Origin of the sequence: Bartonella vaga (assembly GCF_037070895.1) — a bacterium.
Lineage (GTDB): Bacteria > Pseudomonadota > Alphaproteobacteria > Rhizobiales > Rhizobiaceae > Bartonella.
In genome coordinates, this window is sequence record NZ_JAYMZK010000005.1 from 1 (window position 1) to 57,671 (window position 57,671).

Annotated in this window: 49 protein-coding genes and 1 tRNA gene (1 of these 50 running past the window's edge); 29 read left to right on the plus strand and 21 right to left on the minus strand. The window is 37.3% G+C overall.

Translation table 11 applies throughout. The features are described from left to right. Window positions 1-423: 423 nt before the first annotated feature. The gene (locus WCP76_RS04165; RefSeq protein ID WP_336294428.1) at window positions 424-2,517 is read left to right on the plus strand and encodes a S9 family peptidase; all 2,094 of its coding nucleotides are present in this window, start codon (window positions 424-426) and stop codon (window positions 2,515-2,517) included. Between the two features lie 83 nt (window positions 2,518-2,600). On the opposite strand, the gene WCP76_RS04170 is transcribed toward WCP76_RS04165, so the two are convergent. Next, window positions 2,601-3,203: a superoxide dismutase gene (locus WCP76_RS04170; RefSeq protein ID WP_336294429.1), complete on the minus strand. Its 603-nt coding sequence runs from the start codon at window positions 3,201-3,203 to the stop codon at window positions 2,601-2,603. Window positions 3,204-4,056: 853 nt separating this feature from the next. Between WCP76_RS04170 and WCP76_RS04175 the strand changes: the two genes are divergently transcribed. Further along, window positions 4,057-4,131: transfer RNA gene (locus WCP76_RS04175), tRNA-Gln, on the plus strand. A 147-nt stretch (window positions 4,132-4,278) separates the two neighbouring features. Here WCP76_RS04175 and WCP76_RS04180 read toward each other — a convergent pair. Together WCP76_RS04180 and WCP76_RS04185 are read right to left on the minus strand one after the other, a co-directional pair. After that, entirely contained in the window at window positions 4,279-4,419 is a 141-nt protein-coding gene (locus WCP76_RS04180; protein ID WP_336294430.1) for a hypothetical protein, read from the minus strand. After that, entirely contained in the window at window positions 4,416-4,604 is a 189-nt protein-coding gene (locus tag WCP76_RS04185) for a hypothetical protein (protein WP_336294431.1), read from the minus strand. The genes WCP76_RS04180 and WCP76_RS04185 overlap by 4 nt, the downstream gene beginning before the upstream one ends. Before the next feature lie 787 nt (window positions 4,605-5,391). Between WCP76_RS04185 and WCP76_RS04190 the strand changes: the two genes are divergently transcribed. From WCP76_RS04190 to WCP76_RS04255, 14 genes are all read left to right on the plus strand, one after another. Beyond that, window positions 5,392-5,526 carry a hypothetical protein gene (locus tag WCP76_RS04190; protein WP_336294432.1) on the plus strand — a complete coding sequence of 45 codons (135 nt, stop codon included), beginning with the start codon at window positions 5,392-5,394 and terminating at the stop codon, window positions 5,524-5,526. 1,508 nt (window positions 5,527-7,034) lie between these two features. After that, window positions 7,035-7,757, plus strand: coding sequence for an RlmE family RNA methyltransferase (locus WCP76_RS04195; RefSeq protein WP_336294433.1), 723 nt, complete (start codon window positions 7,035-7,037; stop codon window positions 7,755-7,757). Between the two features lie 181 nt (window positions 7,758-7,938). Then, on the plus strand, window positions 7,939-8,952 hold the full coding sequence (gene obgE, locus WCP76_RS04200; protein ID WP_336294434.1) for a GTPase ObgE: 1,014 nt from the start codon (window positions 7,939-7,941) through the stop codon (window positions 8,950-8,952). Between the two features lie 14 nt (window positions 8,953-8,966). Further along, on the plus strand, window positions 8,967-10,106 hold the full coding sequence (gene proB, locus WCP76_RS04205) for a glutamate 5-kinase (protein WP_336294435.1): 1,140 nt from the start codon (window positions 8,967-8,969) through the stop codon (window positions 10,104-10,106). Between the two features lie 48 nt (window positions 10,107-10,154). Next, window positions 10,155-11,411, plus strand: coding sequence for a glutamate-5-semialdehyde dehydrogenase (locus WCP76_RS04210; protein ID WP_336294436.1), 1,257 nt, complete (start codon window positions 10,155-10,157; stop codon window positions 11,409-11,411). Between the two features lie 29 nt (window positions 11,412-11,440). Then, window positions 11,441-12,043, plus strand: a complete 603-nt coding sequence (locus WCP76_RS04215) for a nicotinate-nucleotide adenylyltransferase (RefSeq protein ID WP_336294523.1) — start codon at window positions 11,441-11,443, stop codon at window positions 12,041-12,043. A 30-nt stretch (window positions 12,044-12,073) separates the two neighbouring features. Beyond that, window positions 12,074-12,517 carry a ribosome silencing factor gene (gene rsfS, locus WCP76_RS04220; RefSeq protein ID WP_336294437.1) on the plus strand — a complete coding sequence of 148 codons (444 nt, stop codon included), beginning with the start codon at window positions 12,074-12,076 and terminating at the stop codon, window positions 12,515-12,517. A 1-nt stretch (window position 12,518) separates the two neighbouring features. Beyond that, window positions 12,519-13,001, plus strand: a complete 483-nt coding sequence (rlmH, locus tag WCP76_RS04225) for a 23S rRNA (pseudouridine(1915)-N(3))-methyltransferase RlmH (RefSeq protein WP_336294438.1) — start codon at window positions 12,519-12,521, stop codon at window positions 12,999-13,001. Window positions 13,002-13,148: 147 nt separating this feature from the next. Continuing rightward, a complete protein-coding gene (locus WCP76_RS04230; protein ID WP_336294439.1) occupies window positions 13,149-14,366 on the plus strand; it encodes a murein hydrolase activator EnvC family protein in 1,218 nt (405 codons plus the stop codon). Then, a complete protein-coding gene (locus WCP76_RS04235) occupies window positions 14,363-15,673 on the plus strand; it encodes a S41 family peptidase (protein ID WP_336294440.1) in 1,311 nt (436 codons plus the stop codon). The genes WCP76_RS04230 and WCP76_RS04235 overlap by 4 nt, the downstream gene beginning before the upstream one ends. A gap of 45 nt (window positions 15,674-15,718) precedes the next feature. Then, the gene (locus WCP76_RS04240) at window positions 15,719-16,240 is read left to right on the plus strand and encodes an RNA pyrophosphohydrolase (RefSeq protein WP_336294441.1); all 522 of its coding nucleotides are present in this window, start codon (window positions 15,719-15,721) and stop codon (window positions 16,238-16,240) included. A gap of 110 nt (window positions 16,241-16,350) precedes the next feature. Further along, window positions 16,351-16,911: an invasion associated locus B family protein gene (locus WCP76_RS04245; protein WP_336294442.1), complete on the plus strand. Its 561-nt coding sequence runs from the start codon at window positions 16,351-16,353 to the stop codon at window positions 16,909-16,911. Window positions 16,912-17,222: 311 nt separating this feature from the next. Continuing rightward, a complete protein-coding gene (locus WCP76_RS04250) occupies window positions 17,223-17,516 on the plus strand; it encodes a YggT family protein (RefSeq protein ID WP_336294443.1) in 294 nt (97 codons plus the stop codon). Between the two features lie 24 nt (window positions 17,517-17,540). After that, window positions 17,541-17,861, plus strand: coding sequence for a DUF167 domain-containing protein (locus WCP76_RS04255; protein ID WP_336294524.1), 321 nt, complete (start codon window positions 17,541-17,543; stop codon window positions 17,859-17,861). Between the two features lie 50 nt (window positions 17,862-17,911). On the opposite strand, the gene ppa is transcribed toward WCP76_RS04255, so the two are convergent. From ppa to mgtE, 3 genes are all read right to left on the minus strand, one after another. Beyond that, complete coding sequence (ppa, locus tag WCP76_RS04260) at window positions 17,912-18,439, minus strand: inorganic diphosphatase (RefSeq protein ID WP_336294444.1); 528 nt, start codon at window positions 18,437-18,439, stop codon at window positions 17,912-17,914. A gap of 81 nt (window positions 18,440-18,520) precedes the next feature. After that, a complete protein-coding gene (typA, locus tag WCP76_RS04265) occupies window positions 18,521-20,335 on the minus strand; it encodes a translational GTPase TypA (protein ID WP_336294445.1) in 1,815 nt (604 codons plus the stop codon). Window positions 20,336-20,534: 199 nt separating this feature from the next. Next, the gene (mgtE, locus tag WCP76_RS04270) at window positions 20,535-21,911 is read right to left on the minus strand and encodes a magnesium transporter (RefSeq protein ID WP_336294446.1); all 1,377 of its coding nucleotides are present in this window, start codon (window positions 21,909-21,911) and stop codon (window positions 20,535-20,537) included. Between the two features lie 355 nt (window positions 21,912-22,266). On the opposite strand from mgtE, the gene WCP76_RS04275 reads away from it, so the two are divergent. Beyond that, window positions 22,267-24,291 (plus strand): M3 family metallopeptidase, encoded by a 2,025-nt coding sequence (locus WCP76_RS04275; RefSeq protein ID WP_336294447.1) that lies wholly within the window; start codon window positions 22,267-22,269, stop codon window positions 24,289-24,291. Between the two features lie 154 nt (window positions 24,292-24,445). Here the strand turns inward: WCP76_RS04275 and WCP76_RS04280 are convergent, their stop codons facing one another. Next, window positions 24,446-25,501, minus strand: coding sequence for an SGNH/GDSL hydrolase family protein (locus tag WCP76_RS04280; RefSeq protein ID WP_336294448.1), 1,056 nt, complete (start codon window positions 25,499-25,501; stop codon window positions 24,446-24,448). Between the two features lie 15 nt (window positions 25,502-25,516). After that, window positions 25,517-26,773, minus strand: a complete 1,257-nt coding sequence (locus tag WCP76_RS04285) for a lytic murein transglycosylase (protein ID WP_336294449.1) — start codon at window positions 26,771-26,773, stop codon at window positions 25,517-25,519. Window positions 26,774-27,875: 1,102 nt separating this feature from the next. Here WCP76_RS04285 and WCP76_RS04290 point away from each other — a divergent pair. After that, window positions 27,876-28,868 carry a KpsF/GutQ family sugar-phosphate isomerase gene (locus WCP76_RS04290; RefSeq protein ID WP_336294450.1) on the plus strand — a complete coding sequence of 331 codons (993 nt, stop codon included), beginning with the start codon at window positions 27,876-27,878 and terminating at the stop codon, window positions 28,866-28,868. Window positions 28,869-29,141: 273 nt separating this feature from the next. On the opposite strand, the gene omp10 is transcribed toward WCP76_RS04290, so the two are convergent. Then, the gene (omp10, locus tag WCP76_RS04295) at window positions 29,142-29,501 is read right to left on the minus strand and encodes an outer membrane lipoprotein Omp10 (RefSeq protein WP_336294451.1); all 360 of its coding nucleotides are present in this window, start codon (window positions 29,499-29,501) and stop codon (window positions 29,142-29,144) included. A gap of 244 nt (window positions 29,502-29,745) precedes the next feature. On the opposite strand from omp10, the gene WCP76_RS04300 reads away from it, so the two are divergent. The 3 genes from WCP76_RS04300 to guaB all read left to right on the plus strand — a co-directional run bounded on the left by WCP76_RS04300 (window position 29,746) and on the right by guaB (window position 34,784). Then, the gene (locus tag WCP76_RS04300; RefSeq protein ID WP_336294525.1) at window positions 29,746-31,131 is read left to right on the plus strand and encodes a sigma-54-dependent transcriptional regulator; all 1,386 of its coding nucleotides are present in this window, start codon (window positions 29,746-29,748) and stop codon (window positions 31,129-31,131) included. A 425-nt stretch (window positions 31,132-31,556) separates the two neighbouring features. Then, on the plus strand, window positions 31,557-33,128 hold the full coding sequence (locus WCP76_RS04305) for a phospholipase D family protein (RefSeq protein ID WP_336294526.1): 1,572 nt from the start codon (window positions 31,557-31,559) through the stop codon (window positions 33,126-33,128). Window positions 33,129-33,284: 156 nt separating this feature from the next. After that, a complete protein-coding gene (guaB, locus tag WCP76_RS04310) occupies window positions 33,285-34,784 on the plus strand; it encodes an IMP dehydrogenase (RefSeq protein ID WP_336294452.1) in 1,500 nt (499 codons plus the stop codon). A 157-nt stretch (window positions 34,785-34,941) separates the two neighbouring features. On the opposite strand, the gene WCP76_RS04315 is transcribed toward guaB, so the two are convergent. After that, window positions 34,942-35,091 carry a hypothetical protein gene (locus WCP76_RS04315; protein WP_336294453.1) on the minus strand — a complete coding sequence of 50 codons (150 nt, stop codon included), beginning with the start codon at window positions 35,089-35,091 and terminating at the stop codon, window positions 34,942-34,944. 521 nt (window positions 35,092-35,612) lie between these two features. Here WCP76_RS04315 and WCP76_RS04320 point away from each other — a divergent pair. From WCP76_RS04320 to WCP76_RS04330, 3 genes are all read left to right on the plus strand, one after another. Next, the gene (locus WCP76_RS04320; RefSeq protein ID WP_336294454.1) at window positions 35,613-36,899 is read left to right on the plus strand and encodes an RsmB/NOP family class I SAM-dependent RNA methyltransferase; all 1,287 of its coding nucleotides are present in this window, start codon (window positions 35,613-35,615) and stop codon (window positions 36,897-36,899) included. Window positions 36,900-37,033: 134 nt separating this feature from the next. Then, the gene (guaA, locus tag WCP76_RS04325) at window positions 37,034-38,590 is read left to right on the plus strand and encodes a glutamine-hydrolyzing GMP synthase (protein WP_336294527.1); all 1,557 of its coding nucleotides are present in this window, start codon (window positions 37,034-37,036) and stop codon (window positions 38,588-38,590) included. Window positions 38,591-38,767: 177 nt separating this feature from the next. Further along, entirely contained in the window at window positions 38,768-39,490 is a 723-nt protein-coding gene (locus WCP76_RS04330) for a glycerophosphodiester phosphodiesterase (RefSeq protein ID WP_336294455.1), read from the plus strand. Between the two features lie 111 nt (window positions 39,491-39,601). Here WCP76_RS04330 and WCP76_RS04335 read toward each other — a convergent pair whose 3' ends face one another. The 7 genes from WCP76_RS04335 to WCP76_RS04365 form a co-directional block, all read right to left on the minus strand. Continuing rightward, a complete protein-coding gene (locus WCP76_RS04335) occupies window positions 39,602-40,648 on the minus strand; it encodes a sn-glycerol-3-phosphate import ATP-binding protein UgpC (RefSeq protein ID WP_336294456.1) in 1,047 nt (348 codons plus the stop codon). Between the two features lie 2 nt (window positions 40,649-40,650). Next, on the minus strand, window positions 40,651-41,502 hold the full coding sequence (ugpE, locus tag WCP76_RS04340; RefSeq protein WP_336294457.1) for a sn-glycerol-3-phosphate ABC transporter permease UgpE: 852 nt from the start codon (window positions 41,500-41,502) through the stop codon (window positions 40,651-40,653). 11 nt (window positions 41,503-41,513) lie between these two features. After that, the gene (gene ugpA / locus WCP76_RS04345) at window positions 41,514-42,398 is read right to left on the minus strand and encodes a sn-glycerol-3-phosphate ABC transporter permease UgpA (RefSeq protein WP_336294458.1); all 885 of its coding nucleotides are present in this window, start codon (window positions 42,396-42,398) and stop codon (window positions 41,514-41,516) included. A gap of 96 nt (window positions 42,399-42,494) precedes the next feature. Further along, window positions 42,495-43,820, minus strand: a complete 1,326-nt coding sequence (ugpB, locus tag WCP76_RS04350) for a sn-glycerol-3-phosphate ABC transporter substrate-binding protein UgpB (RefSeq protein WP_336294459.1) — start codon at window positions 43,818-43,820, stop codon at window positions 42,495-42,497. Window positions 43,821-44,734: 914 nt separating this feature from the next. Further along, window positions 44,735-45,670, minus strand: coding sequence for a metal ABC transporter solute-binding protein, Zn/Mn family (locus WCP76_RS04355; protein WP_336294460.1), 936 nt, complete (start codon window positions 45,668-45,670; stop codon window positions 44,735-44,737). A 1-nt stretch (window position 45,671) separates the two neighbouring features. After that, window positions 45,672-46,553, minus strand: a complete 882-nt coding sequence (locus tag WCP76_RS04360) for a metal ABC transporter permease (RefSeq protein ID WP_336294461.1) — start codon at window positions 46,551-46,553, stop codon at window positions 45,672-45,674. 3 nt (window positions 46,554-46,556) lie between these two features. Continuing rightward, window positions 46,557-47,309 (minus strand): ABC transporter ATP-binding protein, encoded by a 753-nt coding sequence (locus tag WCP76_RS04365; protein WP_336294462.1) that lies wholly within the window; start codon window positions 47,307-47,309, stop codon window positions 46,557-46,559. A gap of 695 nt (window positions 47,310-48,004) precedes the next feature. Here WCP76_RS04365 and nrdH point away from each other — a divergent pair. The 4 genes from nrdH to nrdF are packed head-to-tail and all read left to right on the plus strand — an operon-like array spanning window position 48,005 to window position 51,745. After that, the gene (gene nrdH / locus WCP76_RS04370) at window positions 48,005-48,229 is read left to right on the plus strand and encodes a glutaredoxin-like protein NrdH (protein WP_336294463.1); all 225 of its coding nucleotides are present in this window, start codon (window positions 48,005-48,007) and stop codon (window positions 48,227-48,229) included. Continuing rightward, window positions 48,229-48,627, plus strand: a complete 399-nt coding sequence (gene nrdI, locus WCP76_RS04375; protein WP_336294464.1) for a class Ib ribonucleoside-diphosphate reductase assembly flavoprotein NrdI — start codon at window positions 48,229-48,231, stop codon at window positions 48,625-48,627. Before nrdH ends, nrdI begins: the two co-directional genes overlap by 1 nt. Further along, a complete protein-coding gene (gene nrdE, locus WCP76_RS04380; protein WP_336294465.1) occupies window positions 48,609-50,759 on the plus strand; it encodes a class 1b ribonucleoside-diphosphate reductase subunit alpha in 2,151 nt (716 codons plus the stop codon). Before nrdI ends, nrdE begins: the two co-directional genes overlap by 19 nt. Before the next feature lie 11 nt (window positions 50,760-50,770). Continuing rightward, window positions 50,771-51,745: a class 1b ribonucleoside-diphosphate reductase subunit beta gene (gene nrdF, locus WCP76_RS04385; RefSeq protein WP_336294466.1), complete on the plus strand. Its 975-nt coding sequence runs from the start codon at window positions 50,771-50,773 to the stop codon at window positions 51,743-51,745. Here the strand turns inward: nrdF and prmC are convergent. From prmC to secA, 4 genes are all read right to left on the minus strand, one after another. Further along, window positions 51,742-52,608, minus strand: coding sequence for a peptide chain release factor N(5)-glutamine methyltransferase (gene prmC / locus WCP76_RS04390; RefSeq protein WP_336294467.1), 867 nt, complete (start codon window positions 52,606-52,608; stop codon window positions 51,742-51,744). The genes nrdF and prmC overlap by 4 nt on opposite strands. Beyond that, window positions 52,605-53,684 (minus strand): peptide chain release factor 1, encoded by a 1,080-nt coding sequence (prfA, locus tag WCP76_RS04395; RefSeq protein ID WP_336294468.1) that lies wholly within the window; start codon window positions 53,682-53,684, stop codon window positions 52,605-52,607. The genes prmC and prfA overlap by 4 nt, the downstream gene beginning before the upstream one ends. 180 nt (window positions 53,685-53,864) lie before the next feature. After that, window positions 53,865-54,362, minus strand: coding sequence for a Fur family transcriptional regulator (locus tag WCP76_RS04400; protein ID WP_336294469.1), 498 nt, complete (start codon window positions 54,360-54,362; stop codon window positions 53,865-53,867). Beyond that, window positions 54,301-57,018 (minus strand): preprotein translocase subunit SecA, encoded by a 2,718-nt coding sequence (gene secA, locus WCP76_RS04405; RefSeq protein ID WP_336294470.1) that lies wholly within the window; start codon window positions 57,016-57,018, stop codon window positions 54,301-54,303. Before secA ends, WCP76_RS04400 begins: the two co-directional genes overlap by 62 nt. Window positions 57,019-57,427: 409 nt before the next feature. Here secA and WCP76_RS04410 point away from each other — a divergent pair, with 409 nt between their 5' ends. Next, window positions 57,428-57,671: the start of a peptidylprolyl isomerase gene (locus tag WCP76_RS04410; RefSeq protein WP_336294471.1), read on the plus strand. 710 nt of this gene lie beyond the right edge of the window; only the first 244 of its 954 coding nucleotides appear in the window; it begins with the start codon at window positions 57,428-57,430; its stop codon lies off the right edge, out of view.

Below are 57,671 nucleotides of genomic sequence, written 5' to 3' on the forward strand. Positions count from 1 at the left end.
ATATTACATGGTGTTAAAATTCAAAAAATACGATAAATAAAATAAAAACTTATAAAGTATATAAAAAAGTAGAATATCATGTGATAGTATACAATCGCATATAAGTATAGCACGAAAATGCCTTTTCGTTTTCAGTTCATAATACCGACATTTTAATTGTATTTCTACTGTTTAAATAAAATTCCAATTTCTCTACCAAATAGTTTATTTTTCTTCATCTGTTTAGTTTATAAAGATATTCTTGTACTCATAGAAGGTAGTATTTGTGGTCTATGATAACTAGAAGCACATAATGTAATTATGAAAACTGCTGTGATTGTATTTTTGTAAGTAAGCGGAAATTTTAGATTTGCGCACTTGCATAAATTATACGATCCTAACATATAAACGAAATTATCAATATATTTTAACATAGGATTATGCATGACCGGTTCTTCAGCAACTCCGCCAAAAGCATCTAAAATTATCCATAAAGAAATGTATCACGGTATTTGTCGTGAGGATCCCTATTATTGGTTGCGTGCATCTAATTGGCAAGATGTTTTAAAAAAACCTCTCTGTCTTGATACAAGTATTCTACATCATCTTGAAAATGAAAATGCTTATCAGGCTGCTCAAATGGCTGATACAAAATCATTGCAAGATTTTCTTTTTACAGAGATGAAAAGCCGTATCCAAGAGAATGACAGTTCTGTTCCTGTAAAGCATGGCCATTTTGCTTATGGATTTTCTTATGTTACCGGAGGCCAACAACCACATTACTTTCGGACACCAAGAAACGGTGGAGAAAAAAAAATTTACCTTAATGGTGATGCTTTAGCTGAAGGTAAAGAATATTTCAATTTCGGTGCAGTTCAAGAATCTCCCAATCATAAATATGTGGTATGGACCTATGATGACAAAGGATCAGAATTTTACAGAGCTAAAATTCGTAATTTGGAAACATTGTCTGACTATAATGACATAATTTCTGATACATCTGGACAAATTGTGTGGGATGCTAAATCAGAAGGTTTTTTCTATACTAAAATGGATGAAAACCATCGGTCTTCAGAGCTCTATTATCATCGATTAAATACTGATCAATCGCAAGATAGGCTTATTTTTCGTGAAGATAATCCAGGCTTTTTCTTATACGTAAGTGGTTCTAAGCTTAATGACGTTATTTATATTAATATTCATGACCATGAAACATCAGAGATTTGGTTAATTCCTGCTAACGCGCCACTCACTATTCCTCAATGCGTCCGGAAGCGACAAAAAGGTATTGAGTATTCACTGACAGAAGGTGGTGATGTCTTTTATATTCTGACCAATCTAGATAACGCAAAAGATTTCAAAATTATGGTAGCACCCTACACATCTCCACAATCAGAAAATTGGTCTGAACTTGTGAAATATCAGCCTGGACGTTTGATATTATCCCATGATGCTTATCAAGATTTTCTTATCTGGCTTGAATGTTTTGAGGGTCTTCCTCGTATAAAAGTAATGGAGCGTACCACTAAAAAAATTCATTCCATTTCTTTTACTGAAGAAGTTTATTCTTTAGGTCTACAAGGTGCTGCAGAATATGACAGTCACACTATACGCTTTTCTTATTCATCTATGACAACACCTGATCAAGTGTTCGAGTATGAGATGAAAAGTCGTAAACGGGTGCTTTTAAAAACGAGAATCATTCCCTCTGGGCATAATGAAAATGAGTATGTGACACGGCGTATTACAGCAATAGCAGATGATGGTGAAAAAATTCCCATTTCACTTCTTTATCACAACTCTACTGCTCTTAATGGTAGTGCACCTTGTTTGCTTTACGGTTATGGCGCTTATGGAATTTCCATTCCAGCTAGTTTCAATAGTAATGTACTTTCTTTGGTTAATAGAGGTTTTATTTATGCTATTGCCCATATTCGTGGAGGAAAAGAAAAAGGAGTCGAATGGTATGAGAAGGGAAAACACCTCTTTAAGTACAATACATTTACAGATTTTATTGCTTGCGGACGCTATCTTGTAAACAATAAGTTTACTTCTCATGATCGACTTTTTGCCTACGGTGGCTCAGCGGGAGGGATGTTGATGGGTGCTATCGTTAATATAGCTCCACAGGACTTTGCTGGAATTGTGGCAAATGTGCCTTTTGTTGATGTTTTAACAACGATGTTAGATGCCTCACTACCATTGACTCCTCCAGAATGGCCTGAATGGGGGAATCCTCTTGAATCAGAAGAGGATTATAATCTTATCGCTTCCTATTCACCTTACGATAATGTTAAAGCTCAAAAATATCCCCCTATACTTGTTATTGCGGGATTAACAGATCCTCGTGTAACTTATTGGGAGCCTACAAAATGGGTAGCAAAATTACGAGATTTAAAAACAGACGATAACGCAATTTTATTGCGTATTAATATGGATTCGGGTCATGCAGGTGCATCTGGACGTTTTTCAAAACTAGAAGAAGTGGCATACATCTACGCATATATCTTAAAAATAGCGGAAAACAATTGCGGTTAAACACATTTTTTCTTTATTAAAAGGCTCCATAATTTGATGGATTATGGAGCCTTTAATACAGAATGTAAACCTATCCCAATAGTTTAACATCCACAATCTTCATAAAGCTTCAAAACATAGTCCCAATTAATTAAATTATCTACGAAAGCTTCAAGATATTTTTGGCGGGCATTGCGGTAATCAATGTAATAAGAATGCTCCCACACATCAACGCCTAGAATAGGTTGAGCATCATGAATTAAAGGATTTTCACCATTAGGTGTTTTCGTGATTTCAAGTTTTCCATCTTTAACAGCAACCCATGCCCATCCAGAACCAAATTGGGTACTAGCAGCAGCAATAAAGTCAGCGCGGAATTTATCATAGCCACCTAGATCAGTTTCAATAGCTTTTGCTAATTTTTCAGGTAGCTTTTGACCACCACCACCTTTTTTCATCCAATACCAAAAATGGCTATGATTATAACATTGCGCTGCATTATTAAATAAAGCAGTATTGTTGCCAAAACTTTTTTTAATAATACCTTCAAGGCTTTCATTTTCTAGGCCTAAATCTTTCACCAAATTGTTGGTATTGTTAAGGTAAGTAAGGTGATGCTTATTATGATGATATTCAAGTGTTTCGCGTGACATATAAGGCGAAAGGGCATCATAATCGTAAGGCAAGGCAGCCAATTCAAAAGCCATTTAAAACTCCTCGATTTTAATTGTTAAGCTTATTTAATCAAACCAGTTTGCCACTTATGGCATCTAAAAGCAAACGTTGAATATTGATTTGTATTAAATTAATTTCAATAATTATTTTTTCGTAGAGGTAATTTTAAGGGGATTACACGCTTAATCAGTAAAAATATCATTAGCTTATGTAATATTGCTTCTGAAAAAATTTATAGCTCCGGGGTAATAAAAATATAATTTTCTTTTTTAGAGTAAAAATAGACTTAGATATCTATCAGCTCTTAATTCTTGTCGCTTAGAAGATTACACTGAAGTGTTTTCAATCTTTACAAAGTTTCCTGCTTATTGATGTAGTGTATCGTTGATTTTATTGCAATATTTGCAATTAGAGTACTAGCGGTTGTCATTTTCAGATACTATTTCTAAGCTTGATTATAGCTAGTAGTTTACTCAAATATTGGTCAAAAACAGGATTTTTATGATAAGTTAATTATATTTATTACGGCATTTTTTTCTGTTCCATTTAAATAGTCAAGATTTTAATATACAAAGAAAAGTGTGCTTAATGATAAATATTAAATACATTTGTTAAAGTATAAAATTCATATTTTATATTTCTAAAAAAACACAGAACACAGCAAAATACAAGTAATGCAAATAACTGATAGATAAGTAGCTTTTACTTGCGTTAAGATTAGAACATAGTAACAGAGGTATGAATTTCTATTACAAGTTTTACGTTAATGTAAGACGAACAAAATGTAAAAACTTTATTATAAAAAAGCACTAGCTTTGATTTTCAGATATTGCGTACCATCACAGGAATCGCTATAAGGTGCAGAAGTGACTATGAACATGTTTTTGGGGTATAGCCAAGCGGTAAGGCACCGGTTTTTGGTACCGGCATTCCCTGGTTCGAATCCAGGTACCCCAGCCAAGATTAAATCAATGGACTAAAAATTCGGGATTTCTAATTTCTTTGGTTCCATTAAGTTATTTTTTTCTATCCCGAACCTTCTTGATTGATTTCATCGCAAATCATTTTATGTCTTCCGTTTTAGTATAGAGGGATGCCATGTTGTGTCTATTCAGCCAAAACTGCTTTGAGTTGTGATACTGTGGCCTCTGAATTGGCAGCACGTGTTGCTGCTAACTTAATCCATGTGCTGATTTTATTTTCGCGACATTGCAAGCATCTTAGAGAGAAAAGCTTCATAATATTCATTCTTTGACAAATCCTAAGAGTTTATCTGGGTGATCAGCTGAGTTTGGTATTTGTGTATCGGATTTAGTATAGATAAGTGGCTCTCCTGTAGGCTTGTTTCCTATTAATTGGCAGCTTTGTTTTTTTGCTTCTCTCAAGGTGCGCGTAATGGCTAGCTGTTTTATGGTGGGTGTGCGATGTGCCATATCTATTTTTCTAATTTTGGATGCAGTTCCTTTGTGCGTGAATCACGCATTAAATGAAAAGTTGTTATGAGAAAGGGTGGGAGTGCTGAGGAAGAGAAAGCACTCCCATACTGTTAAGCAGCTTTTTGCAAGATTTGTTCCATGCTTTATTCTATCTCTGCTAAAAACGTTTCAACAGCTTTGTTGATGTATTCTAGAAGAATGACAAATCTTTTTGTGGGGATGCTTGCTTCTTATCTCTCTATATTGGCTGTTCATCAAGGTTTTTTAATAAAACATTGAATGCCTTGCTTTGCATAAAAAAATTATCAGATTAAAAGATGGGCGTTTATGGAGTCTAGAGATCGAAAACGAACTCAACAACTCTCATGAAAGTTTAGATAAGGCTTTCACGAAAGCATTAAAAGCAGTACTAGTGAGACAAAAATAAAGCAAAGAACGAGTAAAAAAATGCATGTGCATCAAATTTTATGTTTGGCGATGCACATAACATGAATAATAAAATACATAATAAAAAAACTAAAACTATCATTCTAGCAAAAAAGAAATTGGTTTTGAAAATTTAAAAACTGGTGATCAGCTTCAGGGGTAAAACGAGTATAATGTCCTGGAGGACTGTTTAGGTCGAATCAAAGTCAAAACTATTTTCCTATTCATGAGTCATAACTCATTGATTTACAATAAAAACAATCTCGATCATCGAAGGGTAAATGTGGCTGTAGACCGCTAGAAAATTTCAAACCTGACTTATAATTTTGCAATTCAGGAAAATTTACATTCAGAGTGCGTGAAAGTTGAGGTAGAAAAATTTCGAGATCACTTGCGTTTGAAATCTGGAGCTAATGTTACGGAGATAGATTGGTTAGTAACGTGGCACAATTGGGTGCGTAAGACTGTCGGTGATTTAGGAAAAGGAAACTAACTGTGGAAAAGGAACTGGTGACCAAACAATTCAACGGCCTGGATAGAGGCACTGCATTGCTGAACACATGCGCAATATCGAACATTCTGATATTGAGTACAGATTTTTCGACAACGTTTATGGCATCAGCAACAGATCTGTTTCTTTATTGTGAGCAGCTTGAGAACTATGTTCGTAGGGAAGTTAAAAACATATTTCAGTGTTTGGAAAGATCAGAGTTGAGGCCAAAACCAAAGGGAGAGCTGATTTCCGCTAAAAAACTTGATGAACTAGGATGAATGTTTTGTGATCTAGATTTCGCAGAGACGAAAGCGTATTTTTCTAAAGCAGAATACTCTAAAGTAGCTTTATAAATTTGAAAATATCTGTTCTTAAAAATTTAGACAGCTAGAGCAAAACAGTTTGTTGTGACAGTTGTTATCTGTGTTCCATAAGGAGATGATGAGGTTTAGTACTTTTACAATTGATAGTAGCCGTGGTATGCGATTTGACTTACCGAGCTATTGGGAGGCAATGAAACCTAGTGGTAATGATAAGTTAATATTCCCACTGAGACTTTTTAAGAGCTCCTTTGAAAAAATACTGCAAAAAATAAAAACACATAGATATATTAAAAAACTTTAACAAAAATAGATAATATCTCTCTTGCATCAGAAATTAAAGAATTCGTCTGTCTCGCTTTTTTTCCTTTTAGATCATCCAAAAAACCTTTTCCTTTAGGGATTTCTTAATACATAGGTGTTGGGCTGTGTGATTGAAACATTAAATATTTATCATTTAAAGCTAAAAGAAAAATGTATTAAGCATTATCGTTTTTTTGCAACAGAAATTTGCCGTTTAACGAAAAATGGCAGATACTTTAATTTAATGCATTTTGCTGTTTCAGAGTGTAATATGCTTTAGGGGATCAAATCCTTATGTAATTGTTTTTCTTGATATTTGCAAAAAACGTTTTTTATAGTTAACTGGGTAGATTATTGTATAGATTTTACTCTGATATTATCGTGTTTCTTGAGCGCTTTTGGGAAATAGTATTAGTTTAAATGACTTTAAAGAAGAGTTATGTGCGAAGTTTTTTTTAATAATTTTTCAAGTTATTTACCTTGGGGGCTCTAGCTCAAAATTATATTTTTAAAAATCTTTGGAACTGTTACGACTTTGATGGGAATGCACCTTAATTTAGAAGGTTATGACAGAAGTAAGTTAATACTGTTTTGAATGCGTAATGCAGACATTTCTACTTGCATAAAGTATTTTCTTTATAGAACATGAAAAAAATGAGTTATTCTCTGTCTAGGACGAGAGAGAAGATTTACTTTCAAATGGTTATGCAATTTTAGCTATTATTAGAGCAGTTTAGCTCATCAATAATTTAAGACTTTTAAATCGTGTTTTTGGAGAAGGAGTTTTTATAGAATTGATGCTACGCTATGGTGTATAGTATGTTCATAGAACGGGAAAAAGCTTGAAATGCTAGTAGTTAGTAGATACGGAGACAGCAGATAACGATGAAAAAGATGATAAAAACACCGACTGGCGGATATGGTGGTTCAGGATCACATGAATTGTACCAGCATGTAAAGAAGAAAGCGGGAACCATTAAAGCGTCGTCTCGGCGTTGGCTAGAGAGACATTTGAATGATCCTTATGTGCATCAGTCAAAAGTAGATGGTTATCGTTCGCGTGCGGCCTATAAGTTAATCGAGATTAATGAACGCTATAAGTTTCTCAAAAAGGGTCAAAAAATTATTGATTTGGGAGCGGCGCCGGGAGGGTGGTGTCAAGTTGTCGTTAAGGCGATAGGGACAAGTGATCAAAAACCTAGTATAGTTGGTATTGATTATTTGCATGTTGATCCGTTGCCTGGGGTTGCGATGTTGAAAATGGATTTTTTACATGAAGATGCACCGCAGAAGTTAATTGATACTTTAGGTGCGAAGCCGGATGTGGTTCTTTCTGATATGGCAGCCCCAACAACAGGTCATCGCCAAACAGATCATTTAAGGACGGTGCATTTATGTGAAGTTGCTGCTGATTTTGCTCTTTCAGTTCTCAAACCTGGAGGGCACTTTTTAGCAAAGGCGTTTCAAGGTGGAGCGGAAAACACTCTTCTCACGACCTTGAAACAGAACTTCAAAACAGTCCATCATGTTAAACCGCCTGCAAGCCGACCAGAATCAGTAGAGCTTTATATTTTAGCGCTTAAGTTTAAGGGAAAAACAGAAGTGTAACAACACTGCCCCTTTTCAAAAGGTTTCGGTTTACTTACATATTTATAATGTAATAAAGTGTTTTCGAACAGTTGTTGGTGATATTGTCGATGGTTTTTCTTTTGCAAATAATGAAAAACTGGTAAAATTGGTGTCGCCTCTATAGAGGTAGAGATATTGATTCCTCAGTGAGGCATTTCTAATGAAATTTCTTGATCAAGCTAAAATTTATATTCGTTCTGGTAATGGAGGGGCAGGGGCAGTATCATTTCGTCGTGAAAAATTCATTGAATTTGGGGGCCCAGATGGGGGTAACGGAGGACGTGGTGGTGATGTTTTGGCTCTTGTCGTTGACGGTCTTAACACGCTGATAGATTATCGCTATCAGCAGCATTTTAGAGCAAAAACAGGGGGGCATGGTAAGGGGCGTAACATGTCGGGCGAAAAGGGTGATGATATCATTCTTAAAGTGCCGGTTGGGACGCAGATTTTTGAAGAAGATAATAAGACGTTAATCTGCGATTTAACAGAGGTTGGACAACGTTACCGCCTTGCGAAAGGAGGTAATGGTGGTTTTGGAAATCTTCATTTTACGACACCTACAAATCGGGCACCTCGTCGTGCAAACCCTGGTCTAGCTGGAGAAGAGCGTACGCTGTGGCTGCGTCTGAAGTTAATTGCTGATGGCGGACTCATTGGTTTACCCAATGCTGGAAAATCAACCTTTTTAGCATCCGTAACGGCGGCAAAACCAAAAGTTGCAAATTATCCGTTTACGACTCTTCATCCTCATCTTGGTGTTGCCCGTATTAATGCTCGTGAATTTGTTTTAGCGGATATTCCTGGTTTGATTGCAGGGGCGCATAAAGGTGTGGGGATTGGGGATCGTTTTTTAGGGCATGTAGAACGCTGTCGAGTTTTACTTCATTTGATTTCTGCTCAAGAAGAAGATGTAGCAAGAGCGTACCAGATTGTGCGTAATGAACTAGAGGCATATGGAAACGGTCTTGATGATAAGACTGAAATTATAGCTTTAAGTCAGATAGATACTCTCACTATTGAGGAGCGCAGAGTTAAACAAGAAACTTTGCAAAAAGTCACGGGTAAAACTGTGATGATGTTTTCTGCGGTCAGCCGTGAAGGTTTAGAAAATGTGCTACGCACTGTTGCACATCTTATTGAAATGGCACGCAAAGGGGATGGTTGTGGGCAATAACAGGATTGATTAAGATGACAGTTGGATTACAAAAACTTGAGCACTATAAGCGCATTGTGATCAAAATTGGATCTGCACTTTTGGTTGATCCTGAGCTAGGTTTACGGACTGAGTGGCTCAACAGTTTGATAAGTGATGTTGCTGCGTTGCGTAAAAAAGGCGTTGAGATTTTATTGGTATCTTCAGGTGCCATTGCTTTAGGCAGAACATTGTTACAACTTCCTAAGGGAGCTTTAAAATTAGAAGAAAGTCAGGCATGTGCTGCTTTGGGACAAATTGAATTAGCTAAAAGATATGGTGATGCGCTTGCTCAATATGGGTTAAAAACAGGTCAAATCTTACTCACTTTGTTCGATACTGAAGAACGACGACGTTATCTCAATGCGCGTGCTACTATTAATGTACTTTTGCGTTTTGGAGCGGTACCTGTTATTAACGAGAATGATACTGTTGCCACAAGTGAAATTCGCTATGGTGATAATGACCGTTTAGCGGCGCGCGTGGCAACAATGATGGGCTCGGATCTTTTAATATTGTTATCAGATGTTGATGGCTTTTATACAAAGTCTCCTAATCGTGATCCAACGGCTGAGTTTATTCCTTTCATTGCATCAATTACGAGTGATATTGAAAAAATGGCAGATGTTGCTGCTTCAGAGTTTTCTCGTGGAGGAATGAAGACCAAACTTGATGCCGGAAAAATAGCAAACTCCGCTGGGACGGCGATGGTAATTACTTCAGGAAAGCGTATGAATCCTCTTGCCGCGATTGATAAGGGAGAACGTAGAAGTTTTTTTGCTGCTAGTGAAAAACCTGTTAATGCTTGGAAAACATGGATTTCTGGTCATTTAGATCCATCTGGTATTTTGACGGTTGATAAAGGAGCGGTGAAGGCTCTTGAAACTGGAAAATCATTATTAGCTGCAGGAGTTATTGCGGTTAAGGGAAGGTTCAATCGTGGGGATACGGTTGCGATTGTTGATGCAGATGGAGTTGAGATTGCTCGTGGACTTGTGAGTTATGGCAGAGATGAAGTGGTCCGCATTATGGGCTGCAAAAGCGAAGAAATTGAATCTATCCTTGGATATGGGGCACGCTCAGCTATGGTGCACCGTAATGATATGGTTTTACGCTGCTTGACCGCTTCTGCTTAAAAAGTTATCTTTTCTCTTGTATATTATTTCAGCAAAGTGAATGAATATATGGCTTTAAAAGAACAGATGAAGGAGATGGGGCTAAAAGCACGTAATGCTGCCGCTGCACTGGCTGTTATGTCCTCTGAACAAAAGAACAAAGCATTAGAAATGATAGCTTTGAGTTTAGAGGCTAAATCAGCAGAAATCTTACAGGCTAACCGTCAGGATTTAGCGAATGCAGCTCGTAATAATTTGCAAGCGGCTATGGTTGATCGGCTCGAATTAGATGAATTACGTTTGCGTGGCATTATAGACAGTGTTCGACAAATTGCTTATTTGCCTGATCCTGTTGGGCAAGTGATGAGTGAATGGACACGTCCAAATGGGCTTCATATTAGCCGTGTTCGTACACCTATTGGTGTGATTGGTATAATTTATGAAAGTCGACCGAATGTTACCATTGATGCAAGTGCTTTGTGTTTGAAGTCTGGAAATGCTGCAATTTTACGTGGTGGTTCGGATAGTTTTTATTCTTCCCAAGCACTTCATTCGGCGTTTGTGAGAGGATTAGAGGAGGCTGGTTTTCCTAAAGATGCTGTTCAAATGGTTGGAACAACAGAGCGTGCTGCTGTTGGAGAAATGCTTAGAGGATTAGGCGGTACGATTGATGTTATTATACCCCGTGGAGGGAAAAACCTTATTGCATGCATTCAGTCTGAGGCACGTGTTCCAACTTTTGCACATTTAGAGGGGCTCTGTCATATTTATATTGATCAATCGGCAGATTTAGATATGGCGTGCCATATTGTTTTAAATGCAAAGTTACGGAGAACAGGTGTATGTGGTGCTGTTGAGACAGTTCTAATTGATCGTCAGGCGTTAAAAAAGTTTCTTCCTGTTCTGACTGCTTTACAGGAAAGGGGGTGTGAAATTCGTGCAACCGAAGATATTGTTTGTCTTATGCGAGGCGTAAAATTAGCTTCTGAAGAAGATTGGTCGCACGAATATCTTGATACAATTGTTTCTGTTAAAACAGTTGAAGGTATTGAGGGAGCCGTTGCGCACATTCAACGTTATTCATCAGGGCACACGGAATCTATTATTGCTGAGGATATGGGGGTAGTAAAAATATTTTTTGATCGTTTGGATTCGGCGATTTTGCTTCATAATGCATCTACCCAATTCGCTGATGGAGGTGAATTTGGTTTCGGAGCAGAGATTGGTATAGCAACAGGAAAAATGCATGCGCGGGGTCCCATAGGTATTGAGCAGCTAACATCATTTCAGTACCATATTAAAGGAAATGGACAGATTAGGCCTTGAAAGATACATTTTTTCCTTGGAAAGATCGCATGCCGCATGTTGAAAGATCTAATATCGTAGGTCTCTTCGGTGGGTCTTTTAATCCACCGCATATGGGGCATCTCCTTGTTGCAAAAGTTGCGATTCGGCGATTGCGTCTTGATCAATTGTGGTGGATGGTAACTCCAAGAAACCCTTTTAAAAATGGTACATACTTACCATCTTTAGATGAGAGAATGCGGCTAAGTATGGAGCTTATTGATCATCCAAAGATTCGCGTAACGGGTTTTGAGCAGGCTATAGGCAGTAAAGTATCAGTAGATACGGTTTCTCATATTCTTGCGCATTGTCATGGAGTACGTTTTGTGTGGGTTATGGGAGCAGATAGTTTTGCAATGTTTCATCGTTGGTATCGATGGCATGATATCGTATCTATGCTTCCTATTGCAATTATTGATCGTCCTTTTATACATATGTCAGCGCTGTCTTCTTCTATGGCACACATTTATCGTTCTTTTCGTTTAGATGAGAGAGAAAGTGTACGATTACCTTTTATAAAACCACCCGTTTGGACTTATTTGCATGGACCTTTATCTTTTCAATCTTCAACAGATCTTCGTTTAAAGGAGGATAATTTTCTTGAACATTTTTAAAGTTCTGCTTCTCTTTAATTTATACTCCAAATGATAAGAAAGGATATCAATCTGAAAAACATTTCAAAAAAACACCTTTACGGTATTGCTTCACCTACAGAAAGAAAAACCTTTCCTGTAGGTGATGGTCTTAAAATTATTCTTGATAGTTTGGAAAGCAAAAAAGCAGAGGATATAGTTTCTATTGATCTTTATGGTAAGTCATCTTTAGCTGATTATATGGTCATAGCCTCAGCACATTCACAACGTCATGTATCTGCTGTTGCTGATTCTTTGTTATGTGCTTGGAAAGACAGTGGATATGGTTGCGCAAGCGTGGAGGGACTTTCGGGAGGTGATTGGGTATTGATTGATACAGGAGATATTATCGTTCATCTTTTTCGTCCGGAAATTCGTCTCTTTTATAATTTAGAAAAATTGTGGCTTACTCCAGATTTAGATAATACGAAGTCAACTTGTTTTGGAGATTATTAACGTGCAAATTTCTATTTTTGCTGTTGGTCGCATGAAGCAGGGGGTAGAGCACAAATTAGTTCATCATTATTTAGAACGTTTTTCTAAAAGTTCTGGAGCAGTGGGGTTTCATTTTAAAAAGCTGCAGGAGATATCAGAAAGTCGTGCTCAATCAGTGAGGCAGCGCGTGGAAGAAGAGGGAAGGAAACTTATTGAGTTTTTGCCTGAAAAGTGTAGATTAATTGTGTTGGATGAGCGTGGAAAGTCAATTTCATCATGTGCTTTTGCTGAAAAACTTGAGCTTTATCGCGATGAAGGGGTTCACGATGTCATAATGGCTTTGGGGGGGCCTGATGGGCATAATGAACAGATAAGGCATCGCGCTGATTTTCTTTTATCCTTTGGTTCTATGACGTGGCCACATCAAATTGCGCGTATATTGCTGATAGAACAGCTTTACCGGGCTGTAACAATTGTTAGGAATCATCCTTATCATCGTATTTAATATTTTTTTATGTAATTTTGGGCATTTCTTAACATTGTTTTAGGCGACATCATTTAAAGCATCTCTAATTTATGAGATGATGTTTAATGATTAGACAAATGAAGAAGCTTCTTCATGGGAAAAATACGATATTTATATGAGGAATGCGTGATATTTGTCGTGCTGTTTTTAAGTATGATGTTTTGCTTGTCTATATCACATGCTGAAGATACAGTGAGTAGTATAGAAACGGCACATAAAGCGTTGGTAGAAATCCGTAAAAATATTTCTATTTCACGTGAACGTGTTACTTTTCTTACACGTCAAGTTGAGGATTTAAAGAAAGATCAACGTGCTTTGAGTAATGCATTAATAGCAGCTGCTAAAGGAGAACGTATAGTAGCAAATGATATTGCTGAAAGAGAAGAAAAGCTAAAAAAAATGATGGAAAAACGGGCACAAGTTCATCAAAGTTTAAAAAGCCGTCGCGCTGAACTTTCGGAAGTTCTTGCCATCTTAGAACGCATGGGTCTGAATCCGGTTCCTGCTCTTATGATGCAGCCTAAAGATGTGTTAACTTCTGTACGTAGTTCTGTTTTATTAGGAGCTGTTATTCTTAAGATGCAAGAGAAAACACGCGCTTTAACAGAGAGTCTCAAGGAGTTGACTAATTTGAGCAATTCAATTGCCACAGAATATGCGGCTTTAAAGACTAAAATACAAAATCAAGCAGAGCAGCGAAAGCATTTAGAGCTTTTATTGGAAAAAAAATCCAAACTACAAAAAAAATCAGAAGAAGAACTTACAGAGCAGCAACAAAAAAACATTGTTCTTGCTAAAAAAGCGCAGTCTTTGGAAGAATTGATTTTAGAGCTTGATCATCAATCAAAACTTAGCTCTGATGTATCAATACAGGTAAGGAAAAATTTGCAATTGTTGGAGAAGTCCAATTTTGAAAGACGAAAAGGTTCTTTACTTTTTCCTGTTTTAGGAAAAAAAGTTCAAAATATTCACGAGAGTTCGCAGATTACACGCTTTGGTGAAATGATTGAAACAGAATCAGCAGCTGTTGTTATATCGCCTGCTGATGCTCTTGTTGCTTTTGCTGGACCATTTCGTTCTTACGGACAGTTAATCATTCTCAATGTTGGGAGTGGTTACCATATTATTCTTATAGGGATGTCGAGAATCAATGTAACTCAGGGGCAGTTTGTTCTTGCAGGTGAACCTCTTGGAACAATGGGAATGAAATTTATTGCGAACAGCGTTGCATTGGATATAGGAAAAACTGCTCCAATGCTTTACATTGAGTTTAGGAAGCGAGGGAAGATTGTGAATCCAACTCCTTGGTGGCGGACTGACAAAAACAAGAAGGAACCAAAATGATTCGTAGAGTTATTCTTTTGGTCGCTGGGATATTTCTCGGCGCTAGTTCAATGATTATGGTGCAGTCTGTTGCTGCCAACAGCGAAAGTGATGTATATAAGCAGCTGGCTATATTTGGAGATGTCTTTGAGCGAGTACGTATGCAATACGTGACGGTTCCAGATGATAAAAAGCTTATTGAAAATGCTATCAATGGTATGCTCACATCGCTTGATCCTCATTCTTCTTATATGAATGCTGAAGAAGCCAAGGAAATGAGGGATTCTACAAAGGGAGAATTCGGAGGGCTTGGTATTGAAGTAACCATGGAAAAAAATTTAATTAAAGTTGTTTCTCCGATGGATGATACACCTGCTTCAAAAGCGGGTATTTTGGCGGGGGATCTCATTTCAAAAATTGATGGTGTTCAGACGAATGGTCAAACATTAAATGAAGCTGTTAATAAGATGCGGGGTGCTCCTAAGACACCAATTACGTTGACAATTATTCGTGCTGGTGTTGATAAGCCACTCGAAATTAAGGTTGTTCGTGATATCATTAAAGTGAAAGCAGTGAAATATCGCATTGAGAATGATATTGGGTACTTAAGAATCATTCAATTTTCTGAACAAACCTTTGGCAATCTTCGGGCGGCAATTAAAGATATTCAATCGAAAGTTCCTCAAGATAAATTGAAAGGGTATGTTCTTGATTTAAGGCTTAATCCTGGTGGTCTTTTAGACCAAGCTATTAGTGTTTCTGATGCCTTTCTTAATAAAGGCGAGATTGTATCGACACGCGGGCGTAAAAAGAGTGATGTGACAAGATTTGATGCTAAGCCAGGAGATATCATCAATGGAAAACCTCTTATTGTGCTTATTAATGGTGGTTCGGCAAGTGCCTCTGAAATTGTTGCAGGTGCATTACAAGATCATCGTCGTGCGACAATTTTAGGCACTCAATCCTTTGGGAAGGGGTCTGTTCAGACGATTATCCCGTTGGGTGAAAATGGTGCTTTACGCTTAACAACGGCACTTTATTACACGCCGTCTGGCACTTCAATTCAGGGAACTGGAATTACACCTGATATTATTGTAGAACAACCACTGCCTGAAAAATATAAAGGTTATGATGTAAAGGTTGGTGAATCTGCATTAAAAGGACATATCAAAGGGAAAAGAGAAAATAATAAAGGGTCTGGTTCAGCTGCTTTTGTTCCACAAGAGCCTAAGGATGATGTTCAGTTGCATGAGGCTTATAAGTTGCTACGAGGTGAAATGGCAAATGTAGCGTTTCCATCAGATCCCAATAAGGATATTTTAAAGTGAAAAAGGATGTGTCCAGTTTATACTTGGTAGTGGTGGGATAATTGAATGAAGCCAGTGGTTAATTTTAAGCTCCTTCCTTATAGGAAATGTGTTGGAATTGTTGTATTTAATCATGTAGGGAAAGTTTGGGTTGGGCGCCGTTTAATAACACGTTCTCATGCTAGCACAGAAATGCTCAATCGTTGGCAGCTCCCTCAAGGGGGAATCGATGAGAATGAAGAGCCATTAGGTGCAGCATGCCGTGAACTTTACGAAGAAACGGGGATTCGGTCTGTAAAGTTTATTAAGGAAGCACAGAGTTGGTTTCATTATGATTTTCCACAAGAACTTATTGGGTGCACATTAAGTAATAAATATCGTGGACAAATACAAAAATGGTTTGCTTTTCAATTTACGGGGAACCTTTCTGAAATCGTAATCAATCCCCCACCAGACGGTCATAAAGCAGAGTTTGATAAATGGAAATGGGTCGATCTAGAAACTCTTCCTTCGATTGTTATCTCTTTCAAAAGGCATGTCTATATGAAAGTTGTCAATGAATTTCGAGGTAGCTTTAGACAATTATAAAAGCTATATGATTATAAAAGCTCTTTTTTTATTAAGATGCTTAATATTATGTAAAATTATTAAAAGATAATAAGAATGTTTCTCTTTTATCTAAAGAACTGGAATATAAGATGAAAAAGTTATTTAATTTACTTGTAATTTTTACTCTCTTGAGTATTTCTTCTGTAGCATTTGTATCGGGTTTAAAAGCTGCTTCAGCTAAAGATGTAGCAGCTACATTGCCAAATGGTGCTTCTTCCTTGACAGAAATCTACGGTTTGTGGACCGTTAGGTGTGATTTAGAGAAGGGGAAGAAAGTTTGTTTTATGCATCGTCAGGAGGTGAATGATCAGGGTCGTGTCGTTGTAGCTATGACCCTTATTCTTAGTGCCGATAATGTTGTATCTGGTAATTTAACGGTTCCTTTTGGTATTGCGGTTTCTAAGCCTGTTCATTTAAAAGTCGATGAAGGAAAGTCCGCTCTCGATACCAGTATCCGGACCTGTGTACCAGCAGGTTGCGTTGTTCCAGTAGTTTTTGACAAAAATCACGTAGCAGCTTTACGTGCTGGCAAAAATTTGAAGTTGTCTATGGCAATTGCTACTCCTGGTGAACCAGCTTTGAATGATTTGTTTGTTCAGCTAAATGGGTTTGGAAAGGCTCTTGATCGTTTAACTGCTTTGCAGAAATAGTCTTAAAAATACAACAAAACGGCCTCTAAGGCCGTTTTTAGTTCAAGAACTTTTATAATAAGCGTACAGTTAAAACAGTAAATTTATAGTATAAGAGATGTTCAGAGCTTTTTGAAAGTTTGTAGTTTATTTACTATTGATTCTATTTTTGTAAGCTAGTTTTATTCTGATATTTGTTTTCTTGGGTTTATCATCATTATAATATAAAGATGAAGAATTGGGATATAGAACTATTGTTTAATAAATAGCCTAGTTATAATGAGAATTCTATATATGACCTTCTGTTTCTTTAGTTGAAAGAGGAATAAGGTATGGTGTATACATTGCTTCAAGCTGTGGATTTTATTTTAAATATTTATATTGATATTTTAATTGCGAGTGTCATTTTTTCTTGGCTTCATATATTTAACATCATAAATGCACGCAATCATTTTATTGTTTTTATAGGAAGTTTTCTGTATCGCCTTACGGATCCAGTTTTAAGCCGTATCCGGCTAATTTTGCCAAATCTTGGAACAATTGATATTTCGCCTATGGTAGTATTTATAATTATTTATTTTATTCGTATCTTTATGTGGCGCGCTTATATAAACTTTTATCTATAGAAATACTAGGTGAGATGAATGAATGTGTTTCATCAAGTTGATAATGGCGTAGTGCTGTTTGTATACTTAATCCCTAAGGTTTCAGCTGATAGAATAATGGGAGTCGAGTATAGAAATGATGGAAAAAAATATTTAATTATACGCCTTCGCACTGTTCCTGAAAATGGAAAAGCAAATAAAGCATTAATTAAATTTTTGGCCAAGCAATGGAAAATTCCATTTTCTTGCATTTCTCTTAAGAGTGGCGCGACATCACGCTACAAACAGCTTTATTTTTCAGGACATTTAGAAAAGCTAAGGAAAATCTTGCAGGCTTTAGAAGATTGTATTCCTACGCCAAAATAAATGAAAGATAAAAACCTGTTTGAAAAACAGGCTTTACTTCTTTGAAATAGCTATCTTTCATTGCGTTCAATAGCTTGTTTAATTAGTTTGTGTGCAAAGTTTTTATCACGCCAACCTTCAATTTTTGCCCATTTCCCGGGCTCAAGATCTTTGTAATGTTCGAAGAAATGCTCGATTTGCTTTAGCGTAATTTCAGGAAGATCTGTATAGTCATGAATATTGATATAGCGTTTTGTTAATTTCGGGGCAGGAATGGCAATAATTTTTTCATCTTTGCCACCGTCATCTTCCATAAGCAAAGCACCTATGGGGACAACATTAATAACACAACCAGGCATGAGTGGGCGGGTGTTACAGATAAGAACATCGATGGGGTCACCATCATCTGAGAGAGTATGTGGGACAAAACCGTAATTTCCAGGATAAACCATTGATGTATGCAGAAAACGATCAACGAATAATGCTTCCGATTTTTTATCCATCTCATATTTTATTGGTTGACCACCAAGAGAGACTTCTACAATGACATTGATATCTTCTGGCGGATTTTTACCAACAGGTATTTCCTTAATATTCATAATAAATATCCTTTCCGGAGTATGACGAAACTAAATCAATAAAATATTTTGACCAAGAAAATTATGAAATTAGGTTAAATTTTATGAGCGTGTTTTTTCAAAACGCTTACGTTCATTAGGATCTAGATAGAGTTTGCGTAGACGAATATTTTTAGGGGTTACTTCCACAAGTTCATCGTCTTGTATCCACGAGAGAGCACGTTCGAGTGTCATTTTGATAGGAGGGGTTAATTTTACGGCTTCATCTTTTCCAGAAGCACGCATGTTGGTTAGCTTTTTTCCTTTTAAAACATTTACTTCTAAGTCGTTATCACGTGAGTGAATGCCAATAATCATACCCTGATAGACTTTAACACCGGCACCGATTACCATAGGTCCACGATCTTCAAGATTATAAAGAGCATAAGCGACAGATTCACCGCTATCATTTGAAATCATAACACCATTGACACGGCCACTAATGTCTCCTTTGTAAGATTCATATGCATGGAAAAGACGATTCATAATAGCTGTACCACGCGTGTCAGTTAAAAGCTCGGATTGGTAACCTATAAGTCCTCGAGTCGGTGCGTAAAAGACAAGACGGACACGATTTCCTCCGGAAGGTCGCAACTCAACCATTTCACCTTTACGTTCGGACATTTTTTGAACGACAGCTCCGGAATATTCCTCATCAACATCGATAACAACTTCTTCGATTGGTTCAAGAGTGGCTCCGTTTTCATCTTTTTGCATCACGACGCGTGGACGTGAAACACTAAGCTCAAATCCTTCCCGGCGCATATTTTCTATGAGAACTGCAAGTTGTAGCTCTCCCCGTCCTGAAACATAGAAAGAATCTTTATCGGATGATTCTTCAACTTTAAGGGCTACATTACCTTCTGCTTCTTTCAACAAACGATCACGGATGACACGACTTGTTACTTTATCTCCTTCAGTCCCAGCAAGAGGGCTGTCATTAACTAGAAAGCTCATAGTAACAGTGGGAGGATCGATTGGTTGAGCGGTGAGGGGTTCATTGACCGCAGGGTCACAGAAAGTATCAGCAACAGTACCTTTTTGAAGACCTGCAATTGCGACAATATCACCGGCAACACTTTCTTCGATAGGTTGTCGTTCTAGTCCACGAAATGCTAAAATTTTTGCAATACGTCCTGTTTCTAAAAGCTTTCCATCTTGACCAAGAACTTTGACACTTTGATTGGGCTTTATAGAGCCTGAATGAATGCGTCCTGTAATAATGCGTCCTAGAAACGGATCTGCTTCCAGGATAGTTCCGATCATACGGAATGGTCCTTCAGAGACCCTGGGGGAAGGGACATGACGGGTTACAAGATCAAATAAAGGATTCAGCCCTTGATCTTTCGGTCCTTCAGGAGATTCAGCCATCCATCCATCGCGGCCTGAACCATAAAGAACAGGAAAATCAAGCTGTTCATCGGTTGCGTCGAGAGCGGCAAAAAGATCAAAAACTTCATTGATAACTTCATCAGCACGTGCATCAGTTCTATCAATTTTGTTGATAGCAACAATTGGGCGTAAACCTACTTTCAATGCTTTTCCAACAACAAATTTTGTTTGCGGCATCGGACCTTCAGCGGCATCAACAAGAACGATTGCTCCATCTACCATATTCAAAATACGTTCGACTTCTCCACCAAAATCAGCGTGGCCTGGTGTATCAACAATGTTAATTCTGGTATCTTTCCAAACAACAGATGTCACTTTTGCAAGAATTGTAATTCCGCGTTCTTTTTCAATGTCATTTGAATCCATCATACGTTCACTGGTACGCTGATTATCGCGAAAATTTCCTGATTGTTTGAGAAGCTCGTCCACGAGTGTTGTTTTGCCATGATCAACGTGGGCAATGATAGCGATGTTCCGCAATTGCATAAATTTTCTTCTTTTCGTTTAATGAGATTTCATTTGAGGCAATTTTCTGCGCCCCTTATCTTACTATTACAAAACCTTTTACATGTTTTTTTTAAATTTTGGAAGAGGAGGAAATATTTTTATAGAAAAGTGTTTGTAAAAGCTTTTGATGTTCTATTGGCTTGAAATGGTTTGCCAAAAAACTTTTTTGCTTCTCACGTTAGAGTAGAGTTCCAGATAAAATAAAGGAGGCAACTGAAAAATAGATTACAATCCCCATAACATCCACTAGAGTTGCGACAAAGGGTGCTGAAGCACTTGCTGGATCAAATCCTAACCGTTTAAGAATAAAGGGAAGCATGGAGCCAGATAAGGAACCGAACGTAACGATGCCAACCAAAGCTGTACCTACAGTTATAGCTATCAAAATCCAGTGTTCACCGTAGTTGTAGATACCTATTTGTTGCCAAATAACAATACGCATAATTCCAATAATTCCAAGGAACAATCCCAGGGATATCCCCGTTGGGATCTCGCGGATAATGATTTTCCACCAGTCTTTGAGGGTTAGTTCACGTAAAGCTAATGCGCGAATAATAAGTGATGTCGCTTGCGAACCAGAGTTTCCTCCAGAACTCATGATAAGAGGAATAAACAGTGTAAGAGTGATAACTTTTTCAAGTTCTGTTTCAAAATATTGCATAGCGCTGGCCGTCAACATTTCGCCAACAAATAGCAATGCAAGCCAACCGCCACGTTTTTTCATCATCCCAAAAAAGTTTATTTGCATATAAGGTTTATCGAGAGCTTCCAAACCTCCAAATTTATAAGCATCTTCATTCATTTCGTCGACCATAGCATCAAGTACATCATCGACTGTCACGATACCAATGACGTGATTAGAGTCATCAATAACAGGTACAGAGAGAAGATCATGCCGCTGAAAAAGACGCGCAATGTCTTCATGATGCGTGAAAGGGGATATCGTAACGGGTGTGTCATGTGTCGAGACGTTTAGAATTTGATCATCAGGTGAAGCAAGAATAAGATTGCGTAGTGAAACAGCTTTGAGAAGGACGCCTGTTTTGGGATCAATAACATAGCTCGTATAAACTGTTTCTCGTGTTCGTTCGACATCGCGAATGTGATTTAGAGTTTTTTTTACAGTCCAGTTTGCGGGAACCGCTATAAACTCTGTTGTCATCAGTGCGCCAGCTGTATGATCAGGATAACTGGTAAGTTTTTTTAGTTCAGCTCGTGTTAAGGGTCTGAGTAAGGCATAAAGTCGAGTGCGAGTTTCTTTATTCATTTCTTGAAAGACATCTGCAGCGGCATCTGCAGACATGCCATCAAGAATTTCGACAGAGCGATTCACGGGGAGAAGTTCAAGAATAGCGGCTGGTTGTTCAAGTTCTGGTTTGTCAAAGAGCTCAATGACATAATCAAGAGGTAATAGGCTAAGAATAGCTACGCGCTCCATGACATCGAGGTTATTGATGATATCAATTGAGTCAGCAAAGTGGTAATTTTTTAATTCTTCTGCGAGAGTTTCAGGAGAAGAATCTTTTAAGTCGAAGGTCATTTTGATTTCAGTCATGATAAAGTACCTTCCGAAGGATTAGAGAATTGTAAATTCAGATCTATGGATAGGATAAAACAAAAGCTATAGAAGATTTAAGAAAAAAACTCTCCCACCTATATTTTCAATTGTTAATATTTAAAATAAAGTCAAGGATATATTACATGTTATAAACAATTTCATGAGACGGATATGTAGGGATTTTTATTTCTGTTGATCTATCATTTAAAATATCCTTTATTCTTCTACAAATATAGAAGGTTTGAAAAGCTATCTTGAAGCACATTAATAAATTTTACGATATTATCGGTTTGTATCTTAAAGACAGTTGTTACATATTAAATTAAATGTATTAAGGGAGATAGAGAGTATCATGACGAAAACAGCGGTGTTGGACTGGGCTGGATTTTCTGGGCTTCCTGATTTTTCTTTAATAAGGGATAAAGATTTTAGAGCCGCTTTTGAATGTGCCCTTAAAGAAGCAGAAGAAGAAGTAGAGACGATTGCAACAGTGCAAGATGCGCCAACGATTGAGAATTTTTTGAAGGCTTTTGAGCTTTCTGGTAAGGCGCTTGATCGCGTATGTTCGATATTTTTTTTACGTTCCGGTGCTCATAGTAATGCGTTGATTCAGCAATTAGAACAAGAATTTGTTGTAAAGCTTTCTCGTTATTTTTCAAAGATTATGATGGATGCGCGAATATTTGCAAAAATAGAAGTGCTCTATAAACAGTCGCAACGAGGTATGTATGATAGTCAAACAACGCGTGTCATTGAATTATGGTGGAAAAAGTTCGTTTGTAATGGTGCAAAACTTGATGAAAACGGTAAGAAACGGCTTGTTGAAATTAATGAAAAGCTTGCTTTTTTAAGTGCTATTTTTGGTCAGAATGTTTTAAAAGATGAAGCTGAGTGGGCTCTATTTTTAGAACAGAAAGATTTATCTGGCTTGCCTGATGATCTTATTGCTTCGATGAAGGAAATTGCTCGAGAAAAGGGGAATGAAAAAATCTATGCATTAACATTGGCACGCTCAGTTGTTGAACCATTTTTAAAATTTTCTCATCGCCGTGATTTGCGTGAAATAGCATTCCAAGCGTGGTCTAAACGTGGAGAAAATAACAACGATAATGATAATCGAGAAATTATTGTAGAGATTGTTGCACTTCGAGATGAGAAGGCTAAATTGCTGGGTTATAAATCCTTTGCAGATTTAAAACTTGATAACACTATGGCAAAAAGTGTTGATGCGGTTATGAGTTTGCTTATGCCTGTATGGGAACAGGCAAGAGCTAAGGCCGCTAGCGAACAAGTCGAATTGCAAAATTTTGCAAACTGTCATGGAAGCAATGAATTTTTAGCAGCTTGGGATTGGCGTTATTATGCTGAAAAATTGCGTGCTGAAAAACTTTCTTTCAACGGATCCGAAATTAAGTATTATTTTCAGCTTGATCGTATTATTGAAGCAGCTTTTGGCGTGGCAAAAAGGCTCTTTGGAATTTCATTTGAAGAAAAAAAGGGTGTTGCGCTTTGGCATCCTGATGCACGTTTGTGGGAAGTAAAGAAGCCTGATGGAAGCCTTCTGGGGCATTTTATAGGTGATTATTTTGCGCGTTCTTCAAAACGTTCTGGTGCGTGGATGAGCAACTTACAATCGCAGCATAAATTGGATGGTGGACAAACACCCATTATCTATAATATTTGTAATTTTGCTAAACCGCCAAAAGGGGAGGTCTCTCTTTTATCAATTGAAGATGCGCGGACGCTTTTTCATGAATTTGGGCATGCATTGCATGGTTTACTTTCTGATGTAACATGGCCATCTGTAGCAGGAACGTCGGTTTCACGCGACTTTGTTGAACTTCCTTCTCAACTTTATGAACATTGGTTAACCGTACCTGAAATATTAAAGTCTTACGCTACGCACATCAAAACAGGGCTTCCGATGCCACAAGAGTTGATAGATAAAGTTTTATCAGCACAGAAATTTAATGCTGGTTTTTCTGCGGTTGAGTTTATTTCATCAGCTCTAGTGGATATGGCTTTTCATAAAGGCAAAACGGTAGTTGATCCAACAGTGTTTGAATCCCAGGAATTAGAAAAGTTGCAAATGCCTGACGCAATTATTATGCGTCATCGTCCTCCACATTTTATGCATGTGTTTTCAGGAGATGATTATGCTGCTGGTTACTACTCTTATATGTGGTCAGAAGTGCTTGATGCTGATGCTTTTCAGGCTTTTGAAGAAACAAATGATGTTTTTAATGCAGAGGTTGCTGATCGCTTAAAGCGTTTTATCTATTCTGCTGGAGGAAGTTGTGATCCAGAAGAGCTTTATAAAGCCTTTCGAGGGCGGTTTCCTTCACCAGAAGCGATGATTCAAAAACGTGGTTTATAGGAGTGAAACGGTATAAGTATGATCCATACCGTTATATTGTTTCACGGGTGAGCTCTCTGGGAAAGCTCGCTCCATTAGGTTATTTTAACAGAACTCTTTTATTTTATTAGCTTCTTGTTCGTGGAAAAATTAAATTCTATGTTTTAAAAAGATCTTATGGGAAAGAAAAATTATCAGCGCGGTCTTTTTGATGCCCATTTGGTGAAGACCATGATCTTTGTATGAGGTTTGGATCTATTTTGTTGAGTAAAGCAGTATTTTGTTTTGCCATGTCATCGAGGCTCATTGGGGAGTGACGTTTAGTATCCTGTGTTTGTTGCATAAGATTTAGAGTGTTTCCATTGGTTAAAAGATTTTCATGAGTTAATGCGTGAAAGTTTAAAATATTTTCCAGTTTTTTTTCTAAATAAGAAGAAAGTTTCTTCTTTCCTTCAGAAGTAAAGTTAATTCCATCATGAGTACGTAATCTAACAAATTTTCCATTTGTACCATAACCTGAAAAAGAAAACTGACCTTGTTCATCAATGAAGCCATCCCAAGTATCGATAAAATATCCTCCTTCTGCTTCTGTTATATCCTTATAAAGCTGGTTAAAGATTTTCATTTTTTGTGTTAACTTAATATCTTTAAATATAGGCTGGCCTATCCATATCCATGGTTTTCTAGAAGCATGAAGGTTTTTAGCAATGCTGGTAATTCTTTGTTTGTAGATATGTATCCATTCTGGATGATTTGCGTCTACTATATTATTAGGATTTGTGATTGGCTGATTATCGTTTGCCCCTACCATTATGGCGATGACGTCAGGTTTATTTTTATCGATGAGTTCAGAAATATTATTTTCCCAAGAATAATAATCAGTCCGGACCAAGCCAGAATCTGGCATTGTATTATTTATGATGACAATCCCACTGTTATCTATAAAAAAAAATTTGAGAGCATCAGCGATGGTAGAGGCTACAAAGTCTCCTAAAATAAGAATGCGTTTTGCACTTTCCTCTTTTTGTTTTTTTACGGGTTTCTGTGTTATGATTTTTGGGGGAGATTGGTATATTTTTTGCTCTATAATTTGCGGTTGTTGTTCGTGTTTTATATGTTGGAATAACCATTTGAAAAAATTTGCTTCTTTGCTTTGAGATGGTTGTATGACACTTACAGCAAGGATAGGGGAAAGTATAAAGATCAAGTACATAAGGCGGAGATAGGGCAAGTGCTGTACTCCAGATTATTGTTTTCGCAAAATAGAAAGAACTGCATGGGTTGGATATCCATTTGCTTTTAAGCTATGGTTCAGTTGAAAAGCTTTAATAGCCTTTCGAGAGGCTGTGCCGATTTTACCATCAACTTTTCCTTTATAATAGCCAAGTGCAGTTAAGCGAGATTGCAGTTCTTTAGATTCTTGCAAAGTAAGGGGTTGAGATGGCCGTTGCCAATCTTGGACCAATCCAGGATATCCAGCAATGCGGTTGGCGAGAAGGCCAACAGCAAAAGCGTAGCGATCTGCATTATTATAACGTTTAAGAACAAAGAAGTTTTTTGTTACTAAGAATACGGGCCCTTTTGATCCATCTGGATATTTCAATATTGCTTGTTCAGATGATGCAGGAAGAGGATGTCCATTTGCGTATTTTACACCTAATTTTTTCCATTGTTCGAAGGAATACCAGCCTTCTGGAAGATTTTCCTTTTGTGGTAATTTAACTTCTATTCCCCAAGGGAGATTAGATTGCCAACCATTCATGTGGAGAAGATTAGCAGCAGTTGCGAGGGCATCTGGAATAGAATTCCAGATATCACGTTTCCCATCTCCATCCATGTCAACAGCATAGGCAAGGTAACTGCTTGGAATAAATTGTGTATGTCCTAATGCACCAGCCCACGATCCAGTAAGTTGAGAGCGCTTAATTTCACCACTTTGAAGAATTTTCATGGCAGCAATCAGTTGTGCGCGCGCATATTTTGCGCGTTTTGTATCGGCATAGGCTAGGGTTGCAAGTGATCGAATAGTATCACGCATTACACTTTTATTTGCTAAAATTTTTCCATAATTACTTTCCATTGACCAAATAGCGAGCAAAATATTGCGGTTAACGCTAAAATATTTTTCAATTTGAGGAAGCCATTTTTCCCATTTTTTGGCTTGCTGTTGTCCCTCCACAACGGCTATGTCATGGACACGATTATCAAAATAATTCCACGAAGGAGTGACAAACTCTGGTTGGTGTGTGGCTCTTTTTAAGACCTCTGGATCAATTGTGTTAACAGTTTTGAAAGCCATATCAAAGGTAGAGGGGGAAATATTGTTGGCTAGAGCTGTTTTTTTAAATTCTTCAATCCAGAGCATAAAACCATTATCGGCATGTGAAAATGATGCAAAAAACATAAAAAAAGCATAAAGGAAAGTTGTTAAACCTATGATAAAAGTTTTCTGATTTATTGCCTTTTTTGGAGAAGAGAAAGTTTTAGATTCTGTTCTTTGCATTTTTAATTCCCATTAATATTCAAGTACTTTTTACGCTATAGCTTCATTTTATATTTGGTGTTGTTGAGTAAATGATAAAGGTTCAAATAGATGATTTATTTTGAAGGGATATTCTCAATAAACTATCATAGTCTTGGAACTCTTTCATGTCCATTAATAATGGTCATAAAAACAATAAGGTATCTTTTTTACCATTTAGCGAAAACATAAGTTAAATGCTGTTAGAAACTTAGGAAATTAATTAGGAAAATGAGAGTGCATAAAATTCAGAAACTGTTATTTCCCGTTGCTGGTTTTTGTATACGTTTTCTTTCAGAAAAAAACAACTTTAAAAGCAATTCTGACTGTTGTTGATAAGTATATTAACTATTGTTTTGTAGCTGAGGTACGTGAAACTGGTATTGACCATTTTGTTTTTATTACTGAATGCAATAAAGCACTAATTAAGGATTATTTATGATGCATAAGTTGAATTACATAAAACTCTTACTGACTTCTATAAAAAAGAAAAACTTTAAGCATTTGGACGATTTACTGCTTTCTCCGGGCACAATTTTTTCATGTAGCAAGTACCTTTAGGGCTAGGATATGCTCTTTGGTGTGCGCATGCATGAGTTGTAGAGGACGCTTGCGCTTTTTTATTTTCCGATATGTTGATGAACGTAAAAAGAGCCCCTTTCTAAGATGATCAATCTTTATGAAAAAAATTGTGGAGGCAATATTATGGTAGTTCAGGATTTTCAGGAGTACGATCCTAAAAAAGTGTATTTACGGTATTGTTGGAAAAGGAAAGCAAATTGAAAACGATTTTAAAATTTTCAAAGTGGTAGAGTGACAAATCAAAAGAATAACGCTTTTGAATCTTTCCATCAATGGGCGCTGTATTCTACAATAAAGAATAAGGAGTAGGAAATGAACTTCAGTTAACAGATGTTGTGGTGCTGCCTTCAAATAAGAAGGATTCTTTTGTTTCCATTTAGAGGAGTTTACTTTTGGTTGTGGTTTTAAAGCTAATTTTGCTTCATTAAAAAATTTACTAAAAACTATTAAAATTAAAAAATAGTATAGACCTCTTTTTAAATTTAATTTATCAAATTTGATTATGACAATACGGTCTCCCCATATGGTTTTGCAGGGCGCTGTTGCATCGGCGCTTAAAACATTTGCAAGTGAAAAGCAAGGGCTTGAGGCCCTTGAAACAGCCCTTCTTGGAAGTCTTTCTTCTTCTTTTGAAGCTGCTATTCAAACCATTAAAAATGCTCGTGGTCATGTAGTGATTACTGGTCTTGGGAAGAGCGGTCATATAGGTACTAAAATTGCTGCAACCTTAGCTTCAACGGGGACACCGGCATTTTTTGTTCACGCTGCAGAAGCCAATCATGGGGATCTTGGTATGATTGGATCTGATAATGTTATTCTTGCATTGTCATGGTCAGGTGAAACCTTGGAATTTAGTGGTATTATCAATCATGCTGCGCGTTTTCACACCCCGCTTATTGCTATGACATCGGGTGCAAACTCTGCATTAGGGCGACAAGCTGATATTGTACTATTATTGCCAAAGATAGAAGAGGCTTGTCCCCACGGGCTTGCGCCGACCACTTCAACAATTATGCAATTGGCGATGGGAGATGCATTAGCTGTTTCTCTTTTAGAAATGCGTGGCTTTACTGCAACGGATTTTAAAACTTATCATCCTGGTGGTTCTCTTGGTGCAAGCCTTAAATATGTACGTGATATTATGCATCGGGGTGATCGTATTCCCTTGGTTGTGCAGGGTACACCCATGGCTGAAGCTATGCATGTTTTGGTTGAAAAACACTTTGGTTGTGTTGGAGTTGTGAGTCAGAAAGGTGAATTAATCGGGATTGTGACTGATGGTGACCTTGCGCGCAAAATTCACTTTAATTTATCCAAATTTAATGTTGATGAGGTGATGACAAAAAAACCTAAGGTTGTTGCGCCAAATACATTAGTTGGTGCGGCAACAGCTTTTATTCATGATCACCATATTGGTGCTTTTTTCGTTGTGGAGGATAAGAAACCAGTGGGCATTGTTCATTTTCATGATCTTTTGCGTATTGGTATTTTATAGATTGAAGTATCCATATCACATAAAGTTTTATTTTAAAATAAAAACAGATTCAAACATAAGCAGACAGAATTTTTTTGTGTAACAATTGTATTGATATGGTGGGGAAGATAATGGCTTTACACACGCTGTTGTGTTTACAAATTCCTCTAGCAGAGGAGTATATTCAGTGTCTTTATTTATTTTATAGGAAATCTTTATCAGGAGGAGAAATTATCACCTCCTGTTATGTGTGTGCTCATAATATGTCTAACGGAAATTTAGCGTTTATTTTATTTAAGATTTTCTCTTAAGAGAGAATTGTGATCCTGTGTGTGATATGCAGAGGAGTTTTTTTGCATCATCTGATATCATACAACTTACTCGGGATACTGTTCCACGGAGAAAGGAGCGCATTTCAATTTCTACGTGTTGAGCACTGACATAATTATAGGTGCCTTCTGATAGTTTTTCATTTGTATCTGCTGCATGCGTTTCAAAAACACCATTGTGGAAAGAAGAAATAATACCACTCTCATCAACCCATTTACCATTAATTCCTGCCGGCATATTCTGTCCGTAATGTTGTGAAAAGCCACAGGCTTCTAATAGAAAAGCGATGATTGTAATACATAAAATACGGCAGATGTGTTTCATTTATTTCACTCTAATTATCTTTCTAGCTAGTATAAATTTGTTAAATTACTAGATGAGTCAATATGAAAATTTTGATGAAAATCAATGAAAAAGCAAAAAAATGGAAAAAAATGCCTTAATGTTGTATTTAATTAACAGCTTAATGAAGTTTGTAGATAAAACACAAGAGGTAAAATATTTCTTATGGTTGACAACAATTTTTACATTAAGCCGTTTAGTAGTCTCAAAGGAGATTATTAAAATTATGGTTGGCCCCATTCTTGTTGCGAGTGAAGATTATGGAAGGCGTATAGAGCTTTCTGCTACGCTCCGAGGTTTTGGTTACCGTGTCATTGAAGCAGAAAATGGACTCCGTACGATTGATCTTTTACACAGACGTAAAAACATAATGCTAGCACTCCTTGATGTTGTTATGAGTGATTTGAGTGTGGGTGACTTGATTAAAATGATTAGAGTTGCTGGGGTTGCTGTCCCTATTGTTGTGATAGCACAACAAGAAAATCAAGATTTATTGCAAAAGGCTTTAACAGCTGGAGCTATTGATTATTGGATTCATCCAGTTACTTCACTACGGTTGAGAGTCACTTTGGATACTGTTTCCCTTATTTCCGCATTGGAGCGTGAGGTTCGTTATATTCGACGAAAAAATGAGAATCATTTGCGATTTTCTGATCTTTGTATCAAAAGTAAGGCAATGCAGATAGTTCTGGAACAATCAAGGAGAGCAACGGCATCTTTGCAGAATCTTTTGATAGAAGGTGAAGTTGGAACTGGTCGCGAAACATTAGCCCGCATTATTCATCATGAGGGTTTGTTATCTCAAGGAGCTTTTGTTCGCTTCCAATGTTCAGCTATTTCTGATCCAGAAGAAGAAAATCGACAATGGTTTCAAGAATTTCTACCACTTGTTTCTTCTTTTGAAAAGGGGACACTTTGCCTTTGTGATGTTGATCGACTCGAGCCTATACAGCAAAAACGCTTCGCTCATTACCTCAGAGAAAGAGAAAAAAATGCAAAGGGAAAAGTTTTTCCTTTTCGGATCATTGCTATTTCAACGTCACGATTAAAAGATCTGGTCAAAGAGGACTTTTTTTTGCACAGTTTGTTCGAACAGTTTTCACAATTGTCTATTAGCGTTCCTACTTTGCGAGAATTGAGGGATGATTTTCCAGAACTTACGCAACGTTTGATTGACCGCATTATTACGGAAACAGGGCGATCCCATGTACATGGCTTAGCAGGGTCAGCTCTTTCATTGCTTATGCAGTACGATTGGCCTGGTAATAGAAATGAACTTGAAAATTTTTTATTTCGTGCAATCTTACTCAGTGAGGGACCATTGCTTACTGTTCGGGACTTTCCCCAATTAATGGGAAATTCCTTAATGAGAGTTCCTAATATCATTGAAAGTAATATGCAAGAAAGTTATGAACGAGAATCAGTACAGTTTTTGGGTACTGATGGACATGTACGTACTTTTGCAGAGATGGAACGTGATATTATTGAGAAAGCGATTAAACATTACAAGGGACATATGAGTGAGATCGCTCGTCGTCTTCGTATTGGTCGCTCTACGCTTTATCGAAAAATAGAGGAATTGAAAACGATAAAAAACCAAGAAGGCAAGTGAGATCTACGATAAGTTTCCATCCGCGAGAGATATGATTTCCAGAAACAAATTAACGTTTTTGGTAAAGACAGTGAAGTTATTTTAGCTTTTAAAAAAAGTGTTTTTTATTGTTGAGCTTGAGTATTGAGGGTGATTTTGTAAACCCAATGAGTCTTGATTTTATTTGATGGGATCATTTTCAGTTCTCTTTCTCTTGTTTCAGTTTTCATGACTTTAGCTAAGCTTAGCGTCATTTAAAATGAGAGATAGCGTTTACGCTTTTTAGAAATAAAGCTGGCATTTTAGATCATTGATTTTGAGTTTATATTCTCTTAAGCAAGAGGTGGCATTTTACATGTTGCACGATTAAGATAATATTATTGTTTTATATGTTGTGCTTCGTATTTATGGTGTACGGTGGCTTAAAAATAGAAAGTTTATCTTCTTTGACTCTATTACAGATTGTTATCGGTTTTATTATATTTTTTTTTGTTGCATCTACGTTAACGATTTACGCATATGGACGTTTTGTGAAAAGTTCTAGGGGAGAGTGCTCCTATGCCTTGGCTATTAAGAAAGATGAAACCAAGTTTGATCGTATAGTAAATCAATTGGCAGAAAAAACAGATGGGTTGGGGGTTGATAAAGATGCTCTTTCACTCATTATAAGTAATTTAGATGCGTTTTGTGTTCGCGCGATAGCAGCAGCACAGGCTGGGCGTAGTCTTGATCTCATGTATTATATTTGGGATGATGATTTAACGGGGCGTTTATTATTAAGTGAAATAGTAGAAGCAGCTGATCGTGGCGTTCGGGTGCGTCTACTTTTAGATGATATTAATGCTCAAGCACGTGACCCAGCTTATATTGCACTAGATAAACATCCCAATATTGAAGTAAGAATGTTTAATCCGGGGTTATCACGTAAGGGTGGTTTACGTCGTGGTTTAGAAATTATATTGCGTGCAATTACTGTAACGCGCAGAATGCATAATAAAGCTTTTATTGTAGATGGCCGGATAGCGTGTGTAGGAGGGCGTAATCTTGCTGATTCTTATTTTGACGCTGGTGAAGAATCACATTTTCAAGATTTAGATTTGATGTTAATCGGTCCCTCAGTTAAGAAGGTGGAAAGTATCTTTGATGACTTTTGGAATAGCGCTGTAGTGTTACCAATTCATACCTTGGTTGTTCCTAAAAGCGCAGGTGATCTTGGTTATTGGAAGGATAAATTGCGAAAATTTCGTGATTCCAAGGTTGCGAAAGTTTATTTAGATTATGTAAAGGAGCATATTAATTTTGATTATTTTATCCAGACAGGAAAGCGATTGTTTCTAGCCGATAAAGTTGTTGTTCTTTCTGATCCTCCAGAAAAAGCGTTGCGCAAAAAATCTAGTAATTGGCTCATGAAGGCACTCTCACGGGTTATTGGAGATGCTCAAAAAACGGTTCAGATTACATCGCCTTATTTTGTTCCTGGTAAGGTAGGTATGCAGAATTTTAGTCACTTGGTTTCCAAAGGTGTTGAGGTTAAAATTCTTACAAATTCCTTGGCGGCTACAGATGTGGCGCTTGTCCATGGTGGTTATGTACCGTATCGTAAGCCTTTATTGAAAAGTGGAGTTAAACTTTATGAGTTAAAACCAGACGGGAACGCCCACGGATTGCGATTGTTTCGATCAAGTAAAGCAAGTTTACATGCTAAAGCTTTTTTAGTTGATCGTAAAACTGCTTTTATTGGATCTTTAAACTTTGATCCTAGGTCGGCTGCATTGAATACGGAAATGGGTATTCTTTTTGAATGTGCACCAATTGCAGCAAGGTTGGATTTGCTTTTTTCTGAAGCAACGACAGGTGAAATGAGTTATAATCTTCGTCTTGGTGAAAATAACCGCATTTATTGGGATTTTATTGAAAACAAAAAGCTTTATAGTGTTAATTCTGAGCCAGAAAGCAATTTTTGGCGTCGTACGTTTACTAAAATAATAAGTTGGTTACCTATTGAATCGCAGTTGTAGATATAATTGATTATGTATCAAGAAATTTTTTATTTTTCTTTTCATTTTGTTTGTAGCGTGGCATAATTTTTTGTCCATCCACAACGTATGAGAGCCGCAGTGTATTTAAAGCTACTCGCGGTGTTTTGTTATATTTGTTATAAAGGGAATTTGGTTATGGCAAAAATTGTTGAAACGCAGACAGGTGCATTGGCACTGACTTTTGATGATGTGCTTTTACAGCCTGGTCATTCTCTTGTTATGCCTAGCCAAGTAGATCTTAGAACGCGTATTGCAGCTGATATTAAGCTAAATTTACCATTACTTTCTGCTGCAATGGATACTGTGACAGAATCGCGTTTGGCTATTGCTATGGCTCAAGCAGGTGGCCTTGGTGTGATTCACCGCAATATGTCTCCTGTAGAGCAAGCTGAAGAAGTTCGTCAGGTGAAAAAATTTGAATCTGGTATGGTTGTTAATCCAGTAACAATTGGACCAGGTGCAACACTTGAAGAAGCAAAAACTTTGATGCGCTCATATGGTATCTCTGGTATTCCTGTTGTGGAAAGTGGTGCTAAAGGTGAGACTGCTGGACGGCTCGTTGGCATTTTAACCAATAGAGATGTGCGTTTTGCGTCGGATCCAAAACAAAAAATTTATGAATTAATGACACATGAAAATTTGATTACAGTGCGGGAAAATGTCCAACTCAATGAAGCAAAATATCTTTTACATAATCATCGTATTGAAAAATTATTAGTTGTAGATGCACAAAATCGTTGTGTTGGTTTGATAACGGTTAAGGATATTGAAAAAGCACAATTAAATCCAAATTCCGCTAAAGATTCTCAAGGCCGTTTGCGTGTTGCAGCTGCTAGTAGTGTGGGAAATGATGGGATCGAACGGGCTGAACGATTAATTGACGCAGGAGTTGATGTACTTGTGATTGATACAGCTCATGGACATTCTCAACGTGTTTTAGAAACTGTTGAGCGCATTAAAAAAATGGCGTTTTCTCCAGCTATTATTGCTGGTAACGTAGCAACATCTCAAGCAACGCAGGCGTTAATTGATAGTGGTGCAGATGCGGTAAAGGTCGGTATTGGTCCTGGCTCTATTTGTACAACACGAATTGTTGCTGGTGTCGGTGTTCCTCAGCTTGCAGCCATTATGAATGCTGTAGAAGTTGCTGAAAAAGCGCGTATTCCTGTTATTGCTGATGGTGGAATTAAAGCTTCAGGTGATTTCGCTAAAGCTTTAGCCGGTGGAGCTTGTGCTGCTATGATTGGTTCTCTTTTAGCAGGTACAGATGAAAGTCCTGGTGAGGTTTATCTTTATCAAGGGAGGTCTTTTAAAGCCTATCGCGGTATGGGATCCGTTGGTGCTATGGCGCGAGGATCAGCAGATCGCTACTTTCAGGATGAAGTGCGTGATGAGCTCAAGTTGGTACCTGAAGGTGTGGAGGGTCAAGTAGCTTACAAAGGCCCCATAGCATCGGTTCTACACCAACTTGCTGGTGGATTACGTGCTTCAATGGGATATGTTGGAGCAAAAGATTTAGCAGAATTTCGTGAAAAAGCAACATTTGTTCGTATAACAAATGCCGGACTCCATGAAAGCCATACACATGATGTTGCTATCACACGAGAGAGTCCAAATTATCGTGGTCCTGTTTGATGGATAAGAGTCTAGAATTGTATTACACTACATAAAAATCTTTTGAGAAAATATAAGGAGATTATTCTCTTTGTGATTTTGTGTAATAGCCCTAAAAAAGAAAGAATTGGAGGTTGATATTCCAATTCTTTCGGTGGGTTATATAAAGTTAAGGGAATTAACTTTTTGTAGTTTTCCGCTCTGTTTTGGATGTATGTTGGCGAGTGTTAGCCTGATCATTTTGGATGGATTTCTTTCCATTGTTTGAGGGCATCGTATTGTGACGGCTTTTAGATGAAGTTGTTTTCCCATTATTGTAAGTATTCATTATTTTCTCCTTTTAAATTATCTGGCATAGGCCAGTACATTCAAAACGGTCATGCCAAATAGTGGTTCCAAGCGTTTTCTAAAAAGTTAATTTTTTATCAGGAATAAGATGTGTGTATTGGTTTTGCTAGAAATACTTTTCTACATTTTCAGTAAGATAACGTTTTCAAGATGTGAGATATTTTATGTTATGTGCTGTTGATAAGAGCTACAAAAATTTAATTTACGTAAAATGAGGGGTTGATGATTTTTGCAGGTGCATGTTGGAAGAGAAACTTTAAGTGTATAGCTTTTTTTGCCATATTAAGGTTGGGAATGTGTATTTTGGCGTGATAGGAATTTGAACGGGTAACAGATGGGATGAAGAGTTTAAAATGGTACGAAAAAGCGTGATTAAAGTCATTTAGGTGCTATTGTACATTTTTTTTATAGTCTTAAGAAAATCCCATTAGTTCGTGAGAAAGATAATTTTTTTTGCTTAAATGCTTAGAGTCTTAATAAAAATTTAAACGGGAGAAATGAATGCGCTTAGGTGGGCGTTTATGTGCTGCTATAGATATTCTAAAAGAGATAGAAATTCATCATTACCCTGCAGGTGAAATTTTAAAAGCTTGGGGGCTTTCTCATCGTTTTGCTGGAGCAAGCGATCGTGCAGCAATTGGCACAATCGTTTATGATGTTTTAAGACGGCGTTATTCTTTGCAATGGCGTATGGAGAGTGATGATATTAGTGATATTGTTTTCGGTGCTCTGTTAGATATTGGAAAAATGACAATTGAGCAGATTGATGATGAATTAGAAAGAGATAGATTTGCACCGAAGTTATTAGGGGCTAGGCAGCGTCAATCATGGAAGAAACAACAATTAGCCAATGCACCAGAATATATTCGCGGTGATATTCCCCAATGGTGTCAAGCCCATCTGTATCCTTTATTTTCCGATAATTGGGTTATTGAAGCTGCTGCGTTAGCAACACGCCCTTCTGTGGATTTACGTGTGAATAGCTTGAAGGCAACGCCAGATAAGGTGCTTAAAGAATTGGTAAAAACTAAAGCTCAATCTCTGTCATGGTTTCGGCAAGCCTTAAGGATTGCACCTACAGAAAAGTTTGGCCGTCATCCCAATGTTCAAGTTGAATCTGCTTTTCAAAAAGGGTATTTTGAAATACAGGACTTAGGATCTCAGATTGTTGCTCACCTAGTGGAAGCTAAAGCGGATACACAGGTGTTGGATTATTGTGCTGGTGCTGGTGGAAAAACATTGGCCTTAGCTTCTATTATGAATAATCGGGGACAAATTTATGCGTATGATGCAGATACAGTTCGCTTGGCTCCCATTTTTGATCGTCTTCGACGGGCTGGTGTTTGTAATGTACAGCCACGTGTGCATGTAGAAGAATTAAAGCCGTTAGTAGGCAAGATGGATATAGTTTTGCTAGATGCACCGTGTAGTGGTACAGGAGTATGGCGGCGGCGTCCAGATACGAAGTGGCGGTTGACGTTAGAACGAGTAAGACAACGCCAAACAGAACAGAAAGCTATTTTGAATGAGGCTGTGAATTATCTTAAACCGAATGGACGTTTAGTGTATATTACATGCTCTCTTTTTTTTGATGAAAACGAGGGACAAATTTTCCATTTTCTTCAACAACATTCTGATTTTCATCCAATAAATATGTGTGCACTTTGGCAGAAACACTTTAGTTCTTCGCCTGTGCAACCGATCTTTTCAAATTATGGACTTACTTTATCACCAGCGACAACAAAAACAGATGGTTTCTTTTTGTCTGTATTGCAAAAGAGACATTGATACATATTTTTTGCATGTTTTATCTTAAATTATTCCAAGAATAACCTTTTTCTCAAGCAAATAGGCTTGTGAAAAAAGAAAGATTGAATAATAAATCTCATTTATTTTCTTTTACAATTATTGGTTGGTTTCCTATGAGCGTATCACATACAGACACTGTTCTTATTATTGACTTTGGTTCACAAGTTACACAACTTATCGCGCGGCGTGTGCGGGCAATGGGGGTTTACTCCGAAATTGTTCCTTTTCAATTAGCTTTAGAAGGTATCAAGCGAATAAGACCTAAAGCGATTATTTTATCAGGTAGCCCTTATTCAGTCATTGATGATGGTTCGCCACGTGCCCCAATGGAAGTTTTTGCCATCGGTGTTCCAGTTCTCGGTATCTGTTATGGCGAACAAGTTATGTGTGTTCAGCTGGGTGGAGAAGTTAAAGTTGGAAATGAACGTGAATTTGGGCGCGCTTTTTTGGAGGTAAAAGAAGAGAGTGCACTTTTTGATGGTGTGTGGGAAAAAGGCTCTTGTTATCAAGTATGGATGAGCCATGGTGATTGTGTGGCAGTTTTACCAGAAGGTTTTAGTGCAATAGGAACATCAAAAGGTGCTCCCTTTGCTGCTATTGCTGATGAAAAAAGGCGCCTTTATGCAGTACAGTTCCATCCTGAAGTTGTTCATACACCGGATGGCACAAAACTTTTGCAAAATTTCGTTTATAAAATTTCTGGTATTAAAGGTGATTGGTCAATGGTTTCTTATCGTGAGCAAGCAATTGCTACGATAAGACAAAAAGTTGGAAAAAGTCGTGTAATTTGTGGTCTTTCAGGTGGTGTGGATTCATCAGTTGTGGCTGTACTTCTTCATAAAGCAATAGGAAATCAACTGACCTGTGTTTTTGTAGACCATGGGTTGATGCGCAAGAATGAGGCTGAAGAAGTTCTTACATTATTCCAAGATCATTATAATATAGAGCTTATTCATGTTAATGCCGCTAACCTTTTTCTCAGTGCTCTGAAAGGTGAAACAGATCCAGAGAAAAAGCGTAAAACGATAGGTCGCCTTTTTATTGAGGTTTTTGAAGAAGAAACTAAAAAAATTGGAGGTGCAGAATTTTTAGCACAGGGAACTCTTTATCCAGATGTCATTGAGAGTGTGTCTGTTATTGGTAAAGCAGTAACAATTAAAAGCCATCATAATGTAGGGGGATTGCCAGAACGGATGAATATGAAACTTATAGAACCATTGCGTGAGTTATTTAAGGATGAGGTTCGTTGTTTAGGGCGAGAGTTGGGATTACCTGAGCAGTTTATTGGACGTCATCCTTTTCCAGGCCCCGGTCTTGCAATTCGGTGCCCAGGGGAAGTTACACGTGAAAAATTAGAAATTTTACGTGAAGCGGATGCTATTTACCTTGATGAAATCCGTAAAGCTGGCCTTTATAACGAAATTTGGCAGGCTTTTGCTGTTCTTCTTCCTGTTCAGACCGTTGGTGTTATGGGTGATGGACGTACTTATGAATTTGTTTGTGCTCTTCGCGCTGTAACATCTGTAGATGGAATGACCGCTGATTTTTATCCCTATGATATGCAGTTTTTAGGCAAAACAGCAGCACGTATTATTAATGAAGTCAGAGGTATTAATCGTGTTGTTTATGATGTAACATCAAAACCGCCTGGTACTATTGAGTGGGAATAACCAAAGCAAGTATAAACCTTTTAAAAACAGAATATTGTTTAAACTTTGATATTCTGGAGAATAGACAGAGAAAACAATTTTAAAGAAATTATTTTATAATTTTTATGATTATTTAAAAACCGTTATCTGATTTTTACGAACCAGTGTGGTTTAAGATTGAGAAGTGTGAAATTTTATATGTCTAAGAAAAAAATTGTTGCACATCGCGGTGGAGCTAATCTTTATCCTGAAAATACACTTTCAGCATTTCGTCATGCAATTGCTTTGGGAGTTGATGAGATTGAATGCGATGTTCATCTTCTTAAAAGCGGTGAGGTGGTCGTATTTCACGATTTTCGTTTAGAACAATTGGTTGGAAAAAAAGGATATATTCACGATATTGATAATGAAACACGCAAACAACTATGTGTAAAGGGAAGTACTGAAGCTCCTCCTTTACTCGAAGAAGTGCTTGATCTTTTGGAACTAAACAATGTTGCACTGCATCTGGAAATCAAAACTTGTGGTGAAGTTGAGCGTGAAACGATTTTATCCCAAAAAGCACTTGCGTTAATAAAAAGTCGAAATTTAGTAAAACGAGTCTCTGCAATCAGTTTTGATCCTGCGAGCCTTCGTCCCTTTATTGAAGCAGGAATAGCATCTGGTCCATGTATTGATAGCTTTGAAGATGGTATATACCGTTATTTTTCTGAGTGGAAACGATTAGGGTATTCTGATCTGAGTTTAAATGGCTCTATTGTTTCAAAGGATTTCATTGAAGCGGCGCTTGAAGCTGGCTTTACAGTGGGGGTTTGGACAATTAATGGGAAAGCTCGGTTATCGCATTGGTTGAACATGCCTGTACATTATATCACAACAGATCAGCCTGATTTAGCTTTACAGTTGCGTACACAAGGATAAGATATACGCCTATAATAGAAAAAAGCTACGCTCCCTGAAAACTATAGAGTTAATGGGAGACGTAAGAAATATTTATTGAGACTTCCTGTAAGGTCACGTTTCCTATTTTATTTACTTATTGTTTATGCGTTTCCCAGTAGTTTTATTAAAAGTATGAAAGTTTTGATGAGCGACAGTGAAGCTTAATTTTTTACCATAACCGTTTGTAAGGCGTTCTTTTATTTCGATGGTAAAAATGGTGTCATTCCAACGCGTTAAAACATGGCATCCTGTCCCGATAGGTTTGATAAGTTCAATTTGTGTGTGAAATACAGGTCCTTTATCTGGATATTCTCCCAACAAGATTACTTCTGGCCTGAATGCTAAAAGATTAATTTTTTCATTGTAAGAGAATGAGTAACCTAAATTCTGTTCTAGAATTTGGCGATCAAGAAAGTTCATAGGAGGAGAACCAATAAAATCAGCTACGAATGTTGTTGCTGGACAATCGTAAATTTCCATTGGCGTTCCAATTTGCTCGATAGCTCCTTTATTCATTACTACTATTCTATCGGCTAATGTCATAGCTTCCAATTGATCATGGGTAACGTAGAGACTGGTTGTTCCTAGTGAGCGCTGGAGTGTTTTAATCTCAAGACACATTTGAGCACGTAATTTTGCATCAAGATTTGAAAGTGGTTCATCGAAAAGAAAAACACGTGGTTGGCGCACAATCACGCGTCCCATTGCAACACGCTGTCGTTGTCCTCCTGATAATTGTCGTGGTTTACGATCTAAAAATGGCTCTATTTGCAAAAGTTTTGCAGCATATGTGATACGTTTATTTATTTCGTCTTTAGGCGTTTTTCGATTTTTAAGACCATATTCTAGGTTTCCACGAACTGTCATATGGGGATAAAGTGCATAATTCTGAAAAACCATAGCAATGTCGCGATCAGCTGGTTCACGCTCATTGATACGCTCATTATCAATATAAAGCTCACCTGAAGTAACTTGTTCAAGTCCTGCAATGATGCGTAGTAGGGTTGATTTTCCACATCCCGAAGGACCAACAAGGACAAGAAGTTCCTTATCTGTGACAGTTAAATTCAAACCATCAATGACTAGAATGCCGTTGTCATATTGTTTTTTTATATTTGATAACTGGATTATGGCCACAGTTATTTCTCCGTTTCAATTAGGCCTTTAACAAAAAGCCGCTGCATGCAGATAACAACAAGAACCGGTGGTACCATAGCAACGACAGATACGGCCATGAGCAGATTCCATTGAGGGTCGTGTTGAAGTGATTCAACAATAAGCTGTTTTAAAATAATAAGAATAGTTTGATGATTTTGATCAGTTGTGACTATAAGAGGCCAGAGATACTGTACCCACCCATAAATGAACATAATGATGAATAAAGCGGCGATATTGCTTTTACTAAGGGGAAGAAGAATATCTTTGAAAAATTTGAATGGGCCGGCACCATCAACACGTGCGGCTTCTAAAAGTTCATCGGGGACAGTTAAAAAGAACTGGCGAAATAAAAATGTAGCCGTTGCAGATGCAATGAGCGGGATAATCATTCCTCCATAAGTATTTATCATGCTTAACTGAGCAACGACTGCATATGTTGGAATAATACGAACTTCAACAGGAAGCATCAAGGTGATAAATATAAGGGCAAAAGCAGTTTTTCGGAACGGGAAACGCATATAGACGATTGCATAAGCAGAAAAGAGTGAAATAATAATTTTTCCAATACTAATACCAAGTGCCATAATGAGGGAATTCATTAAGAGTGGCCACAGCTTAGGAAGACCGAGCTGTACAAGGCCATCACCGAAGATTGTTTTGTAATTCTCTAGCGTAGAATTTCCTGGTAAAAGAGGAAGCGTTCCTGAATTAAATGCTGCTGAACTGTGAGTTGATGCAATGATAGCAACATAAACCGGTAAGAAAATAATAACAATACCAACCATAAGGGTAAGGTGGGTTAGAAATTTCAAAATAGGGCGATTTTCAACCATAATTTGGCTTCCTAATATTGCACGCGACGTTCAATCCAGCGAAATTGAATGAAAGTTAATACGATAACCATTAACATCAATATTGTTGATTGTGCTGCTGATGCACCAATTAATTGGTTTTTAAAGCCATCCTCATATACTTTGTAAACAAGAGCGCTTGTTGCACGAGCAGGGCCTCCAGAGGTTATATTATCAATAATACCAAATGTATCAAACAGAACATAATGGATATTGACGATGAGAAGAAAAAAGGTAGTCGGTGAAATTTGCGGAAAAACCACGCTCCAAAATCGTTTAAAAGGACCAGCGCCATCAATTGCCGCTGCTTCTATTTGGGAACGTGGAACAGATTGGAGCCCTGCGAGAAAAAAGAGAAAATTATAGGAGATCTGTTTCCAGCTAGCTGCAATCACAATAAGGATCATCGCTTGAGTGCCTTTAATGCGATAATTCCATATAATACCTATTTTTTCAAGAAGAAAAGGGATAATTCCGATAGTTGGGTGAAAGATAAACAACCATAATATACCTGCCAATACAGGAGCAACGGCATAAGGCCAAATTAATAGCATTGTGTAGACTTTTTTTGCACGGATAACACGATCTACACAGACAGCTAAAAGAAGTGATATCGTCATTGAAACGACAGTAACCGAAATGGAAAATATTGCAGTTGTGAGAAGTGATTGAAGGTAAGAAGAATCAGAGAGAACAGCCACATAGTTTTCAAAACCAATAAAGGTTGTTGTAAATCCAAAAGGATCTTGACGTTCGAAGGACGATTTTATCGCTTGAGCAGCGGGCCAAAAGAAAAATAAAAAAGTCACAATAAGCTGAGGAAAAAGCAGCCAATAAGCAATTAGTTTATTTTTAAAATACGCGTGTTTTTCTTGCATTCGTAAGGCTTTTAAATACAGAGACTTTAGAAAGTTGAACAAAAAGGACTAAATTGTTTTATTAGATTTTAAATAGCTAATTATAATAATGAAATCTTAATGATTGGCTTTTTCAAATTCACGTAAGAGTTTATTGCCACGTTTCACAGTTGCATCTAATCCATCTTTTGGCGTTTTGGAGCCGCTGAGGACAGCTTCTAGTTCTTGATCAAGAATAGAACGAATTTGTGGTAAATTACCGAACCTTATACCCTTTGAGTTAGCTGTTGGTGAATTGAGAGTGATCTGTTTAATGGCAATATCTGCACCGACGTTTTTATCGTAATAATGTTGTTTTCTGCTCAATTCGTAAGCAGCTATTGTTGTTGGAAGGTAACCTGTAATCTGGTGCCATTTAGCTTGATTATCTGCTCTTGAAATATACTTAAGGAAAGCAGCTGCCCCTGCGTATTCTTCAGGAGTATGACCTCTTAAAGCCCAAATAGAAGCACCACCAATAATTGAATTCTGTGGTGCACCTTCTACATCATCATAGTATGGTAGCATACCAAACCCAACATTGAATTGCGCTTCGGAAAGAATTCCTGCACGAGATCCTGAAGATTGTATAAAAATTGCGCAATTTTGCGTCATAAACATTGGCGTTGCATCTAATGCTCCAGCCGGACCTCCGTAATGAAAAATACCTTGATCAGACCATTTTTTTAGATCTGTCCACATACGTACTTGTAAGGGGCCATTGAAGGTTAACTCTGAATCAAGTCCACTAAAACCATTTTCTTTCGTCCCAAAAGGAACATTATGTAATGCTGAAAAATTTTCTATACCAATCCATTGAGACGCATAAGCCATTGTAAAGCCACAGCTTGCTGCTTTAGTTTCAAGAATTTTTTTTGAAAAATTTTCTATGTCTTTCCATGTTTTAGGTGCCTGCTCTGGATCAAGTCCTGCTTTTTTAAAAATATCTTTATTGTAATAAAGAATTGGCGTTGAAGCATTAAATGGCATAGACAGCATTCGTCCCTGAATATCGGAGTAATAACCGCTGATAGCAGGCAAATAATCCGAAGGATTGAATTCTTGTTTTGCGTCAGCCATAAGTTGATAAATGGGATAAATCGCACCTTTTGCTGCCATCATTGTTCCAGTTCCAATCTCATAGATTTGAGCAAGAACTGGTTGTTTTCTTCCACGAAACGCAGAAATGAGTGAAACCATGCCTTCTTCATATTCACCACGAAATGAAGGAACAACTTTGTATTTAGATTGACTGGCATTAAAATTGCTAATCAGGCTTTCAGTTTGTTTTCCTAGCTCGCCGCTCATAGAATGCCAAAAGCTGATTTCTGTTTGTGCAAAACCCGCTGTTGTCATGCTTATAGCAACCGTAAATGCTGCTATAGAAAGATAAAAACGACTCATGCTTCACCCTTTCTGAAGTAATGGAATACAGATTTCCCCTAGATTTATAGTATTACAAATGAACATGTCATGACAGTTTTGTTTCAGAAATATGTTGGCTCATTTAAACAGGAACCATCAAAAGGTCAAACGAATTTGTTTAGATTTATTGGTTTTTCCTTTATGATAGCTATCGTGTGTTAATATGGTCACTATAGGTGGTTGATAAAATTAAATTTCTTTAAATGATCAAAGCATATGGGCAAAGATAAAAACAGTTTTAAAATAACGCCCGCTAAATCATATTTTTTGTGAGTATAACGGAAATGTTAAGAAGAAATATTCTTTAAAAAAGTCAAAATTTTTAGCCAACTAATGTGAGTTCTAATTGTTTGTTAAAACGTCTTTAAGATTTATTTTTAGTAGTTTTCTGTTTTTAAATAACTGAAAATGCCGACTATTTTTATGCAACATTTTAGATTATTTTAGATGCTAATGTGTGATTTAACGCTGCCTTTTGAACCAAATTTGGATTAAAATTGTAAGATCCATTCATACTAATACGTGGTTTTTGCAAAACATTTATAGTAATCAGCTTTTCTATACTTCGATTTATGTAGGGTCTAGTTACGCAAGCTGCTTTTTCAGTTTTTTTAACGGACAATTAAAAATTTTTTAAACTCAATATGGGAAGCTAAAATTAAGAAACGCTTTTTGAGTTGTCGCATTTATTTTTTTCCAAAACATTATGACTTTTAGGCATGGAATAAGCGACAAAGCTATTCATAACCCCGGTTATTTTATCATCTACTTAGTATAATTTGTTATTCATAAACGATCTCAGCATAAAATACCGATTTATCGCAATTTGTAACATTGTAAATTTTGACCACTGTGATTTTGCTAATTTTTAGCTTTTCTTTTGTAGATTTTTCTTAGTGTTTTGTTATCGCATCAATAATAGTTTTAACATTATGTTCCATCATATCGAGATAAGTTGCAGCCGGGCCATTTTCATTTGACAATGCATCAGAATACAGTGTGCCACCAATTTTTAAACCTGTTTCTTTTGCGATTTGCTTTATAAGACGGGGATTAGAGATATTTTCAACGAACAGTGCAGCCGCCTTATTTTTTTTAATTTGTTTGATAAGTTTGGCTACGTTAGCTGCAGTTGCTTCAGTTTCTGTTGAAGCGCTCTGGGGTGCAAGGATGGTGAATCCATATTCTTGGGCAAAATAGCCAAAGGCGTCATGAGATGTGATAATGGTACGCTTATTTTTTGGAATGGTAGCAATCTTTGCTTTAAGTGTTTCTTGTACTACTTTAAGCTTTTTTATGTAAGATTCAGCATTTTTTCTGTAACTTGCACAGGATTGTTGATCTATTTTACAGAAAGCGGTGGCAATATTTTTTACATAAATTTCAGCATTCGGGATGGTCTGCCAAGCATGTGGATCTACGCCGCTATGGTGGTTATGTTGTTGGCTAGTATGCTTTTGATTTTTAGTTTCGAGAAGAGGAATGTTGGCGCTAGCTTTGACAAGAAGCGCTTTTGTAGCACTTGCCGTGATGAGACGGTCAATGAAGCTTTCTAAATGAAGTCCGTTGATGAAAATAATATGAGCATTTTTAAGAGCTTGAGCATCACGGGGGGTCGGTTCATAAATATGGGTATTTGCATTTGGGCCAACAAGAGTGGTCATAGAAATATAGTTGCCTCCTACGTTTTTTACTAAATCTGCAAGAATAGAAAAGCTCACGATAACTCTAATCTTATTATGTGCATTATGTGCAGAAGCAGAAAATGAAAAAAGGGAAAGCAATAAAAGATTTCCAATTATAATAAATTGGTGAATGAGTTTAGGCACGTTATTTCCTTAAGGCAGGGGGGGATGTATAAAAGAGGTGGGGAAACCATGCTACAATAAAACCGCGTGGACTTATGAAGCAGGAAAAGAGATAAATAAATCCTGCGGCAATGATGATAGCAGGGCCGGATGGAAGCGAGAGATGAAAAGAAAGTAATAAGCCACATATGCTAGCAGAGATTCCAAAAATGATGGAAAGTATGCAGATAGAGCTTAAATGCGAAAGCCAAAAACGAGCTGTAATAGCTGGAATCATCATAATGCCGACAGAAAGTAAAGTTCCTAATGATTGGAAGCCCCCGACTAGATTCAATACGACCAGTCCAAGCAATAATATATGAATATATTTACTCAATGGAGAGAGCGATTTAAAAAATAAGGGGTCAAAGCTTTCTAATACGAGTGCACGCCAGAAAATACAGAGACTGCACATTGTGATCAGCATTATAGTGGTGATCAACCAGAGAGCTTGTGTATCAATGGCAAGCACAGAGCCAAATAAAAGATGAAGCATTTCAATCTTTGAGTTTTTAAGTGAAACAATAATGACGCCTACCGCGAGGGCAATAAGATAAAAGACTGTCATTGGCGCGTCTTCTTTCTGGAAGCTATTTCGAGACATCATGGCAGTTGCTAAAGCAACAATAATACCAGCTAAGATGCCGCCAAGTGTCATAGATATGAGCGAGAAGCCACAAAAAAGAAAAGCAACTGCAACACCGGGAAGAATGGCGTGGGATATCGCGTCTCCTGTTAAACTCATTCCGCGTAACATCAAAAATACACCAACAGGACAGGCGCTGATGGATAAGAGGATTGAACCGATAAGGGCGTTTTGCATAAAATGGAAATCAACAAAGGGAGCAAGAAAAAATGCGTACACGTATTATAACCTAATAGAGCGAGAATCATTGATAGGAAAATGTTGTTTTGGTGCATTGATATGAAAAGAGTTAGGCGTGAGAGCTGGTATAATGTGATGAATGTCATCACGAAAGAATTGTGCTGTTTCTCCATAAAAGGCGTTTTGTTTATTAATTTGAATAATTTTTGGAAAATATTCTTGCACAATAAGAGGGTCATGGAGTGCTGTAAGCACTGTCCGTCCTTGTTGTTGCCAGTGTGTAATCAATGCAAGAAGATCTTTTTGGGTACTACTATCTACACCATTGAAGGGTTCATCGAGCAAAATAATGTCAGCATCTTGTACTATAATACGCGCAAAGAGGGCGCGTTGCAATTGACCGCTTGATAGTGTGTCAAGTGAACGGGAAGTGAGTGTTGTAAGCCCAACCATTTCAAGTGCGTTTTGAATTTTAGAGTGATAAGGGCGCTGATTCTTCCACAATCCACAAAAAGACCAAAGTCCCATTTTTATAAGCGTTTTTACGTCAATTGGAAATGCTGTATCTATTTCGCATTGCTGAGCGAGATAAGCAATTCGGCTTCTATTAGGTTTTGTAATTTTTCCTTTGATAGGTTTGATGAGCCCAGCGCTGGCTTTCAGTAGCGTTGATTTTCCAGCACCATTATTACCTGTTATTGCTACCAACGAGCCGGATTTTAACTTTGCTGAAAAGCTTTTTATTGCTATCCTATTTGCATAACCTAATGTTGCACTATCGAAATGCAGACCCATAAATTTATACCATTTAAATTATTTATCTCGAAAGTTATGTAATAATATAACATTTGTCAACAAAATGTTATATTATTACATATGTTTTTGGAGTTCGGGATTTCAGTGGGAAGATCGTGGAAAATTCAAAATAATGGTTGAATTCTCCTTGACGAAAGAGAGAGTGTGTATACTATATATAGTATCAAAATGATTGGTGATTCTAAATAGGCACAAGTGAGGGTATTAGAGTGTTTCGTTTGGTGTCTAAGTTGTTTCCCTAATGTAATTGTAAAGAGTTTATTTGCTAAAGAGTAGAGCAGTATTCTTACTGGAGTGTCTCTTTTGGGGAAATTTCCTTTCGTTTTTGTTAAGTTAATTTCGTGGATAGAGTAAAACTCAAGGTATTAGGAAGCGGCTGTTGGGGGGGGCGTTGATTTTTTAAACAGCTGGAGGGAGTTGTGATGCAGACAAAAGATTATTTTATAATTAGGGGGCTTTACCATTTAAGTTGCAGGATAATCAGTTATTCTGATTATAATTTTCAAATTAATTGATCGGGATTTCAGTTATGTTCGGGAAGCTGTGTATCGTTTGAACAAGAGTATAGCCATATGTGTTTGTATACGATTGCTGTTTTATTATTGAGTATCTATAAAGTTATCAGAATTAGACCTTTGGTGGTTAATTTTGGAGAATTTTGAAAGTTGAGAAATATGCCTATCACTATTTATAGCAAACCGTCTTGCGTACAATGTGACGCTACATGTCGTGCCTTTGATGCTAAAGGCCTTAATTATCGTGTTGTGGATATTTCCCGCGATGAGCAAGCATATATTTTTGTTCAATCTCTGGGATATCGTCAAGTTCCTGTAGTTGTTTGTGGTGAAAGTCATTGGTCTGGTTTTAGGCCAGATATGATTAGTGGTCTTTGTGCTTAATGGGCCTTGTTGTTTATTATTCGAGTGTAACGGGCAATACTGAGCATTTTGTCTCTCAGCTTGGTCAACGATTCTTCAAGATTGATAAAAAAAAACCGTTTGCGTTAGTTGATGAGCCTTATGTGTTAGTCGTTCCTACATATGCAGATGGTGAAGGGAGAATGGCTGTGCCGAAGGCAGTTGTTCGTTTCCTCAATGAAGTAGATAACCGCAAGTTAATTCGTGGTGTTATTGGTGGTGGGAATCGTAGTTTTGGTCGCTACTATAATTTAGCGAGTAAGATCATCGCTGAAAAATGTTTTGTGCCTTGTCTTTATCGTTTTGAATTGCGTGGAACTGATGAGGACGTTATTTGTGTTAAGAAGGGATTAAAAAGATTTTGGAAACAATTAGTATAGCACAATCGCAAAAATCAGATCAAGTCATGGATTATCATGCGTTGAATGCAATGCTTAATCTTTATGATGAAAATGGTCATATTCAATTTGATATGGATCGACTTGCTGCACGGCAGTATTTTCTCCAGCATGTTAATCAAAACACGGTTTTTTTTCATAATCTTAAGGAAAAAATAGATTATTTGATAGAGGAAGGTTATTACGAGAAAACTTTATTTGAACTTTATGATTTTTCTTTTGTAAAAAAACTTTTTAAGCGTGCTTATGCATTTAAATTCCGTTTTCCCACTTTTTTGGGTGCATTTAAGTACTATACTAGCTATACACTGAAGACTTTTGATGGAAAGCGCTATCTTGAGCGTTATGAAGATCGTGTATGTCTTGTTGCTTTATATTTAGCACAAGGGAATAAAGCTTTTGCTGAAAGTCTTGTAGATGAAATTATTTCAGGTAGGTTTCAACCTGCAACACCAACATTTTTGAATGCGGGGAAAAGGCAACGTGGCGAATTAGTCTCGTGTTTTTTGTTGCGTGTTGAGGACAATATGGAATCGATAGGCCGCTCGGTCAATTCAGCTTTGCAACTTTCAAAACGTGGTGGAGGTGTGGCGCTTTGTTTGACAAATTTGCGGGAAGCAGGGGCGCCAATCAAGAAAATAGAAAATCAGTCTTCAGGTGTATTACCTGTGATGAAACTTTTGGAGGATTCTTTCTCTTACGCAAATCAACTTGGTGCGCGGCAGGGAGCAGGTGCTGTTTATTTACATGCGCATCATTTAGATATTATGAAGTTTTTAGATACCAAGCGTGAGAATGCTGATGAGAAAGTCAGAATTAAAACTCTTTCGCTTGGTGTGGTTATTCCTGATATTACATTTGAGCTTGCGCGTAATAATGAGGATATGTATTTATTCTCACCTTATGATATTGAGCGTGTTACAGGAAAACCCTTTAGCGATATTTCTTTGACGGAGCATTATAGATCTTTCGTTGATAATGCAAAGATTCGTAAAAAGAAAATAAGTGCACGTGTCTTTTTCCAAACATTAGCAGAAATTCAGTTTGAGTCAGGTTATCCTTATATTTTATTTGAGGATACCGCTAACCGAGATAATCCGATAGCTGGACGTATAAGTATGAGCAATTTATGTTCAGAAATTTTGCAAGTAAGTGAGGCGAGTGAATTAGAGACGGATTTAACTTATCGCACTGTTGGAAATGATATATCCTGTAATCTTGGTTCCATGAATATTGCAAAAGCAATGGAAAGTCGTGATTTTGGGTTGACAGTGGAGATTGCTATTCGGGCTCTTACTGCTGTTTCCGATATGAGCGATATTGCATGTGTGCCTTCTATCGCGAAAGGCAATGCTGAAAGTCATGCGATTGGTTTGGGACAAATGAATTTGCATGGTTTTTTAGCGCGCGAAAAGATTTATTATGGATCTCCAGAAGCAATTGATTTCACTAATATCTATTTTTATATAGTGACCTATCATGCAATCCGTGCTTCCAATTTAATTGCTCGCGAACGTCAGGAAATGTTTGCAGGCTTTGAAAAGTCAGCGTATGCGGATGGGCGTTTTTTTGAAAAATATATTGAGAAAGAATGGAAACCACAATTTAATATTGTACAAGAGCTTTTTGCGCGTAGTAATATCGTTATACCAGATCAAAAGGATTGGCAGGAACTCAAGAATTTAGTTGTTGAGTACGGGCTTTATAACCGTAATTTGCAGGCTGTTCCTCCTACAGGATCGATTTCTTATATTAATTATGCGACATCTTCTATTCACCCGATTGCTTCGAAGATTGAGATTCGTAAGGAGGGAAAAGTTGGACGTGTTTATTATCCTGCTCCTTACATGGATAATACAAATTTGAGTTTTTATCAGGATGCTTATGAGATTGGTCCTGAGAAAATTATTGATACTTATGCTGCTGCCACACAACATGTCGATCAAGGTCTTTCATTAACTTTGTTTTTTCCCGATACTGCCACTACGCGTGATATTAACCGCGCCCAAATCTATGCTTGGAAAAAAGGTATAAAAAGCATTTATTATATACGGTTGCGGCAAGTAGCATTGAGTGGAACAGAAGTGGACGGCTGTGTTTCATGCAGCCTATAGGAGATAATTGTATGACAAAGATTACAACAAAAAATCCTGTTGTGAGTGCTGTAAATTGGAATAGATTGCATGATGAGAAAGATCTTGAAGTATGGAACCGCTTAACTGGAAATTTTTGGTTGCCTGAGAAAATTCCACTTTCTAACGACATTCCTTCATGGTCAAGTTTGACAGAGGAAGAGCGCAGGTTAACGATTCGCGTTTTTACGGGATTAACCCTTCTAGATACGATTCAAAATACCGTAGGGGCTATTTCACTTATGGCTGATGCGATAACAGAGCATGAAGAGGCAGTGTTGACAAATATTGCGTTCATGGAAGCAGTTCATGCACGTTCTTATTCCTCTATTTTTTCAACTTTATGTTCAACGGTAGAAGTCGATGAAGCATTTAGATGGTCAGAAGAAAATATTTATTTACAGAAAAAAGCAAGACTAGTGCTTGAGCGTTATGAAGCAAATGAGCCGCTCAAGAAAAAAATTGCTTCGACTTTGTTGGAAAGCTTTTTATTTTATTCCGGTTTTTATTTGCCTATGTATTGGGCAAGTCGTGCTAAGTTAACCAATACAGCTGATTTAATTCGGCTTATCATCCGTGACGAAGCTGTCCATGGTTATTATATAGGTTATAAATTTCAAGTGGGGTTTGCAAAACTTGATGAAGTCAAAAAGCAGGAAATTAAAGATTTTGCTTTTAACCTGCTCTTTGATCTTTATAATATTGAATGCAAATATACTGAAGATCTTTATGATCCTATCGGGCTAACCGAAGATGTTAAGGTTTTTCTTCATTATAATGCAAACAAGGCCTTAATGAACTTGGGTTTTGAAGGTCTTTTTCCGCCTGAGGTTTGCCGTGTTAACCCCGCTATTTTAGCAGCTTTGTCGCCCAGTTCTGATGAAAATCATGACTTTTTTTCAGGGTCTGGCTCTTCTTATGTTATTGGCAAGGCGGTTTCTACCACGGATGATGATTGGGAATTTTAGTGGTAGCACTCAAAGAGAAGTGCGCGGGGTATCCCGCTGAGGTCTTTGCGCATTTCTAAACACGTGAAGCCACTTTTTTCAAATAAGTCGCAAACTTCTTTTTTTTGAGAATGGCCAATTTCAACAGCAACATAGCCTTTTGTTTTTAAATATTTTTCTGCTTCACGAGCGAGCTTTCTATAAAAATCAAGACCATCTTTTCCTCCGATCAGTGCGCGCAATGGATCATGCAGACGCACTTCTTTTGCAAGGTTTTTAATATCTGCTTCTGGAATATAGGGTGGATTGGAAATAATGAGATCAAATTGACCTGTAACAGAATCAAACCAATCGCTGAGAAGAGGTGTAAAGCGATTTATAACTTTTGCATTCTCTGCATTTTTTGTGGCTGTTTTAAGAGCATTTTCAGAGATATCGACCGCCACTGCATAGGATTGGGGAATTTGTTTAAGAATTGCAATAGCAATAGCTCCACTTCCTGTCCCCATATCAAGTAGTGTTGTTTTTTCTGAGTTTTTTACATATTTTTTAAGGTGGGGTAAAATAAGATCTACAAGTATTTCTGTATCAGAACGTGGTTCTAACGTATCTTGAGATAGCTCGAGAGATATGCCATAAAATTCCCGTCGTCCGATAATGCGGTAGACAGGTTCACCAGAAATACGTCGTTGTACAACTTGCTCTAATTGTGTTGCTTGCTCAAAAGATAGGCAAAGGTTTGGTTGAGAAATTCTGTCAAATGCATTTGTACCTGTTATCCATTCGACTAGTATTTTTGCATCAAGATTGGCTTCAGAAATTCCTTGAGTATATAATCTTTTTTGGGTTTGTCGGATGATATTGTTGAGAGAGTTCTTGTTCATCCATTATTACTCATTTCCATAAGGAGTTCTGTTTGATGATTGGATATGAGTGCATGAATAAGTTCATCAAGACCTCCTTCTAATATGTAGTCAAGCTTATACAGAGTGAGATTAATACGATGATCAGTGACACGTCCTTGAGGAAAATTATAGGTACGGATACGCTCTGACCGGTCGCCAGAACCCACTTGGCTTTTACGGGAAGCGGAACGTTCATTTTCCACTTTTTGTCGTTCGATATCAAATAAGCGTGCACGTAAAATTTGGAGTGCACGTGCTCTGTTTTGGTGCTGTGATTTTTCTGCTTGTACAACCATAATTCCTGTTGGAATATGTGTGATACGAACAGCTGAATCAGTTGTATTGACATGCTGTCCTCCTGCTCCAGAAGCACGCATTGTATCGATGCGAATATCTTCTGGACGAATTTCAATATCAATTTCTTCAGCCTCTGGAAGCACTGCAACGGTTGCAGCAGACGTGTGGATACGTCCACTTGTTTCTGTTTCAGGGACACGTTGCACACGATGCACACCTGATTCAAATTTCAGTTTAGAAAAGACACCCTTACCTGAAATGGTAGCAATAATTTCTTTATATCCACCAACTTCTCCTTCATTAAGAGAAACTACTTCAACTTTCCAGTTATAGGTATCAGCATAACGCTCATACATACGAAAAAGATCACCAGCAAAAAGTGCTGCTTCTGATCCACCTGTTCCTGCTCGAATTTCAACAATAGCACTTTTTTCATCAGCAACATCTTTGGGTAAAAGGAGAATCTGTAGTTCTTTTTCAAGTTTCTCTATTTTCTGACATAGCAATAGCATCTCTTCTTGGATGAGGTTACGCATTTCCATATCTGTTAGTTTATCATTGATTATCGTTTCCAGTTCTGAAACCTCTATATAAAGAATGTTTAATGCTCGTATGGAATTAATAATTGGCTGTAATTCTGCATATTCAGAAGCTAATTTTACATATGATTCAGCACTTGGGTTTTTAATCATTTGATTTTCAATTATTTCAAAACGCTTTTCAAGCTGTCTTATGCGATCTTTTGGCAAAGAAACCATGATAATATCGGCCTAATTTGTTATAATACTAGAAATTAATTGCTTTATAGCATCAAATAAAAGGGGGTAATAAAGCAGAAAAACTTTTTTGCCAACGAGAACTCCAAGTTTTTAAGATAAACTTGTATAAAATTTTATTTTTGTAAGGCATTTTTTGATTATGCATATAACGCCAGCTATTTAAGATTTTTGTTTTTTCCCGTAAAGTTCAAGACGATGGTGAATAATATCATAGCCAAGAGATTTTGCGATTTCCTCTTGCAGCTTTTCAATGACATCGGACTGAAATTCAATGACTTGCTCTGTTTCTACATCAATGAGATGATCATGGTGCTGTCTATCTGCTTGTTCAAAACGAGACGGTCCACCACTAAAAGTGTGGCGGTGAATTGTCCCGTTTCCTTCTAATGTTTTCATAGTTCTATAGACAGTTGATAGTGAAATACTAGAATCGATTTTGTGGGCACGCTGGAAAATTTCAAACGCATTTGGATGGTCGTTTGTAGCAGTCAAAATATCCAGAATAATGCGTCTTGGACGTGTTACTCTTAGACCTGCAGCGCGTAAATCTTGTTCATAGTTTCGCTTTTTATTCATCTTTTTAATTTTTATTTTTTTAAACGAAGGTTCCATGACAGTGTTTGTATTTTTTCTCTGAACCACAAGGACAACGTTCATTACGTCCAACTTTTCCCCATGTGGTTGAATCATTCGGATCACGGTTCTCAGGATTAGAAAACTTATTTTTTTGTAATTGCGCCCATACGATTGAACTATTTTCTTTATTTTGATCTTTAAAGGCAGAAGAATTAGCATCAGTTTGTTCAGCTACGATCGGTTCTGTAGGTTGCTGAATGATTTCAAAACACATGAGCTTTGAAGTAACAATTCTGCGCAAATTTCTTAGCATGCTTTGAAAGAGTTCAAATGATTCCGTCTTATACTCGTTTAGTGGGTCTCGTTGTGCATAACCACGAAAACCAACTACAGAGCGTAAATGGTCTAAACTCACCAGATGTTCACGCCATAATGTATCAATAGCCTCAAGTAATATGGCTTTATGAAAATAAGCCATAACTTCTGGAGAATAGCGTTCAGTTCGCTCTTTTTCAAGTTTTGTAACTGCATCTAATATGCGCTCTAAAATTTGTTCTTCTGCAATTCCATCTTCTTTTGCCCATTCTTCTATTGGAATCTTGAGATTAAAGAGTTGGTGAATTTCCTCTTGCAAAGCTTTCACGTTCCACTTTTCAGAATATGTTCCAGACGGGATACAGGATTCCACGAGATCTTCAATCACTTCGTTACGCATTTCGAGGATCGTTTCTGTTAAATCATCTGCATTCATGATTTCCATACGTTGTTCAAAAATAACCTTACGTTGATCATTCATGACATCGTCGTATTTTAACAAATTTTTACGAATTTCAAAGTTTCGTGCTTCAACTTTTTTTTGTGCTTTTTCGAGTGCTTTATTAATCCATGGATGTGTAATAGCTTCGTTTTCTTTCAATCCAAGCTTTTGCAACATGCCATCCATACGATTTGAGCCAAAGATGCGCATAAGATCATCTTGAAGAGAGAGAAAAAACTTTGAGCGGCCGGGATCTCCTTGGCGACCAGAGCGGCCACGCAGCTGGTTATCAATACGACGGCTTTCATGGCGTTCAGTAGCGATAACGTAAAGACCACCAGCAGCTAATGCTGTTTCTTTTAGTTGCTGCACATCTTTTTTAATTTCTTCAATTTTAGCTGTTCGCTCGGCTTCATCCTGGATATCCTGCAATTCTTGTCGAATACGCATTTCAACATTACCGCCAAGCTGTATATCAGTACCACGACCAGCCATGTTTGTTGCGATGGTTAGAGCTCCAGGAACCCCTGCTTGAGCAATTATGTATGCTTCTTGTTCATGATAGCGGGCATTTAAGACTCTAAAATCGGTAATGCCCTCTTTTCGTAGACGCTCTGCTAATTGTTCTGATTTTTCAATAGAGGTTGTTCCAACAAGGATAGGTTGTCCTTTTTTGTGTGCTTGATGGATATCGCGCACAATAGCACGATATTTTTCTTCTGCTGTTCGATAAATTTCATCATCTTCATCAAGGCGCTGGATTGGTAAGTTTGTGGGGACTTCAACAACATCTAGTCCATAAATATTACTGAATTCTTCAGCTTCTGTTGTTGCTGTTCCAGTCATCCCAGACAATTTTTTATACATACGAAAATAATTTTGGAAAGTGATAGAAGCGAGTGTTTGGCTTTCTGGTTGAATAGTAACATGTTCTTTGGCTTCCAGGGCTTGATGGAGTCCTTCAGAATAACGCCGCCCAGGCATCATACGACCTGTAAATTCGTCGATGATAACAATTTCATTATTGCGAATAATATAATCTTTATCACGGATAAATAGTTTATGGGCTTTTAGAGCATTGTTGACATGATGGACAATGGCTATGTTCTCTACGTCGTATAGACTTTCACCTTTAAGATACCCAGCTTGTTTGAGCATTTTTTCAATTTTTTCAGTACCAGCTTCAGTAAAGGTTATTGTTTTTTGTTTTTCGTCTATTTCGTAATCTTCTGAAGTTAAGACAGGAATAAATGTATCAATAAGGTTGTAGAAATCGGTACGATCTTCTAGAGGTCCAGAAATAATAAGGGGGGTGCGCGCTTCATCAATGAGGATCGAATCAACTTCATCAACAATTGCGTAATGATGTCCACGCTGGACCATTTGACTACGATCAAAAGCCATATTATCGCGCAGATAATCAAAACCTAATTCATTATTTGTTGCATAGGTGATGTCACATGCGTAGGCTGCCCGACGGGCATCACTATCCAGATCATGTAGAATCACACCCGTTGTTAGACCTAGAAAACTAAATATTTTCCCCATTTTTTCAGCATCACGACTAGCAAGATAATCATTTACTGTAACGACGTGAACACCTTTTCCTTCCAATGCATTAAGGTAAATTGGCAGAGTTGCCATTAATGTTTTACCTTCACCGGTGCGCATTTCAGCAATACCGCAGTCATGAAGCACCATACCACCGACTAGCTGTACGTCAAAAGGACGCATATCATAAACACGTTTTGCTGCTTCACGGATAGTTGCAAAAGCCTCTGATAGGAGCAGATCAACGGTTTCACCTGCGGCGAGACGTTTACGAAACTCATCAGTTTTTTGGCGGAGTTGCGCATCACTTAATTTTATGAACTCTTCTTCTAAGGTATTAATTTGTACAACTTTTTGGCGAAGAGCCTTGAGACGTCGCTCATGAGCTGAACCAAAAAATTTACGTGCAAAGACACCTAAACTGACCATCTCTAGCCCTTTCTTTTAATTTTTGTCACCATCATTGGGTAATTCATATGCTATCCCTATGCTCCACAACCTTTAAGGTATTTAATATAGCTGGACGCAGATGTATACTTGTTTGGTGTGCAATTTTTCAATTTAATTGTAAAATAGAGATAAGGGGCTAAGTGCACTGTGTCAACTTTAGTAACGCTGTTTAATCAAAACAATACAAAGTAATTTAGGATACAACTATGTCATTTTTTTATATTATAATTTTTTCTATTAATATTAAATAAGGTGGGATAAACTAAGATAAAGGGAAGAGTTTGTGCTTTTTAAAATAAAATTACTGATTTATTTATCTATGTTTAGAGATTAAAATGGTATGATAAATTAGAGTCTTGATCTGTCGTCATTCTTAAGGAGTATATTTATGAAATTTAACTTTAGTACGTTATTTTTAGCGTCAACTTTATTGGCAAGTACGAGTTTAGGGGTGATGGCTCGGGAGGGCTTGAATTCTACATCGAGTGATTTAACGACTTTGGAGAAGACTTCTCAAAAAACAGTTACTCCTTCTCATGTCATGGCAGTAGTTGATGGAAAGAATATTACAGCAGGGCAATTAGATGAATTAGCACTTGAAATAAATCCTAAGTTAGCTCGTTTTCCTGATG

Coding starts and splice junctions, on each gene's coding strand:
- WCP76_RS04165 (WP_336294428.1), top strand. CDS start 424: ATGACCGGTTCTTCAGCAACTCCGCCAAAAGCATCTAAAATTATCCAT.
- WCP76_RS04170 (WP_336294429.1), bottom strand. CDS start 3,203: ATGGCTTTTGAATTGGCTGCCTTGCCTTACGATTATGATGCCCTTTCG.
- WCP76_RS04180 (WP_336294430.1), bottom strand. CDS start 4,419: ATGAATATTATGAAGCTTTTCTCTCTAAGATGCTTGCAATGTCGCGAA.
- WCP76_RS04185 (WP_336294431.1), bottom strand. CDS start 4,604: ATGGCACATCGCACACCCACCATAAAACAGCTAGCCATTACGCGCACC.
- WCP76_RS04195 (WP_336294433.1), top strand. CDS start 7,035: ATGAAAAAGATGATAAAAACACCGACTGGCGGATATGGTGGTTCAGGA.
- obgE (WP_336294434.1), top strand. CDS start 7,939: ATGAAATTTCTTGATCAAGCTAAAATTTATATTCGTTCTGGTAATGGA.
- proB (WP_336294435.1), top strand. CDS start 8,967: ATGACAGTTGGATTACAAAAACTTGAGCACTATAAGCGCATTGTGATC.
- WCP76_RS04210 (WP_336294436.1), top strand. CDS start 10,155: ATGGCTTTAAAAGAACAGATGAAGGAGATGGGGCTAAAAGCACGTAAT.
- WCP76_RS04215 (WP_336294523.1), top strand. CDS start 11,441: ATGCCGCATGTTGAAAGATCTAATATCGTAGGTCTCTTCGGTGGGTCT.
- rsfS (WP_336294437.1), top strand. CDS start 12,074: ATGATAAGAAAGGATATCAATCTGAAAAACATTTCAAAAAAACACCTT.
- WCP76_RS04235 (WP_336294440.1), top strand. CDS start 14,363: ATGATTCGTAGAGTTATTCTTTTGGTCGCTGGGATATTTCTCGGCGCT.
- WCP76_RS04240 (WP_336294441.1), top strand. CDS start 15,719: ATGAAGCCAGTGGTTAATTTTAAGCTCCTTCCTTATAGGAAATGTGTT.
- WCP76_RS04245 (WP_336294442.1), top strand. CDS start 16,351: ATGAAAAAGTTATTTAATTTACTTGTAATTTTTACTCTCTTGAGTATT.
- WCP76_RS04250 (WP_336294443.1), top strand. CDS start 17,223: ATGGTGTATACATTGCTTCAAGCTGTGGATTTTATTTTAAATATTTAT.
- ppa (WP_336294444.1), bottom strand. CDS start 18,439: ATGAATATTAAGGAAATACCTGTTGGTAAAAATCCGCCAGAAGATATC.
- typA (WP_336294445.1), bottom strand. CDS start 20,335: ATGCAATTGCGGAACATCGCTATCATTGCCCACGTTGATCATGGCAAA.
- mgtE (WP_336294446.1), bottom strand. CDS start 21,911: ATGACTGAAATCAAAATGACCTTCGACTTAAAAGATTCTTCTCCTGAA.
- WCP76_RS04275 (WP_336294447.1), top strand. CDS start 22,267: ATGACGAAAACAGCGGTGTTGGACTGGGCTGGATTTTCTGGGCTTCCT.
- WCP76_RS04285 (WP_336294449.1), bottom strand. CDS start 26,773: ATGCAAAGAACAGAATCTAAAACTTTCTCTTCTCCAAAAAAGGCAATA.
- WCP76_RS04290 (WP_336294450.1), top strand. CDS start 27,876: ATGACAATACGGTCTCCCCATATGGTTTTGCAGGGCGCTGTTGCATCG.
- omp10 (WP_336294451.1), bottom strand. CDS start 29,501: ATGAAACACATCTGCCGTATTTTATGTATTACAATCATCGCTTTTCTA.
- WCP76_RS04300 (WP_336294525.1), top strand. CDS start 29,746: ATGGTTGGCCCCATTCTTGTTGCGAGTGAAGATTATGGAAGGCGTATA.
- guaB (WP_336294452.1), top strand. CDS start 33,285: ATGGCAAAAATTGTTGAAACGCAGACAGGTGCATTGGCACTGACTTTT.
- WCP76_RS04315 (WP_336294453.1), bottom strand. CDS start 35,091: ATGAATACTTACAATAATGGGAAAACAACTTCATCTAAAAGCCGTCAC.
- WCP76_RS04320 (WP_336294454.1), top strand. CDS start 35,613: ATGCGCTTAGGTGGGCGTTTATGTGCTGCTATAGATATTCTAAAAGAG.
- guaA (WP_336294527.1), top strand. CDS start 37,034: ATGAGCGTATCACATACAGACACTGTTCTTATTATTGACTTTGGTTCA.
- WCP76_RS04330 (WP_336294455.1), top strand. CDS start 38,768: ATGTCTAAGAAAAAAATTGTTGCACATCGCGGTGGAGCTAATCTTTAT.
- ugpE (WP_336294457.1), bottom strand. CDS start 41,502: ATGGTTGAAAATCGCCCTATTTTGAAATTTCTAACCCACCTTACCCTT.
- ugpA (WP_336294458.1), bottom strand. CDS start 42,398: ATGCAAGAAAAACACGCGTATTTTAAAAATAAACTAATTGCTTATTGG.
- ugpB (WP_336294459.1), bottom strand. CDS start 43,820: ATGAGTCGTTTTTATCTTTCTATAGCAGCATTTACGGTTGCTATAAGC.
- WCP76_RS04365 (WP_336294462.1), bottom strand. CDS start 47,309: ATGGGTCTGCATTTCGATAGTGCAACATTAGGTTATGCAAATAGGATA.
- nrdH (WP_336294463.1), top strand. CDS start 48,005: ATGCCTATCACTATTTATAGCAAACCGTCTTGCGTACAATGTGACGCT.
- nrdI (WP_336294464.1), top strand. CDS start 48,229: ATGGGCCTTGTTGTTTATTATTCGAGTGTAACGGGCAATACTGAGCAT.
- nrdF (WP_336294466.1), top strand. CDS start 50,771: ATGACAAAGATTACAACAAAAAATCCTGTTGTGAGTGCTGTAAATTGG.
- prmC (WP_336294467.1), bottom strand. CDS start 52,608: ATGAACAAGAACTCTCTCAACAATATCATCCGACAAACCCAAAAAAGA.
- prfA (WP_336294468.1), bottom strand. CDS start 53,684: ATGGTTTCTTTGCCAAAAGATCGCATAAGACAGCTTGAAAAGCGTTTT.
- WCP76_RS04400 (WP_336294469.1), bottom strand. CDS start 54,362: ATGAACGTTGTCCTTGTGGTTCAGAGAAAAAATACAAACACTGTCATG.
- secA (WP_336294470.1), bottom strand. CDS start 57,018: ATGGTCAGTTTAGGTGTCTTTGCACGTAAATTTTTTGGTTCAGCTCAT.